Here is a 56,665-nt window from a genome sequence, read left to right as displayed (position 1 = left end):
GACGAGATGCCGTGAGCGTCACCGGGTGCAGCGGGGACAGCCATCATGCTGCCCTTGGCAGAACCAGAACCGTCGTTGCAGGAAGCACACTGCACCGGCGCGGGGGCCGGGACGGGCAGCTTCGGGAACGGGGTGCTGGGCAGGGACGGACGCTGCTCGGAGGGCACGACGAAGTCGTTGTGCTCCAACAGGTCCGTCCAGCTGCCACCGGACGCGCCGGTGAACTGCGAGACCACCGGTGCCGGCGACTGTCCGGCATCGGTGGCGGGGGCCGGGATCTCCGGGAACGTCACGTCCATGGCCCGCTCACTGGCGGGGCTGCTGGACTGACCGATCCTGGTGACCTGCGGCAGGATTCGTGCGGCGATCTGCTCGACCGCCTGGGAGACCTGCACGTCCGGCAGAGCGGCGCGAGCCTTCTCCTGCTCGGCGCGCAAGGTCTCGTCGATCTTGTGCACTGCCTTGGCAGCGGGAACGGCGACCGGCAGCTTCTCGTCCGTCTTGGCGACGATCGTGCTGACGACGTCGAACTGCTGCGCGTCGGCAGCGGGCACGATGTCGGCCGCGTTGGCCGTCGTCGTGGCGAGCGCCCAGGCAACGGCGGTTCCCGCGATCGCTCCACCGACGGCGAGCAGCGCTCGGGTGGCGAACCGGCGCATGCCGTTCGCTCCCGTCTTCGCTCGCAGCTCAGTGGAGAACAACGCAGGAAACCTCGCTACTCGGTGGCGCTCAAGGGAATCGCCGACGATCAACTGATCAAGTCGACGTCGGCGACTCTGCCAGTCCATCCACTCCGAATGCACGCTTCCGGCGCTCGGTTAACCACATCGTGTGAACGGCTTCCCTTGGCTCACACCCGTTTCAGCACACGCGCCGCACCGGCTGCCGCGGTCGACGCGAGCACCCAGCCCACGGCCACGAGCAGCGAAGATATCCATTGCGACGCACCGGTGAACTGCCACTTGCCGTCGTGGCCGAAGTCGATGATCGGGATCAGGAGGTCGAGGGCGAGCAGCGCGGCGTTCCACACCGGGTCCTCGTCCTTGTTGAGCTTGACCATCGGGTGCCAGGTGAACCACAGCGCCCCGAACAGCCAGAACACGGCGAGCCAGCAGATCGCGAGCCACGGCCGGTAGCCGTAGCCGACCGTCCACCGCTGCACGACGCCCCAGACCCGGCCGGCGCGGCCGAGCTCGGAGTAGCGGCGGCGCTGCTTCTCCAGCTGGACCTTCTGCGCGAGCTCCTCCTCGCCACCCTGCTGGTAGACGGCGGCGAGCTGTTCGTACGGTCCGGGTGCGAAGTCCGGCTGCACCTTGAGCAGCCACTTCAGCCGCGTCTGCACCGGCACGTCCGGGTCGGCGGTGATGCCGGCGAACTCGAAGTCGTCCACGGCGACGCCGCCCTCGGCGTCCCACAGCCCCGGCCCGTCGGTCACCGACACCGCTTTCAGGCGGCTCAGCACTATCTTCCCCTTGGGCTGCTGGCCCGCGGGGATGTGCAGGCGGAACTGGTGCACGGTCAGGCCGTAGGCGTTGAGCGCGATGTCCGCGGCGGTCGAGCCGAGGTGCGAGTCGCTGAACGTCGCCATCTTGCCGACCTCGCCCAGCCGGATGCGCACGCCGCCGACCGCGGTGAACCCGCGGCTGCACAGGAGGTCCTTGCCGATCGTGATGGCGCGGGCGTCCAGTGACGGCTTCTGCGTGCCGTTGCCGCGGAGCCTCGGGAGGGTGAGCTCGGCGCCGGAGAGGTCGAGCGTGGAGCCGATGTTCGCGTTCTGCAGGCGGACCGAGCCCTTGGCCTTCAGCTCGCGCAGGAAGAGCGTGCCGCCGACCTGGAGGCGGTCGGCGAACAGGACGTCGATGCCCGGTCCGTGCAACGAGACGCCGGACATGCTGGCGCTGCCGTGGATGGTGGCGTTGGACAGCCGGACCTGGCCGTAGGTGTGGAGTGCCTGGGACCGGATGCCCGCGCCGTTGACGGCACTGCGGGCCTCGACGTCGCCGCGGACCTGCATGCCGTCGGCGTGCAGGGCGACCGGGATGCGGTTCGTGACGTCGCCGGCGAGCTCTTCTGCGATCTCGCGCGGCCCGATCACCGCGCCGGACAGCCGGAGGTAGCCGCCGATGCTCGCGTTCGGCAGCCGGACCGTGCCCTCGCTGGTGAAACCGTCGTCGAGCTCGACGTTGCCCTCGACCCGGATGCGGTCGGCCACGAGCGTCGCGGCCTCGTCCGCCGATCCGTGCGGCAGGACCAGCACCTGGTTGTCGACGCGGTGGGCGGAGTTGAGGCGGGCGCCGGTGAACTCGACGTTCCCGTTGACGCGCGCACCGTCGAACAGCACGCGGCCGTCTGCGGTGAAGCGACCGCCCTCGGCGTTGCAGAAGACGTTGCCCGCGACGACGATCCCGGACGCGTCGAGCGCGTCCTTGCCGGTGTTGAGCAGCCGCGCGCCGCCGAGGTGGACGCTGCCGCCGATCGCCGCACCGCGGAACCGCACCTCGCCGTTCGCGCGCATCGCGATGGCCTGGATCGAACCGCTGACCCTGATCCGGGCGCCGAGCAGCGCGTGGTCGGTGGCCGAACGCAGCACCGCGCCGGCGAGGCGGAGCGTCCCGTCCACCGCGGCGTCGGTGAGGTCGACGGTGCCGGTGCAGGTGAAGCCGGCCTCGAGGACCAGGTCGCTGAAGACCCTGAGGTTGCGACCCTGGAGCCCGGGAACGCGGGTGCCGCGCAACCGCAGGCCGATGAGGCGGGCCATGCGGAGGTCGAGCGACTCCTCGAAGGTGCAGTGGGTGAGATCGATGACCCGCGTGACGCGGGTGCCCTCCAGTTCGAACATGCCGGTGATCCGCGCGTTGCGGAGGCGCAGAGCGGGTAGTCCCTTGCGCGGCACCCGGTACAAGCCGGTCAGCAGACCGGTGAGCACCTCGCCGCGCACGCTCTGCCCGGTCAGGTCGATCTCGGTGCCACCCGCATAGGCCCCGGCGACCTGGCGTTCGAGCTCGGTCAAGTCTTCGGGCTTGATCACGTTCGTCCTCCCCCTGACGAATCGGATCATCCCCGCTCGGGTTGCACCTTGGCGAGGGTCTGAACAGTTAACGTGAGGCCCATGAGCACGCCGGAGTCGGAGATCAGCGGGCGCGTTCCGAAGCTGCTGCGCGTGAGTGCCGCGCTGAGCTGGCGGTTCGTCGTCGTGGTGGCCGCGTTGTACGTGGTCGCCTACGTGTTCGGCTTCCTCGCGTCGATAGTGATCCCCGTCGCTATCGCGCTGCTGCTCGCCGCACTGCTCTCGCCCGGCGTCTCGAAGCTCGTCGAGTGGCGGGTGCCGCGCGGTGTGGCGGTGACCGTGATGATGATCATCGGCATCGGCGTCCTCGGCGGCGTGCTGACGTTCGTGATCAGCGAGTTCTCCCGTGGCCTGCCCGAACTGCAGTCACAGGTGGCGGCGTCGCTCGACACGATCCAGACGTGGCTGAAGGACGGGCCCGCGCACCTGTCGGACCAGCAGCTGCAGAACTACGTCAACGAGATCGTGAAGACGATCAAGGAGAACCAGGCGGAGATCACGTCCGGTGCTCTGACGACCGCTGCGACCTTGGGCGAGTTGCTGACCGGGCTGCTGCTGGCGCTGTTCACGCTGATCTTCTTCTTGCACGACGGTGACGGCATCTGGCGTTTCGTCACTCGCGCGGTGCCTCGGGACGTGCGTCAGCGTGTCGACGTGGCGGGGCGGCGCGGGTTCGGCTCTCTCGTTTCCTATGTGCGCGCTACCGCCGTGGTCGCGATCGTGGACGCCGTCGGCGTTGGTGTCGGTCTGGCGATCATCGGTGTGCCGCTCGTGGTGCCGCTGTCCGCGTTGGTGTTCCTCGGTGCGTTCATCCCCATCATCGGTGCAGTGTTCACCGGTGCCGTGGCGGTGTTGATCGCGTTGGTGACCAATGGGCCCATTGCTGCTTTGGTCGTGCTGGCGGTGCTCATCGGTGTGATGCAGCTGGAGTCGCACGTTCTGCAGCCGCTGTTGCTGGGGCGTGCGGTGAAGTTGCACCCGTTGGCCGTGATTCTGGCGATCGCCGGCGGGTTGGTCACCGGTGGCATCGCCGGGGCGTTGCTGGCCGTGCCGTTGCTGGCGGTGCTGAACTCCGGGATCCGGTCGCTGTTGTCCGATTCGGACGCTGCGCAGAACCCGGAGAAGGTGGACGTGCTCAATCCTCAGGACACTGCGCCGAAGGACGACAAGAGCGAACGGGTCAAAGAGCTCTAAGTCCTGGTGAGTCTCAGGTAGCCCTGCCTGGTGAACGCCTGCCAGAACTGGAAGGAGCTACCGGCGGGCTCGACGGTCAGGTCGGCCGTCTGGCCTGGGGCCAATTCGACACGCACGACCCGGCTGCCGCTCCAGTCGATCGCGGCACGGACGTCGTACACGCCTGGTGGGACCGGGAAGTCGAGCTGCTGGTCGTTGCCGATCTGGCCGGCTCGGACGCCGTTGATCTCGATCCAGTACTTGCGGACCAGGTCGCGCCACGCGGCGGCCGGGCGGTGGACGCGTATGACCGCGTGCGGCTGCGCGAAGTTCTCCCCCATGGGAGCGAGTTTGGCAGTTCGCTAGGCCATCGACACGAGGTTCCGGCCATAAGCCTTGGCCGCCAGCAACGCCGCATCGGCTGCCACCAACAGGTCCGGCAGCTCGTACCCGAACCGAGTCGTCGTCGACACCCCTATGGACACAGTCAGGCCGTGCAGCTCGTGCGGCTTGCCGTCCGTGGCCATGGTGGGCACGCGAAGTGCTGCCACGGCCTTGCGGACGCGTTCGGCGACGAACTCGGCCTCGTCGGGCGTGGCCTCGGGCAGGAGCACCACGAACTCCTCGCCGCCGAACCGGCCGACGAGGTCTCCTCGGCGGACGGTGCCGCGCAGGAGCAACGAGATCGCGGCCAGGGCCGCGTCGCCTGCCAGGTGGCCGACCTCGTCGTTGACCCTCTTGAAGTGGTCCAGGTCCAGGAGCATGACGGCCATCGGGCGGGTTCGGCTCGCGCCCTTGGTCAGTTCGTAGCGGGCGCGCGTGTCCCAGTGCACCGCGTTGGCGAGGCCGGTCTTGGCGTCGCGCTGGGCGGAGCGGCGCCATTGGGGGAGTTGGGCCGCTCGTTCCAGCAGGGCCAGGGACGGGCCGGCGATGAGGACGTGGACGGCGTTCGACTCCGCCACGCAGCCCATGAGGCCGCCGATCGACACGGCGACTACGCCGAGGATGGCGTCGATGGGTTCGCCGACGTTCTCCTCGAAGGTGGCGGACGGGCTGCGCAGTTTCAGGCCCAGTGCGATCAGGGCCGCTCGCAGGACCAGCAGCAGTGTCGCGGCCAGGGTGAGGATCACGATGTTGGCGTGCGGGTCGGCCCAGCCGAGGACGTAGCGGGTGGTGAAGACGGCCAGCGCGGTGGCGCTCAGCGTGAAGAGCCAGCGGTGGGTTTCGGGGCGCTGTGCCAGCAGGCAGTGCAGGGCCGGGCCGAAGAGGAGCAGCACCAGCAGGTTCGGCGGGAGGGCGAGGATGCCCGCCGTCAGGTAGCAGAGGTGGGCTGCCCAAGGGTTGCGCTCGGTCTCGCCCAGGCGGTGGCTGTAGATGGTGCTGCCGATGATCACCGCACCCGCTGTGCCCGCGATCGCGGCGAACCTGGCGATTTCGGAGGGTGACGGCGTTTCCGAGGAAACGATCGCGTAGGTGACGGTGGCGAGGGCCGCGATGTCGATGAACAACCAGTAGTAGAGCGCAGGCTGCCGCAAAGTCCACACCGGCCAGTCCCGCACCCGCATCGCCCTCCCCCGAACCCGGAGAGCGTCGCACATTCCTCCGTTCGGCAGAAGACGGCCACCTGGGGGTTAGCCAGCACACGTTCACGCGGCAGGATGGTGTCCGAAAGGAGCACAGCGTGCCCAAAGAGCCTGCCGAACGTGTGACGAAGGTGATCGACGACCCCGCCACGCCCCTGTGGCGCGGGACGATTGCGCTACGCATAGTCACATTCCTCTTCGCGGCGGCCAACGTCATCGCGAACCAATCCGGTTACGTACGGCCGTGGCTCGCGTGGACCACTCTCGGGGTGATGGCGCTGTGGTCCGTCTTCACGAGCCGCGCCTACAGCACGACGTGGGGCAGGCGGTGGCCGATCGTGCTGGTCGACCTCGCTCTGACCTGCGGTCTCATGTCGCTGTCGCCGTTGATCATGTCCGACCACCAGCTGCTGGTCCTGCACGTCCCGCTGATCACGACGATCTGGGCGTGTGTGCCGGCGGTCGCGCTGGGCGCGCTCGGCGGGGCCTACGCGGGCTTGGCGGGCGGACTCGCCGTCGGTCTCTCCACCTATCTGTCCCACCGTTCACCGAGCCTCGACCTGCTGCGCGACGTGGTGTTGCTGGCGGGTGCGGGGATGGTCGTCGGCATGGCGTCGGCCACGGCACGGCGTTCGGCGGTGCTCCTCGCACAGGCTTTGAGGGCCGAAGCCGCGACGGCCGAACGGGAGCGGCTTGCCCGGTCGATCCACGACAGCGTGCTGCAGGTCCTCGCCCGCGTGCGCAAGCGCGGCCTGGAGGTCGGCGGCGAGGCCGCCGAACTGGCCAAGATGGCGGGTGAGCAGGAGGTGGCGCTGAGGAACCTGGTGGCCGCCGCACCCGCCGACTCCACTGTGGCCGGAGAGATCGACCTGCGTCCCGGCCTGCAGATGCTCGCCACACCGAGGATCCAGGTGTCGACACCGGCCACGCAGGTGATGTTCGAGGCCCCGGCGGCGGGCGAGCTCACGTCGCTGGTGCGCGAGGCTCTGTCCAACGTGGACAAGCACTGCGGCGAGGAAACGCGTGCCTGGGTGTTGCTGGAGGATCTCGGGGAGGAGATCGTGCTGAGCGTCAGGGACGATGGACCTGGCATCCCCGAAGGCCGGATCGCCTCGGCCGCCGCGGAAGGCAGGATGGGGATCGAGAAGTCGATCAAAGGCCGGGTGGAGTCGCTCGGCGGAACGCTGGAGCTCCAGACCGGGCCGGGGGAGGGCACGGAATGGGAGGTTCGGGTGTTCAGGAAGGGGGCGGCAAGATGACGGTCTCGGTGATGGTCGTGGACGACCACCCGATGTGGCGCGAGGGCGTGGCGCGCGATCTCCAGGAACGCGGCTTCGAGGTCGTGGCGACCGCGGGTGACGCGCCCTCGGCCGTGCGGATCGCGAAGGCCGTGCGGCCCAACGTGGTCCTGATGGACCTCAACCTCGGCGAACTCTCCGGGGTCGACGCCACCGCGATGATCACCAGCGAGCTGCCGGAGACGCGCGTGCTCGTGCTGTCCGCGTCCGGTGAGCACGACGACGTGTTGCAGGCCGTGAAGGCGGGTGCGTCCGGTTATCTGGTGAAGTCCGCGTCCTCCGAGGAACTGGTCGAGGCCGTGTCCCGGACGGCCGCGGGCGACGCGGTGTTCACGGCCGGGCTCGCGGGCCTGGTGCTGGGCGAGTACCGGCGGATGGCCGCCGCGCCCGACGGCTCGGAGGAGAAGCCTCAGCTCACCGACCGGGAGACCGAGGTGCTGCGGCTGGTCGCCAAGGGCCTGACCGCGCGACAGATCGCGAACCGCCTGGTGATCTCCCACCGCACGGTCGAAAACCACGTCCAGTCGACATTGCGCAAACTTCAACTGCACAACCGGGTGGAGTTGGCGCGTTATGCCATCGAGCACGGTCTCGACGCCGAACCGGAGGCAGAGAAATGACAGACCCCAGAGACTTACGCGTGTCCGACGCGGAACGCGAGCACGTCGTCACCCTCCTGAACAAGGCGGTGGGCCGCGGCATGATCACGCTCGACGAGTTCACCGTGCGCACGGACACCGCACTCGGCGCCAAGACCAGGGCCGACCTGAACGTGGTGCTGCTCGACCTGCCCGGCATGGTCAACAACGAAGTGGCCCGCGAGCGCACTGAACTCAAGAACACGATGAGCACCACGACCCGCAAGGGCCACTGGGTCGTGCCGAACGAGCTCGTCATCCGCAACACCCTCGGCACCACGAACCTCGACTTCACCGCCGCCGAGGTGCCGCCGGTCGTCAACGTCGACCTGGACGTGTCGCTGGGCACGGTGAAGCTCCTGGTGCCGGCGGGGTCGTCGGTCAACGCCGACGCCGTCGAGATCACCGCGGGCGAGCTGAAGGACAAGGTCCAGAACACCACCATGGGCACCCCGCACTTCCAGCTCAAGGGCTCGGTGCGCGGTGGGACCGTGGTGATCAAGCGGAGCAAGCGCTGATCTTGTCGGACCCGCTGAGTACGTTGGGATGCGAGGGGATCCCAGGCCGGGGGGACCCCTGCGCGAGCGCGGCCTGATCTGCACGAACGCCTCGGAAGCCGCAGGATCGAGGCATGCGGTGTCTCGTGACCGGCGCGACCGGGTACCTCGGCGGACGACTCGTGCCCAGGCTGCTGGCCGAAGGGCACGAGGTCCGCTGCCTCGTGCGTTCGCCGGAGAAGTTGCGCGACGTCCCGTGGGCCGCTGACGTCGAGATCGTGCGCGGGGACGTGCTCGGTGATCTCGACGAGGCGATGCGGGACGTCGAGGTCGTCCACTACCTCGTGCACTCGCTGCAGTCGAAGGACTTCGCGGACGCCGATCGCAAGGCCGCGGAGAACACGGCGAAGGCTGCCGAACGGGCCGGTGTGCGGAGGATCGTCTACCTCGGCGGGTTGCACCCGGCCGGTGTCGAGCTGTCGCCGCACCTGGCTTCGCGCAAGGAGGTCGGCGAGGTCTTCCTGCGCTCGGACGTCCAGGCCGTGGTGCTGCAGGCCGCCGTGATCATCGGGTCGGGGTCGGCGAGCTTCGAGATGTTGCGCTACCTGACCGAACGGCTGCCGGTGATGGTCACGCCGCGCTGGGTGCACAACCGGATCCAGCCGATCGCCGTGCGGGACGTGCTGCGGTACCTGGTCGAGGCCACGACCCTCGAAGGCCAGAACCGGACGTTCGACATCGGCGGGCCGGACGTGCTGACGTACCTGCAGATGATGCTGCGGTACGCCGAGGTCGCCGGGCTGCCCAAGCGCCGCGTGCTGCCGGTTCCGTTGCTGACGCCGGGCCTGTCGTCGCACTGGGTCAACGTCGTCACGCCGGTGCCGAAGTCGATCGCGAGGCCGTTGATCGAGTCGCTGGTGCACGAGGTGGTGTGCCGGGAGAACGACATCCGCGAGGTGCTGCCCGGCGAGAACACCGGGTACGACAAGGCCGTCGAACTGGCGTTGAGCAAGATCCGCGACGCCGACGTGGAGACGCGCTGGTCGGGGGCGACGCTGCCGGGTTCGCCGAGCGAGCCGCTGCCGACCGACCCCGGCTGGTCCGGCGGTTCGGTCTACACCGACGAACGCGAGCGGCGCACGAACGCCACGCCCGAACGGTTGTGGGAGGTCGTCGAGGGCATCGGCGGCGAGCGCGGCTGGTACTCGTTCCCGCTGGCCTGGGCGATCCGGGGCTGGATGGACCGGCTGGTCGGAGGCGTCGGGCTGCGGCGCGGGCGGCGTGACCCGCAGCGGCTGTACGTGGGCGAGGCGCTCGACTTCTGGCGGGTCGAGGAGATCGAACGCGGGCAGTTGCTGCGCTTGCGGGCGGAGATGAAGGTGCCGGGCAAGGCGTGGCTGGAGCTTCGAGTGGCGGCCAACGAGGGACACGGGTCCACTTACCGCCAACGCGCCGTGTTCGTGCCCAAAGGGCTCGCCGGACACCTCTACTGGGCGGCCGTCTGGCCGTTTCACGGCATCGTGTTCGGCGGCATGGTGCGCAACATCGCCAATGAAGCTGAGCTGCACAAGAACTTCAGAAAGTCCTGATGGACTGCACAAGCAGCAAAGGGTGAAACTTCCCGCATGAAGGCTCTCGTCAAGGTCGCCGCAGGGCCTGGCCTCGAACTGACCGACGTCCCGGACCCCACCCCCGGACCGACGGACGTGCTGGTCAGGGTGTTGCGCACCGGCATCTGCGGCACCGATCTGCACATCGACTCGTGGGACGACTGGGCCGCGCAGAACATCAAGGCGCCGCTCGTCCTCGGCCACGAGTTCGTCGGCGAGGTCGTCGAGATCGGCGGCAGCGTCACCGGCGTCAAGGTCGGCGACCTGGTCAGCGGCGAGGGCCACCTCGTCTGCGGGACCTGCCGCAACTGCAAGGCCGGCCGCCGCCACCTCTGCGCCAACACGCGCGGTCTGGGCGTGCACTCCAACGGCGCGTTCGCGCAGTACGTCGTGCTGCCCGAGCAGAACGCGTGGGTGCACCGCACGGCCGTCGACCTGGACGTGGCCGCGATCTTCGACCCGTTCGGCAACGCCGTGCACACCGCGCTGAGCTTCCCCGTCATCGGCGAGGACGTGATCATCACGGGCGCCGGTCCGATCGGCATCATGGCCGCCGCCGTCGCCAAGCACGCGGGCGCGCGCAACGTCGTGATCACCGACATCTCCGAGCACCGCCTCGACCTGGCCCGCAAGATCGGCGTCGACCTCGCGGTGAACGTCTCCGAGAAGACCATCGCGGACGCGCAGCGGGAACTCGGCATGGCCGAGGGCTTCGACGTCGGCATGGAGATGTCCGGCAAGCCGGTGGCGATGCGGGACATGATCGCGAACATGGCGCACGGCGGTCGCATCGCGATGCTGGGGCTGCCCGCGGACGAGTTCTCCGTCGACTGGAGCAGCGTCGTGCTGAAGATGCTGCACATCAAGGGGATCTACGGCCGCGAGATGTTCGAGACCTGGTACTCGATGACCGTGCTGCTGCAGCGCGGCCTCGACCTCGCGCCGGTCATCACGCACCGGTACGACCACACGCAGCACGCGGAGGCGTTCGCCACCGCGCGCGAAGGCAAGTGCGGCAAGGTCATCCTCGACTGGACGGGAGCCTGATGTACGGCGAGCTGAAGAACGACCTCCTCAAGACGATCGAGGAGATCAGGGAGGCCGGTCTCTACAAGTCAGAACGCGTGATCGGCACCCCGCAGAACGCCTCCGTACGCGTGGGTTCCGGTGACGAGGTGCTGAACTTCTGCGCCAACAACTACCTCGGTCTCGCCGACCACCCGCAGCTCATCGAGGCCGCGAAGAAGGCGCTGGACGACTGGGGCTTCGGCATGGCCTCGGTGCGGTTCATCTGCGGCACCCAGGAGCCGCACAAGGAACTGGAGCGCAAGCTCAGCGAGTTCCTCGGCACCGAGGACACGATCCTCTACAGCTCGTGCTTCGACGCGAACGGCGGCCTGTTCGAGACGCTGCTCGGCGCCGAGGACGCGATCATCTCCGACGAGCTGAACCACGCGTCGATCATCGACGGCGTGCGCCTGTCGAAGGCTCGTCGGTTCCGCTACAAGAACCGCGACATGGACGACCTGGAGCGCCAGCTCAAGGACGCGGCCGACGCACGCTACCGCCTCATCGCCACCGACGGCGTGTTCTCGATGGACGGCTACCTCGCGCCGCTGGACGAGATCTGCGACCTGGCTGAGCGCTACAACGCGCTGGTCATGGTCGACGACTCGCACGCCGTCGGCTTCACGGGCCCGACCGGCCGCGGCACTCCGGAGCTGTTCGGCGTGCAGGACCGCGTCGACATCGTCACGGGCACCCTCGGCAAGGCGCTGGGTGGCGCGTCCGGCGGCTACACGTCCGGCCGCAAGGAGATCGTCGAACTGCTGCGCCAGCGCTCGCGCCCGTACCTGTTCTCGAACTCCCTCGCGCCGTCGATCACCGCCGCCGCGATCGCCACGCTCGACATGCTCTCCACCTCGTCCGACCTGCTGGTCCGGCTCCGGGAGAACACGGAGCTGTTCCGCCGGCGGATGACCGAGGAGGGCTTCGACCTGCTGCCCGGTGAGCACCCGATCATCCCGGTGATGATCGGCGACGCGGCCGAGGCGGGCCGGTTGGCGGACCTGCTGCTGGAGCAGGGCATTTACGTGATCGGCTTCTCGTACCCCGTGGTGCCGCACGGCAAGGCCCGCATCCGCACGCAGATGTCGGCTTCACACACGACCGAGGACGTTAACCGCGCTGTAGACGCGTTTATCGCTGCACGCGCAAAGATGTGAAGGTCGGACTTGTACCGGCTCCAAAAACTACTTCCTTCGGTGACATTCGGGAGGAAACAATGGAGCCGGTACGGGTCTTGCTCCTAGTTTCGTCGACATGCCACGACGAAAGTCCAGTGTGGTGGGACGCGAGTTCGGCGATGCTGTTCGCAAGATCATCGAGCCGACTGGGCTGACCCACCGCAAGATCGCCGAAGAACTCGGCTGGGACGAAGCCAAACTCTCCGACCTGGTCCGCGGCAAGGGCGGCGTCACCGAAGCCGACCTGATGCAGCTGCTCGGCTTCTGCCGCGTCAAGCCGCCAGAGGTCCAGCGCCTGCTCGCCCTGTTCCGCGAGACTCGGGTGCGCGGGTACCTCAAGTTCCCAAATGATCAGGTACCGGCGCTGCTCGAACAGGAACGCCTGGCCAACGAGATCACCGTCTGGTCGTCGCTCCTCGTCCCCGGTCACCTCCAGACCACCGACTACATGCGTGCGGCCATCGACGGAGTGGTTCACCCCGCTGCGGTCGACTACGAGGAAGTCATCACCGCGAAGATCGAACGCCACAAGCTCTTTCACTGGAGCCGCACGTTCGCCTTCTACATCCACGAATACGCTCTCCGCCTCCCCGTGGGCGGACCGGATGTGATGAAAGACCAATACATCCACCTTTTGGGGATGGCACAGCGGTCTTACATCACCTTGCGAATCGTGCCGGCCTCGATCGGCGCGCACGCCGGCGTTTCAGGATCGTTCATCCGCCTCGGCTACGAAAAGTTCGAGCCGGTGGTCTTCCTCGAAGGCGAGAACTCCGGCCTCATCCTCGAAGACACGGCCTCACTTGCCGTCTACGCCTCCGTAGTGGAGCGGCTCGACGATCAAGCTCTGAATCCGGAAGAATCGAAGGAGCTGATCACCGGCTTCCTGACCTGAGGAGACGTTCCGCATGTCGACCTGGCGCAAGAGCTCCTACAGCCCGAACTCCAGCGACTGCGTCGAGGTCGGACGTGGCATCGGCATCCGAGACAGCAAGGCGCCGGCCACGCACCTCCCCGTGTCGGGCGAGGCGTGGTCCGCGTTCCTCCGCGATGTGACCCGCGTCACTCCGCTGTAAGAATCGGCCCGGACAGCGCACTACCTGACGTGGAGGAATTCTCGAGCGTCTACCGCGAGTGCTACCCGCGGGTGCTCGCCTATGCGGCGAGCCACGCGGGGCCTCGGCTCGCGGAGGACATCACCAGCGAGACCTTCACAGTCGCCTGGCGCAGGCTCGACCAGATGCCGTCGAACGCGCTGCCGTGGCTGCTCGGCATCGCCCGCAACCTGGTGCGTTCGGCCCGTCGGCAGACGACGCACATCGAGCTCACCGACTTCCCGGCGGAAGACGACTTCGCGGTGATCGAACTCCGGGCTGCCCTCGCGAGCCTGTCCGAGGCGGACCAGGAGGTGCTGACGCTCATCGCGTGGCACGGACTGGCCGCGGCCGAGGCCGCACAGGTGCTCGGGTGCACGACCGCGACGTTCTTCGTGCGGCTGCACCGAGCTCGTCGGCGGTTGCAGGCCGCTCTCTGGACACCGAACTTCGACCGTGCGAGGGCGTCGTGGAAGACATCCTGAAAGACCTGGCGCAGGCCAAGCCACCGACACCTGAGGCCGACCCCGACCGCATGGAACGCGACCTCGCACGCATCGTCACGTTGCCGCGAGAGAGGCCGGTGCGCAGGCAGTTCGTGCGGCGGTTCGCTCCGTTGCTGGTGATCGGGGTCGTGATCGTGCTCGCGGTCGTCTTGCTGCCTTCACCCCCTCAGCCCGTGCAGCCGGCCTCCACGTCTCAGTGGTGGCGGGTGTTGCGGCAGCAGTCGTCGTTGATGGCCGTGGGGGAGCCGACGAAGCCGTACGTCGTGCGGTTCGACTCCAGGACCGATCAGTGGCAGGCCGGGAAGCGCGAGATCGCGGTGGTGCAGAAGGACGGCAAGGTCGAGCCGTTCTCGCGGGGCGACAACACCGCGTGGGAAGCCGCGGGCCGGCCGGAGGTCGTGCCCCAGCTCGGCGGCAGCCGGTCGGTGCGCATCGGTCCGATGACACCGGCGGTGCAGGAGTCCTACGTCAGCGGGCTCTCGTTGACGTCCGCCTACTGGGAGCGGCTGGAGTCGTTCGACGACCTGCCCGCGGACCCTGCGGGCATGAGGGCGAAGCTGCAGCCCGAGGAGAAGGGCGCCTACGAGCTCGCGGACCTCGTCATGGCGGTGATGATCGCCAACGTGCGCGACGACCAGCGGCGGGGAGCGTTCGAGCTGCTCAAGTCGCTCGACGGGGTGCGGTACCTCGACCGCGTGCCCCTGCCCGACAAGGGGGTGGGCGTCGGGGTGGCGATTCCCGCGCTGCCGCAGTTCCAGTTCGGCGACGTCGAGACCCAGTTCGTCATCAACCCCGCGACGGGCAAGCCGATCTTGAAACGGAACGTCATCACGAAGTCCCAGCACGGCCTTCCCTCGATGACGTCGATCGCGGAGGAGCGGTACCTCCTGCTGGAGGGGACGAACGCCGAGCCGATCCTGCCGCTGGGCGTCCCCGTGAACGGCGGAGTGGAATCCCCCATCATTGAGCGGTGATCGACCCACGACGGCTCCGCGTGCTGCGCGCACTCGCTGACCACGGCACCGTGACGGCCGCAGCCGCCGCATTGCACCTCACGCCGTCGGCGGTGTCGCAGCAGCTCGCGGCGCTGGAGTCCGAGGCAGGGCATCCGTTGCTGCTGCGCAAGGGACGACGGGTGTCGCTGACGCCGGCGGGCGAGCTGCTCGTCACGCACGCGCACGTCGTCGCCGCCGAACTGGAACGCGCACAGGCCACTTTGGACGCTCTGGCCGACGGCACCGCGGGCCGGGTGGGGGTGGCGGCGTTCGCGTCGGCGATCACGCAGGTCGTCGCACCGGCGTTGGCGGCGTTGAAGGAACGGTCGATCGAACTGTCCGTGCGCGACGCCGAGGGGCACGAGAGCGTGCGGCTGTTGCTGGACGGCGAGATCGACGTGGCGATCACCGAGGAACACCGCACGACGGACCGCTTCACCCGGTTTCCGCTCTACACCGAGCCTTTCGACGTCGTGCTGCCGCCGGGGCACGTGCTGAACGGCGGGCCGGTCGAGCTGCGGCAGCTGGCGGACGAGGACTGGGTCGTGACGCTGCCGGGCAACCCGCTGCGGGACGTGGTCGAGACGGCGTGCGCGCAGGCCGGGTTCACACCGCGGATCAGGCACACCTCTGACGACTTCCGCGCGATCGAAGCGCTGGTGGCGGCAGGTGCGGGGGTCGCGCTGGCGCCCCGGAACGCCGTCGGCGGGGTGCCGGTGGCGGGGGTGGCGCCGTTGCGGCGGGTGGTGGCGGCGGTGCGCCGGGGTTCGGAGGACCACCCGTTGATCAGGGCGGTCCTCGACGAACTCCGGAGCTAGGGCGGCGGAATCGTCACGCTCAGCTTGGTGGCGATGCGCGCCAACGCCTGGCGGTCGGCGGCGGTGAGCGGGTCGAGCACGAACTGCCGGACCGTGCGCAGGTGCGTGGGCGCGGCGGCCTTGACCACCTCGTAGCCCTCGTCGGTCAGCGAGGCGATGGTGTACCGGCCGTCGTCGGGGTCGGGGAAGCGCACCACCCAGCCGCGTTGCTCGAAGCGCTTGACCACGTTGGACAGCCTCGACAGCGACCCGTTCGCGAGGTGTGCCAGTTCGCTCATGCGGATCCTGCGGTCCGGCGCCTCCGAGACGTGACTGAGCACCAGGTAGTCGAAGAGGCTCAGGCCCGACTCCTGCTGCAACGGCGCTTCGAGCCGGCCCGGCAGCAGCAGCACCATCGAGATCAGCCCGGTCCAGGCTTCCTTCTCGTCCGCGTTCAGCCACTCCACGCCGCGCAGCTTACTTCACGCTTGAAGTCGTGTACGGTTGACTTCAAGCGTGAAGTCATAGGAGGAAGTCATGAGCAAGCCGGAGTTCTTCGCCACCCCCGGATACGGCGAGACGCAGCTGGAGAACATGCGGTACAGCCAGGCCGTGCGCATCGGCGACCGGGTCGAGACCTCAGGTCAGGGCGGCTGGAGCGACGAGTTCGAGTTCCCGGAGTCGCTCGAGGACGAGATCGTGCGCGCGTTCGACAACGTCGAGCGCACTCTCGTGGCTGCGGGCTCGTCCTGGGCCGACGTCGTCCACGTGAACTCGTACCACGTGCTCGGTGACGACTCGTTCGACGACCACAACCGCGTGATGGTCGAGCAGTTCCGTGCGCGCATGGGTGATCGTGCGCCGATCTGGACCGAGAGCGGCGTCACCGCCCTCGGTCACCCGAAGATGCGCATCGAGATCCGCGTGACCGCCGTGGCCGGCTAGACGCGGGGGAGGTGGGCGGCGGATCTCGCCGAACGACACCGCCACGCACTCGGCCTGCTGCCGCGCGGTGCGTTTCAGCTGTCTCATGCCCATGCGCTGCCGGGCACCGTCGGCGTCACCCTTGCGTGCCGCCTTCTGGCCTTCGGCTTTGCGCGGGCCGAGCTGCAACGACGATCCGCCCGACCCCACCTCCGCCGGGCCTGCGCCCTGGGAGGTGACTCCGCTCGTACCTGCGGCCACGGTCATGCGATCACAACGCGGGGGCGGCACCCCCACGTTGATCACGCGATCGGGTGAAGCGTTAGTGCGGGGCGCGGGCCGCCAGCTTCGCCGAAGCCGGGTCGCCCGCGGCCAGAGCGCCTCGGGCCGCGAGCTGGCAGATGTCCATGCTGGACGTCGCGAGCTTCGCGCCGACGCCGGCGAGCGCCGTGTGGTTCATCGACAGCGACGTGACGCCGAGGCCGATCAGCACGCACGCGAGCAGCGGGTCGGCCGCCGCCTCGCCGCAGACGCCGACGGGCTTGCCTGTGGCGGTCGCCGCCTCGCCCACCAGGGCGATCAGACGGAGCAGTGCCGGCTGCCACGGGTCGTTCAGCGCTGCCACGCCGCCGAGCTGGCGGTCGGCGGCGAAGACGTACTGGGCCAGGTCGTTGGTGCCGATGGAGATGAAGTCGACGACCTGAAGGATCTCTTTCGCTGACAAGGCCGCGGACGGGACCTCGACCATCACACCGACGCGGGCGATGCCGGCCTTGCGGGCGCGTTCCACGAACCAGGCGGCTTCGGCGGCGGTGGCGACCATCGGTGCCATCACCGAGACGTCCGCGCCGGACGACTTCGCGGCCAGGGCGATGGCTTCGAGCTGGCGGTCGAGGATCTCGGGGCGGTCGAAGGCGACGCGCAGGCCGCGGACGCCCATGGCCGGGTTGGGCTCGGGGTCCGGGTTCAGAAACGCCAGCGGCTTGTCCGCGCCCGCGTCGAGCGTGCGCACCACAACCGGCTTGCCCTTGAACGGCGCCAGCACAGCCTCATAAGCAGCAGTCTGCTCAGCAACGGTCGGTTCCTCTGCTGCGTCCAGGAAGCAGAACTCCGTGCGGAAGAGGCCCACGCCCTCCGCACCCGCGGCGGCAGCGGCGGCGGCGTCCGCGGGCGAGCCGACGTTGCCCAGGACCTTCACGCGGAGGCCGTCCTTGAGCACACCGACGCCGTTCCACTCGGCCTTCTTGGCCGTGCCGGCCGCGCGGACCTTGCCGTCCGACTCGCGGACCTGGCCCGTGTCGCCGTCGACGTCGAGAGAGGTGCCCTCGAACGCCAGGATGCCGCGGCACGCGACGACGGCCGGGATGCCCAGCGAACGGGCGAGGATCGCGGTGTGGGAGGTGGGGCCGCCCTCTTCCGTGACCAGGGCGAGGACCTTCGTGGGGTCGAGGCCCGCGGTGTCGGCGGGCGCGAGGTCGCGCGCCACCAGCACGGACGGCGAGGCCAGGTCGGGGACTCCCGGCGCGGGCTGGCCGAGGAGCTCGGCCACGACGCGGTCGCGGACGTCCTGGACGTCGCGGGCCCGTTCGGCCATGTAGCCACCGGCGGCCTGGAGTGCGGAGATGAACTTCTGCGCTGCCTCGTGCACGGCACGGGCGGCGGTCAGCGACTGGTCGACCACGAGCTTCTCGGCGGCCTTGATCAGGGACGGGTCGCCGGCCATCGCCGCCGTCGTCTCCAGCACGGCGCGGGCGTCACCCTCGACCGTCTTCGCGCGCTCCATCAGGCGCTGCGCCACGACCTCCGTCGCGGGACGGATGAGGGAGGCCTCCATCTTCGTGTCCGCTGTTCGCTGACCCGCAGGAGGTTCGGGCAGGGCCTCGGCGATCCTCACCACGGGGCCGGTTGCCCGACCGCTGCTCACACCGACACCGCTCAGCCGCGCGCTCGACATGGTCTAGACCATACCCTCCGACGGGAAACCCGGGACAGCTCAGTGTGACCAATCGAGCGGCGGAACGCGCAGCAACGCGCAGTTCGTCATCACGGCTTAACACGCGCAGCCGACCGCGATGTGACCCTAGGCCGTTCGGAGCAGTACGGTGCCAGCCGTGCGCCTTCAGTACGTCTTCGCCGCAGTCTTGCTGGTCGCCGGATGCTCGTCGGCGCAACCGGGCCTCGGCCCCGAGATCAACGTCCCGGCGCAGCTGAGCACCATCCAGGACGCCGTCGACGTGGCTCAGGAGGGCGCGACCATCGTCGTGTCGCCGGGCGTCTACGAGGAGGCGGTGCAGGTCAGGACCAAGGGCCTCACGATCAGGGGAGCCAGCCGCGGCAGCGTGATCATCGACGGCGAGGCCGAGCGCGCCACCGGGATCGTGGTCGCCGCTCCGGACGTGTCCGTGCAGAACCTGACGGTCCGCAACCACACCTCGGACGGTGTGCTGATCTCCGAGCAACGCGGCTTCCGCGTCTCCTACGTGACGGCCAGCAACAACGCGCGGTTCGGTGTCCACGCCGACAACGCCCAGAACGGCGTGATCGAGCAGAGCTACGCGAGCGGCAGCGCGGACGCCGGTTTCTCCGTCAGCCAGTGCCTGCCGTGCCACGTCGTCGTGCGCGGCAACGTCGCCGAACGCAACGCCGTCGGCTACCAGGGCACGAACGCGTCCGGCCGGATGTTCGTGCTGGGCAACAGGTTCAGCGGCAACCGGGTCGGCATGACCTCGGCCGCCGAACGCCAGGAGGACGTCACCCTGGTCGGCAACCTCGTCTCCGACAACGACGAGGCCCTCTCGCCCGAGCAGGCCGACGGCGCGTTCGGGCTCGGCATGAGCCTCCTGGCCAGCACGAAGAACCTGGTGTCCCGCAACCTGATCACCGGCAACCCCGGTGTCGGCCTGGCGCTGAGCCCCGGCCAGAAGGACGACCTGCAGCGGGCCAACGTGATCGTCGGCAACGGCCAGGACGTGCGGTACGACGCCGACAAGCCGCGCAAGAAGGTCCGGGCGCCGCGCGGGATCCCGTTCACCCAGGTCGCCGCCCCGCCGCTGCAGCCGGAGATGCCGTCGGACCCGTTGCCGGACAGGGCACCGGACGTCGAGGAGTACGCGCTGCCGAACGAGGACATGTTCGACGACCGCGCGGCGGTGCGGGCGTAGGTCAGCCGACCTCGGCTGAGGTCGGGTACGACGGTTGCGCGCCCGCCTTCGTGACGGACAGCGCGGCGACCTTCGCGGCGTAGCGGGCGGCCTGCACCAGGTCGTCGCCCTCGGCCAGCCGCGCGGACAGCGCACCGGCGAACGCGTCACCGGCGCCGGTCGTGTCGACCACCTCGTCGACCTCGATCGCCGGCACCTCGACGACGCCGGACTCCTGCACCACGGCGGCGCCGCGCGAGCCCAGAGTCACGATGGCCGAGCTCGGGCCGAGGTCGAGCAGGGAACGCCAGTCCGGCGCGAGTTGTGCGGCCTCGTGCTCGTTCACGATCAGCACGGTGAGCTGCCGCAACGTCTCCGCGGGCAGTTCCGCGACCGGCGACAGGTTGAGCACGGTCGCGACGCCGGCGCGGGAGGCGGCGCCGATCGCGTGGACCACCGTCTCCAGCGGCACTTCCAGCGAGCACGTCAGCACGGCCGCGCCGCCGAACGACAGAGCGTCCACATCGGACGGTGACACGTCGGCGTTGGCGCCGGGCGACACGACGATGGAGTTCTCGCCGTCCGGCGTCACGGTGATGTACGCGATCCCGGTGGGACGAGAGGAAGTCTTCACCAGCGCGGTGTCGACGCCGGACGTCTCGAGCGACTCGCGCAGCAGCGAGCCGTACCCGTCGCCACCGACGGCACCGACCAACGCGACGGAGGCACCGACGCGTGCGGCGGCAACGGCGGTGTTCGCGCCCTTGCCGCCGGGCAGCACGACGGTGTCGCCGCCGAGCACGGTCTCACCGCCCGCGGGCCGCCTGCCGACCTCGACCACGAGGTCGGCGTTGGCGGACCCGAGAACGAGCAAAGTCTGCGTCACTTGACGAACTCTGCCACGTTCTTCGCGGTGATGACCTTGACCTCGACGTCCACGACCTGCTGAACCGGCTCGCCCTTGGCGGCGTGCACGGCCTGCTCGACGGCCTTGGAACCGAGGAGCTTCGGCTGCTGCGCGATGGTCGCGGCGAGCGTGCCGTCCTGGATCGCCTTCAGGCCGTCCGGCGTGCCGTCGAAGCCGACGACCTGCACGTCCTTGCCCGCACGGGCGCCGAGGGCCTTGATCGCGCCGAGCGCCATCTCGTCGTTCTCGGCGAAGACGCCCTTGAGACCGGGGTGGCCCTGCAGCAGGTTCGTGGTCTCGTTGAGGCCCTTGGCGCGGTCGAAGTCGGCGACGGCCGAGGCGACGACCTTGATGTTGCCGCTGTTCAGGCCCTGCTCGAAGCCCTGGCCGCGGTCACGCGACGCCGAGGCGCCCGGGATGCCCTTGAGGTGCGCGACCTCGCCGGAGGTGGCGCGGCCGAGCTCGATGGCAGCGAGGCTGCCACCCGAGACGTTGTTCGACGCGACCTCGGCGGCGACCTTGCCCTCGACGGCGCGGTCGACCGAGATCAGCGGGATGTTCGCCGTCTCGGCGGCCTTCGCGGCGGGCCCGGACTGCTTGGAGTCGACCGGGTTGAGGATGATCGCCTTGACGCCCTGCGTCACCAGCGTCTGCACCTGGTTGACCTGGTTCGTCGCGTCGTTCTGCGCGTCGACCACGGTCAGCTTGGCGCCGAGCTGGTCCGCCATCTCCTGCGCGCCCCGCTGCAGTTCCACGAAGAACGGGTTGTTCAGAGTGGACACCGCGAGGCCGATGGTGATCTGGCCTCCGGACGCCCCTGTTCCACTGCACCCGGTCGCCAGCAGAGCAGCGGCGCCGAGCGTCAGCGCGATCCGTCGGGTCACCTTCATTGGTGTCTTCCTTTACCTGTTGCGGGTTTTCTCAGCGACGGCGAAGTGAGTCGAGCAGCGCGGCGAGAGCGATCACCGCGCCGATGACGACCTGCTGCCAGAACGGCGGCACCTGCAGCAGGTTGAGGCCGTTGCGCAGGACGGCGAGCACAAGTGCGCCGACCAACGTCCCGGTGGCGCGTCCGACGCCACCGGACAACGACGCGCCGCCGATGACGACGGCGGCGATGGCGTCGAGTTCGTAGCCCACCGCTGCCTGCGGACCGGCGGACCCGAGCCGTCCCGCGAGCACGAGGCCCGCGGCGGCGGCGAAGAGGCCGCTCAGCGCGTAGATCCAGAGCTTCTGCCTCCGGACGTCGATGCCGCTGAGCTTGGCCGCTTCCTCGTTGCCGCCGATCGCGTACATGCGACGGCCGAGGTTGGTGCGCGTGAGGATCAGGCCGGTGATGCCGAAGAACGCCAGCATCAGCAGCAGCGGCAGCGGAACCATCGGCGCGAGGTTCGAGCCGAGGAACGTGACCAGCGCGTCGGTCTCGTGCGGCTGGCCCTCGGAGAACACCAGCGTGAGACCGCGGGCGACGCTGAGCATGGCCAGCGTCGCGATGAACGGCGGCAGCTTGCCGTAGCTGATCAACGCGCCGTTGACGAGACCGCAGAGCGCACCGACGACCAGGCCGATCGGGCCGGCGGTGAGTGCCCCGACCATCGCGGCCAGTGCGGCGATGCTGCCCACCGACAGGTCGATGCCGCCCGCGACCACCACGAACGTCATGCCGAAGGCCATGATCGCGATGACCGCGGCCTGCACGCCCACGTTCAGCAGGTTCTGCGCGTTGAGGAACGCGGGCTGCATGACCGCGATGACCAGAGCGAGGACGACGAGCCCCGCGAGGGCACCGTTCTCACTGGCGTACTTGCGAATGCTGATCGTGCTCACGCTGAGATCTCCTGCACGGCGAGTGCCATCACCTGGTCTTGGGTCGCGCCCTTGGGCAGCTCACCGGCCACCCGGCCGTGGGCCATCACGACGACGCGGTCGCTCATCCCGATCACCTCGGGCAGGTCGCTGGACACGAGCAGCACGGCCCGGCCCTGCGCGGTCATGCGGTTGATGAGCTCGTAGATCTCGACCTTGGCGCCGACGTCGACGCCTCTGGTCGGTTCGTCGAGGATCAGCACCTTCGGGTCGGCCAGCAGCCACTTGCCGATGACGACCTTCTGCTGGTTGCCGCCCGACAGCTCCTTCACCGGCTGCTCGACGCGGCCCTTGATCCGGAGCTTGCCCGCGATGTCGTGCAGGCGCTTCTGGTCCCGGTCGTCGAGCGTCACGAGCTCGAGGTTCTGGCCGACGGTCGCGGTCAGGACGAGGCCCTGGCCCTTGCGGTCCTCGGGGACGAGGCCGAGACCTGCCTTGATGGCGGCCTGCACGTCGCCCCGGCGCAACGGCTTCCCGTCGACCTCGACCGTGCCGTGGTCGTAGTCGTCGACGCCGAACGCGGCCCGCGCGACCTCCGTCCGGCCAGCGCCGACCAGGCCGGCGATGCCGACGACCTCGCCCGCGTGGACCTCGACGCTGATGTTCTCGAACGCGCCGCGCCTGGTCAGGCCCTTGATGCTGAGCAGCGGCTGACCAGGGCGTTGTTGCGCGCGGGGGTACTGCTCGTCGATCGGGCGGCCGACCATCAGCTCGATCATGTGCCGGGTGGTGGCCTTGGGACCGAGGACGCCCACGCTCCGGCCGTCGCGCAGGACCGTGATGCGGTCGGCGACGCGCTGGATCTCGTCGAGGTGGTGGGTGATGAAGACGAGGCCGACGCCGTTCTGGCGCAGCTGGCCCATGATCTGCAGCAACCGGTCGGTCTCGGTCTCGGTGAGGACCGCGGTCGGCTCGTCGAGGATCAGCACGCCGGCGTCCTTGTCGAGCGCGCGGGCGATCTCGATCATCTGCTGCTGGGCGATGCCGAGGTCGCGGACCTTGGCGTCCGGGTCGACGTCCAGGCCGACGCGGTTCAGCAGTTCCGGTGCCCTGCGGCGCATCTCGGCGCGGTCGACGAAGCCGAACCTGCGCGGGAGGCGGTTGAGGAACAGGTTCTCGGCGACGCTCAGCTCCGGGACCAGCGCCAGTTCCTGGTGGATGACGGCGAGGCTGGCGTGGCCCTCGATCGTGCCGGCGTCGTGGCCGTGGATGCCCGCGAGGACCTTGACCAGCGTCGACTTGCCGGCACCGTTCTCGCCGAGCAGGACGTGGACCTCGCCCGCGTTGATGTCGAGGTCGACGCCGTCCAACGCCTTGGTGGCGCCGAAGTGCTTCGTGATGCCGCGGGCGGTGATGAGGGTCTTCACAGCTCGGCCTCCCCGAGCGAACCGCGCAGCACGAGCTTCGCGGTGAGGCGGACGTCGTCGGGTTGCCGGCCGTCGATCAGGGCGAGGAGGCTGCGCGCGGCGGCCTTGCCCATCTCCACGGTCGGCTGCGCGATGACCGTGATCGGCGGGTCGAGCAGCGGGAACCACGGCTGGTCGTCGAACACCGCGAACGCGATGTCGTGCGGGATCTGCAGGCCACGGGCCCTGACCTCGCCCAGCGCGCCGAGGCCCATCAGGTTGTCCATCGCGATCAGCGCCGTGGCGCCGTCGTCGAGGAGCCTCGCGGCGGCCTGGCTGCCGCTCTCCTGGCGGAAGTCGCCGTGCACGACCTGCGCGAGGCCGCCGAGCGCCCCGGTGAGCACGTCGGTTCGTTCTCTTCCAGTGGAGGTGTTCGGCGGACCCGCGATCACTCCGATGCGGGTGTGGCCGGCGCCGACGAGCCGCCGGGCGAGCGCGGTCAACGCCTCACTGCCGTCAGCGCGGACGACGGGGCATGTGGCGCCTCTGACCGTCCGGTCGAGCAGAACCAGCGGTACGCCGCCTGCGCTCACTTCGCGAACCAGACTCGGGTCGTCGGTCGCGGGGCACAGCAGGAGGCCGTCCACCCGGCGGTCGAGCAGGGTGCGCACGTAGGTCGCTTCCTGCTCGGCGCTCTCGTCGGCGTTCCCGATCACGACGCAGTAGCCGTGTGACCGGGCTTCGTCCTCGACCGCCCGGGCGATCTCGGCGAAGAACGGGTTCAGCAGATCGCTGATGACCAGACCGAGGGTCTGGGTGCTGGTGGTCCTGAGGGATCGCGCCAGGGCGTTGGGCCGGTAGCCGAGTTCCTCGATCGCGGCGAGCACGCGCTCACGGGTCTCGGGGGTCGGTGCGGCATGCCCGTTGAGCACGCGCGACACGGTGGCCGTGGAGACGCCGGCGTGCTGCGCGACGTCCTTCATGGTCGTCACGGAGCAGTAGTTAATCGATTACACATGTATCTAGTCAAGCGGATGAGTAGGTGTACGGATGTAACTGGGCGTGCTCTGCCTCACCCTGATCACATGGACGGACAGGATCGCCTCGGAGACGAGCAGCGCCTCGCGCTGGAGCTCGCGGCCATCGGGCAGCGGCTGACGACGATCAGCACGGAGATGCGCGAGCGCTCCGCCTCGACCGCGACCGCGGTGCTCGAGGCACCCGAGGTGGCGCGGCCCGGTGAGGTGCCGCAGCCGCCGGCCACGCCCGTCCCGACGCCTCCGGCCGGAGTGCCGCAGCAGCCGACCGGAACCGGCCAGCAGCCCACGGGTGCGGCGCAGCAGCCCACCGGTGTGCCGTCACCGCCTGCCGGCGTGCCGCAGCAGCAGAACCCGTGGTCGCAGCAGGCCGCGGCCTCGACCCAGCAGCCGCCGCCTCCCGGTCAGCAGTTCCCCGGCCAGCAGCCTCCGCCTCCCGGCCACCAGTTCCCGCAGCCTCCGCAGGCGCGGTGGCCCCACCCCCAGCAGCAACAGCAGCAGTGGCCCGCGCCGCAGCCGCGCGAGACCCTGTTCGAGAAGCTCGGCAAGGACGGCGCCGGCGCGAAGCTGCTGGCCTGGGTCGGTGGCGCGATCACCGTGCTCGGCTTCGTGATGCTGCTGGTCCTCGCCGTCCAGCGCGGCTGGCTCGGCCCGATGCCGCGCGTGATCGGCGGCGCGGTGTTCAGCGGCGCGCTGGTCGGCATCGGCATGTGGCTGCACCGCAACCCCGCCGGGCGCACCGGCGCGATGGCGCTGGCGTTCACCGGTTTCGCCGGGCTCTACCTCGACGTCCTCGCCGCCACGAGTCTGTACGGGTACCTGCCGGAGAGCGTGGGTCTCGTCGTCGGGCTGGCCGTCGCCGCGACCGGTGTCGTGCTCGCGCTGAAGTGGGAGTCGCAAGCGCTCGCGGTCACCGTCGTCGCAGCCTGTGCGGTGTGCTCGCCGATCATCACCGAGGGCTTCACGGTCCTGCTCGTCGGCTTCCTGCTGGTGCTGAAGATGGCCAGCACGCCGGTCCAGATCAAGCGGAACTGGCCGGGCCTCGCCGTCGCCGGTGGCTTCCCGCCGATCCTCGCCTCGCTGCTCACCACCGCGAACGCCATCCCGCGCTCCTACGAGTGGACCGTGGTCGGCGTCGCGGCCGCCACGACCGTCGTCGGCATCGCGGTCGCGTTCCTGACGATCCGCAAGCGGCCCGACGACATCGTCGCCGTCGCGTTGATCGCGGGTTCGGCACTGCCCGCCCTGTTCGCGACGACGCTGCTGGAGAACCCGGCCAACTCGATCCTCGCCGGTGTGGTCGCCGCCGTGCTGCTGGCGATCTGGATGGTCCCCGACCTGCCGCGCGGGTTCACCACCGCGGCCGGTGCGACGGGCATGCTCGCGTTGTTCCAGACCACGGTGATCGCGCTCGACGGCAACGTCCGCACGGCGATCGTGCTGGCGGAGGCGGTGCTCCTGGCGGTCCTCGCGGCGCGGTTGAACAAGAAGACCGCGCTCGCCGGGTCGGTCGCGTTCGGCGTGCTCGGGTTCTTCATGACGATCGGGCAGGCCGTGCCGATCACGTGGCTCGTCGAGGAGCCGCGCTTCTTCAACAACGTCGAGCCCGGTGACTACGCGGCCGGCCTCGTGACGGCGATCGTGCTGGGCGTCTTCGCCACGATCCTGCCGTGGGCCGCGCTCAAGATGCAGGTGCTGCGCGAGCCGGCCAAGCACCCGTTCCCGTGGATCGTCTCCGGGCTCGTGCTGCTCTACGGCGCGGCGGGCGCGGTGCTGTGCGCGGCGCTGCTGATGTCGCCGAACGAGACCGGGTTCCTCTTCGGGCACTCGATGGTCACGGTGTCGTGGACGATCGCCGCGTTGTTCCTGCTGGTCAAGGGGATCAACAACAAGGCGCTGCGGATCTCCGGCCTGATCCTCGTCGGTGCCGCGGTGGTGAAGCTGGTGCTGTTCGACCTCTCTGCGCTCGACGGCGTCGCCCGCGTGCTGGCGTTCCTCGGTGCCGGTCTGGTCCTGCTCACCGCGGGCACCCGTTACGCCAAACTGGTGACTTCGGCAAAAAATCCCGAGTCATATGAATCCAAACCAGTGGCTCCGCACTCCTACTGATGGGACGGCTGTCGTCCGCACCGCCGTCGCGGACGACAGCCGTACTACCTCCAGGCATAGATTTCACTCGGCCGAGTGACTGAAGTGGATCGAAAGCACCCGGAAGTGTTCCCATCGGGCGTATGGCAAAGCCACGCCTCGTGGCCGCGGTTATAGCGCTCTCAGCGGCCTTCGCGGCGACGGGTGTTCACCAAGGGCACGAGTACACGACCACTTCTTCCGCATCAGCGGCACCGCTCGCGTACGTGGTGGGGAAGACCGGTCTCGTCCAGGTCGTGGACACCCGCAACGGTGCCGTTCTCGTGCAGGCCGACACCGGGGGCCGCGCGACGGGCGTCGCTGTGTCACCCGACGGGCGGCGGCTCTACGTGGTCAACGGGTGGACCGGCGCGATCACCGTGGTCGACCCGAGCACCGGCGAGATCGTCGACCGGCTCTTCACCCAGGTCCAGCTGTCGCACGCGGTGATGCGGCCGGACGGCCGGCGGCTCTACGTCTCGGCCAGCGGCGGTGTCGCGGTGGTGAACCCGGAGAACTTCCAGATGGTCGCGGTGATCAAGGCCGGCGGGCAGCCGCAGGGCCTCGCCGTCCACCCGGACAACAAGATCCTCTACGTCGCGAACTCCCAGGACGGCACGGTCGGCCTGGTCGACACGGCGACGGCGTTCCAGACGTCGGCGGTGCAGGTCGGCGGACTGCCGCAGCACCTGGCGATCTCCCCGGACGGCAAGCGCCTCTACGTGAGCAGCATGCGCCTCGGTGACCGGACGCCCGGCACGTTGTCGGTGATCGACACGACCACGAACCAGGTCGTCGGCACGGTCGAGGTCGGCAGGGGAGCGGGCAGCATCGCCGTCACCCCGGATGGCGCCACGGTCTACCTGACGCTGCCCAAGGAACGGTCGGTCCTGGTCGTCGACGCGGCGACGATGGCGGTGCGCGAACGCTTGCGCATCGACACGCCGAGCGTCGCCATCGCGCCGGGTGACACGAGGGTCTTCCTCGCCACCGGCGCGACGACGACGGTCCTGGACAGCACGAACGCGGTGCTCACCACGTATCGGATGAAGCTGGACGAACTGGAGGCGAGGCCGCGCCTCTTCGACGCGGCCATGATCGCCTTCCCTCCCGGTCAGCCGACGGGGACCGGCCTGCGGACCTCGTCGTCCAGGTCGTCCACCGGCTCGTCGTGAAGCGCGAGACGTTCCTGGATCCGCTTGAGCGGACCGGGTGACCACCACGCGGCGTTGCCGAGCAGCTTGAGCACGGCCGGCACGAGCAGCATGCGGACCACGGTGGCGTCCAGCGCCAGCGCGAGGATCATGCCGACACCGACGAACCGCATCATCGCGACCTGCGAGAACGCGAACGCACCGGTCACCACGATCAGCAGCAGCGCGGCCGACGTGATCACCCGGCCGGTCTTGGCCAGGCCGGTGGTCACCGCCTCCTCCGTCGTCGCGCCCTGACCGCGGGCCTCGACCATGCGGGAGAGCAGGAAGACCTCGTAGTCCGTCGACAGACCGAACACGATGGCCGCCATCAGCACGACGATTCCGGACTCCAGCGGACCTGGCGTGACGCCCAGCAGGTCGGCGCCGTGGCCGTCCTGGAAGATCCACACCAGCACGCCGAACGTCGCGGACAGCGACAGCGCGCTCATGACCACGGCCTTGATCGGCAGCACGACCGAGCCGAACGCCAGGAACATCAGGATCAGCGTCGCGCCGACCAGCAGCGTGACCATCAACGGCAGGCCGTCCGCGATGGCGTCGAGCGAGTCGCTGACCACCGCGGTGTTGCCGCCGACGAGCACCTCGGCGCCGGCCGGGGCCTGCAGCGCGCGGACATCCTTGAGCGCCTGCTTGGACTCCTCGCTCAGCGCGTCGTTCTCCAGCCCGGCCATCGCGGCCGTGACGCCCTTGTCCGCGCCGGTCGGCTGGACCTCGCCGACGCCGGGCACGTCCTTGACCTTGCCCAGGTAGGCCTGGATCGCGGCCTCGTCACCGCCCTTGACGACGATCTTGAAGCCGGTGTTGGAGAGCGCCGAGAAGTTCTGGTTGATGTTCTCGGTGGCGACGCGCACGGCGTTGCCCTCGGGCAGGACCTTCTCGGTGACCTGGCCGAACTGGACGCCGAGGAACGGCGAGCCGAGCGCCAGCAGCACACCGACGATCGGCACGGCGATCAGCACGGGCCGCTTCATGACCTTGCCGCTGAGCTTGCGCCAGCCGCGTTCGCTGGGCTCCTTCTTGCGCCACGGCATCGCGAGCTTGTCGACCCGGTGGCCGAGCACGCCGAGCAGCGCGGGCAGCAGCGTGACCGAGACCAGCGCCGCGATCGCGACCGACGACACACCGCCGTACGCGAGGGACTTCAGGAAGCCGTGCGGGAAGAGCAGCAGCCCGGCCAGCGCGATGACCAGCAGCGTCGCGCTGAACACGACGGTGCGGCCGGCGGAGGCGACGGTGCGGGCGACGGCTTGTTCGGACGTGCGGCCCTGCGCGAGTTCCTCGCGGAACCGGCCGACCATGAACAGGCCGTAGTCGATCGCCATGCCCAGGCCGAGCAGCGAGGCGACGTTGACCGCGAACGAGTTGACCTCGGTGAAGAGGGCGACGCCGTGCAGCACGCCGAGCGAACCCATGATCGCGAGACCGCCGACGACGACCGGCAGGGACGCCGCCACGAGACCACCGAAGATGATCACGAGCAGCAGCAGGACCAGCGGCAGCGAGAACATCTCGGCGCGCGTCAGGTCGTCCTGCGACATGTCGTTGATGGCCTTCTGGGTGGGCACGAGCCCGCCGACCTGCTCGGTGAAGCCGTCGATCTTCAACTGCGGCTGGACGTCCTGGAACTGCTTGATCTGCTCGTTCGAGTCACCGCTGCTCAGCGTGATCGCGACGAGGGCCTGCTGCTGGTCGTCCGACGGCACCGGGCCCACGGCCTTGAGCACGTCGTCCTTGCGGAAGCCGCTGATGTGATCGGCGACCTTCTTCAGCTCGAGCGGGTTCGCGAAATCACCGCGATAAATGACGATCACGTCACCGTTCTGCCGCCCGAACGCCTCCTCGGCTACTTTGTCGGCCCGCGCCGCCTCACTGGAGGGAGCCTCGTACCCACCCTGGCTGAGCTTGTCGAACACGCCGATGCCCCACACACCGCCGACGACCGCGAGCAGTACGGTCGCGATCAACACCACCCACCGGCGGCGATAAGCGATGGATCCCCACTTCGCGAACATCGACGACGGCCTCCTGGGTTACCGTGCTGTTAATACCGTGAACTCTTGTAAACACCGTTCACTGAAACCGTACGGGTCCATGGACGGGGTCTACAACCCGATGGAGTGACATATGACCGAGGCCACTCGCCGAGAACGGCTCCGCGCCGAGACCGAGCGTGAGATTCGGCAGGCGGCCCGCGCCCTATTGGTGGAAAGCGGCCGCGACGCGGTTACCCTGCGTGCCATTGCACGTAAACTCGGCATCACCGCGCCGGCTCTCTACCGCTACTACGACTCGCACGACGCGCTCTTGCGGCAGCTCTGCGACGACATCTGCGCGGACATGGCGGCAGCGCTCTACGCGGACCTCGCCGCGGACACGTCAGGCGAGGTGGGATGCCAGGTCAGGGCGGTGTGCCACGCCTTCCGCCGCTGGGCACTGGCTCACCCGCAGGAGTTCGCGCTGGTCTTCGCCTCGCCGCGCGACCCGATCGGCGCCGACCAGTTCGGCTCGGTGTTCCTGCAGCTCGCGGGGCAGCTGATCGCGTCGAACCTGGTCGCCACCCACGCGGACGACGAGGTGCCCGAGGTGCTGCACGAGGACCTGGTGAGGTTCCAGCAGGTGCTGGTGGACGCGGTGTCGGAGCACGGCGTGACGCTCGACGACGGCGTCCTGAACCTGGGCAAGATCTACCACGTCGTCCAGTCCTGGGTGCGGCTGTACGGGCACGTGGCGCTGGAGGTGTTCGGGCGGTTCCCGTTCGCGGTGAGCAACCCGGAGCCGATGTTCGACAGCATGCTCGACCAGATGCTGACGGACATCGGCTTCGAGGACACTCAGATCAATTGACCGAGTCGCGCACGTAGTCGCGCAACGTGCGCGGGGCGTGCCCGAGCAGCTTCGTCATGGTCGCGACCTCGGCCTCGGTCGTGGGGATCGGCGCCGCGCTGAGCAGCTCGAAGCTGCGGATCCAGTCCACGAGCTTCTGACCTGACAGCCTGCGCTCGAACGCCTTGCGCCACTCGGGGTCGTCACCGGTGTAGACGACCGGCCGGCCGAGCTCCTCCGCCCAGATCTGCGCCGACTGCTCGCCGTTCAACGACTCGGGGCCCACGAGCTGGTAGGAGCCGGCCGCGAAGCTCACGTCGACCAGCGCGGTGGTGAGCACCTCGGCCGCGTCGCGCAGGTCGATCCGGTTGACCCCGCCGGGGTGCAGGGGCGTCGGGAACGTCCCCGCCTCGATGTCCGCGCGGAAGACCTCGTCGTTCTGGGCGAAGTTGGTGATGCTGACCATCGCGGGCCTGGTGTCGGTGCTCGCGAGGAACGCCGCCAGCTCCAGCTTCGGGACGTAGGCCGGGATCGCGCTGCCCGCCGCCTCGCGCGCGTCGTCGTCCTCGATGTGGAAGCCACCGAACACCAGGCGTGCGCCGGCTCGTTCGGCCTCCTGCCCGAAGATCGTCGCGAGCTCGACCTCGTTGGTCTCGTGCGGCGACACGTAGAACGCCGAGTCGACGCCCCTCAGCGCGCCGGCCACGGCCTCGCGGTCGGCCAGGTCTCCTTGGACCACCTCGACCGTGTCGGGCAAGTTGGCCCGTTCCTTGTTGCGCACCAACGCGCGCACGTCGGCACCGCGGCGCACGGCCTCCGCGAGCACAAGGCCGCCCACGGTGCCGGTCGCTCCGATGACCAATGTCTTCGTCATCTCGAATCCCCTCGTTGACTTTGAGTCAATGACTCTTAATCAAGGAGTACTCCTTCACTGACTCGGAGTCAACGAGCTGTTAGCGTGGTCGCATGACCCGTGCCGCCACCGCAGCCGCCACCAAGGAGAAGGTGCTGGCAGCGGCCCGAGAGCTGTTCATCACGTCGAAGTACGACGAGGTGAAGGCAGCCGACGTCGCCCGAGCGGCCGGAGTAGCGCACGGACTGGTGTTCCACCACTTCGGCAGCAAGCAGGGGCTCTACAGCGAGGTGCTGTGCTCGATCGGGCGCGAGGTGCTGGACCTGCACGTCGACGACCCGGACGTGCCGTTGGGGAAGCGGATCCGCCGGTCGCACGCGGCGCACCTGACGTACCTGGCGGCGCATCGCGACCTGGCGCTCAACCTCGTGCTGCGGCCGTGGGGCGCGGAGGAGCCGTTCGACGCCGTGCGGGACGACGGCAACCGGAAGCTGTGCGAGAACCTCGGGCTGGACTTCGAACGGCCGGCGGTGCGGGCCGCGCTGCGGATGTACACGACAGCGGCCGACCAGCTGGCACGCGACTACCTGCTCAGTGAGCACCCGTTCGACGTGGACCTGGTCGTGGAGATGCTCATGGCGGTGCTCGCGGGGGCGTTGCGGGCGGCTCGAGTGGCCGACCCGTCGCTGGAGGTGGAGCAGGTGCTGGAAGAGCTGGCGCGGCCGTAGCCGCGCCAGCTCTTCTCGGCGCTACAGAACGATGTTCACCAGACGGCCGGGAACGACGATCACCTTGCGCGGCTCGCCACCGGCGACCAGCTCGGCGATCTTCTCCTCCGCCAGCGCGGCGGCCTTGATCTCGTCCTGCGACGCGGACGCCGACACGACGACCCGCGAGCGGACCTTGCCGTTGACCTGGATCGGGTACTCGACGGTGTCCTCGACCAGGTACTGCTCGTCGGCCTTCGGGAACGGGCCGTGCGCCAGCGAGCCGTCGTTGCCCAGCTTCGCCCACAGCTCCTCGGCCACGTGCGGGGCCTGCGGAGCCAGCATCAGCACCATGGCCTCGGCCAGCACGCGCGGCGTGCCGGACGAGTAGTGCTTGGTGACGTAGTTGTTCAGCTCGATCAGCTTCGCGCCCGCCGTGTTGTAGCGCAGGTTCGCGTAGTCGTCGTGGACGCCGGCGATGGTCTTGTGCAGCAGGCGCAGCGCTTCGACGGACGCTTCTTCGTCCGTGACGCGCAGCGAGCCGTCTGCCTCGTTGACCAGGTTGCGCCACAGACGCTGCATGAAGCGTTGCGCGCCGACGACGTCCTTGGTCGCCCACGGGCGCGACACGTCCATCGGGCCCATGGACATCTCGTAGAACCGGAACGTGTCGGCGCCGTACGTCTCGCACATCTGGTCCGGCGTGACGACGTTGTTCAGGCTCTTGCCCATTTTGCCGTACTCGCGGTGGACCTCTTCGCCGTTGTGGAAGAACTTGCCGTCTTCCTCGACGACCTCGGCCGCGGGCACGTAGAAGCCGCGGGCGTCGGTGTACGCGTACGCCTGGATGTAGCCCTGGTTGAACAGGCGGCGGTACGGCTCGTCGCTGCTCAGGTGGCCCAGGTCGAACAGGACCTTCTGCCAGAAGCGCGAGTACAGCAGGTGCAGCACCGCGTGCTCGACACCGCCGATGTACAGGTCGACGCCGCCGGGGTCGGTCGGGCCGTGCTCGGCCGTGCGCGGGCCCAGCCAGTACTTCTCGTTCTCCGGGTTGACGAACCGCTCGGTCTCGACCGGGTCGACGTAGCGCAGCTGGTACCAGCACGAACCCGCCCAGTTCGGCATGGTGTTCGTGTCGCGGCGGTAGGTCTTCATGCCGTCGCCCAGGTCCAGCTCGACTGTCATCCAGTCGGTCGCACGCGACAGCGGCGGCGACGGCTCGGTGTTCGCGTCCTCCGGGTCGAAGGTGCGCGGCGAGTAGTCGTCGACCTCGGGCAGCTCGACCGGCAGCATCGACTCCGGCAGCGCGATGGCGGTGCCGGCCTCGTCGTAGACGACCGGGAACGGCTCGCCCCAGTAGCGCTGGCGGCTGAACAGCCAGTCGCGCAGCTTGAACTGGACGGTGCCGTGACCGTGGCCGTTCTCCTCCAGCCAGCCGATCATCGTCTTCTTGGCGTCGTCGATCGCCATGCCGTCCAGGAACCCGGAGTTCACCGCGGGTCCGTCGCCGGTGTAGGCGTCGCCCTCGAAGCCCTCCGACGGCTGGACCGTGCGGATGATCGGCAGGTCGAACTTCTTCGCGAAGTCCCAGTCGCGCTGGTCCTGGCCGGGCACGGCCATGATCGCGCCCGTGCCGTAGCCCATCAGCACGTAGTCGGCGATGTAGACCGGGATGTCCTTGCCGTTCACCGGGTTCGTGGCGTACGCCCCGATGAAGACGCCGGTCTTCTCCTTGTTCTCCTGACGGTCCAGTTCGGACTTCAGGGACGCTGCGCGCCGGTACGCGGCGATGTCTGCCACGCGATCGGGCGCCGCAATCTGGTCCACCAGCTGGTGTTCCGGTGCCAGGACCATGTAGGTCGCGCCGAACAACGTGTCCGGACGGGTCGTGAAGACCTCAATGTTCTCGTCTCCCACCGCGAATCGGACTCGGGCACCATGCGAGCGCCCGATCCAGTTGCGCTGCATGGCCTTGACCTTGTCCGGCCAGTCCAGCCGGTCCAAGTCGTCGATCAGCCGGTCCGAGTACGCGGTGATGCGCATCATCCACTGGCGCAGGCTTTTCCTGAACACCGGGAAGTTGCCACGCTCACTGCGACCGTCCGCGGTGACCTCTTCGTTCGCCAGCACAGTACCCAGTCCGGGACACCAGTTGACGGGCGCCTCCGACATGTAGGCCAGGCGGAATTCGCCCAAGATCCTTTGCTGGTCGGCAAAAGACAGCTCAGACCACGTGCGACCGCCCTCGACGTCGCGCTCGCCAGACTCGAACTGCGAGATCAACTCGGCGATGGGACGAGCCTTGCGGGCGTCCGGGTCGTACCAGGAGTTGAAGATCTGCAGGAAGATCCACTGGGTCCACTTGTAGTACTCGGGGTCGATCGTCGAGATGCGGCGACGCTCGTCGTGGCCCAGCCCCAGCCTGCGGATCTGGCGCAGGTAGGTGTTGATGTTCTCCTCGGTGGTCTTGCGCGGGTGCTGACCGGTCTTCACCGCGTACTGCTCCGCGGGCAGGCCGAACGCGTCGAACCCCATGGTGTGCAGCACGTTGCGGCCGTTCATGCGGTGGTACCGCGCGAAGACGTCCGTGCCGATGAAGCCCAGCGGGTGGCCGACGTGCAGCCCGGCACCGCTCGGGTACGGGAACATGTCCTGCACGAACAGCTTGTCGGCGGGCACGTCACCCTTGAGCGCGCCAACGGGGTTGGGCGCGTGGTAGGTGCCGTGGTTCTCCCAGTACCGCTGCCACCGCTCCTCGATCTGGTTCGCCAGCTCGGCGGTGTAGCGGTAGGCGGGAATCTCCGCCGCGTCCGTGCTCATTTCAAGGTCCCTCTCACGTCTGTTCCTGCCCCTGACATGACGAAACCCCCCAGCCCAGACGGGCATGGAGGGTGGCCGCGCCGACCGTCTTCCGAAGAGGTCGTCGCGGCTAGATAAGGAGCAGGCGGGCCGTGCTCATGTCCTCAACGGTATCAGCGCAGCGCAAGCACGATGAACCGGGCGGTGGCCTGCGGCACATCAGACCGGGGTGACCGAGAGGGGAGCCGCGGTCCCGTCTTACCCTCATGGGGTGAACATCGTGCTGTCGGTCGTCCTGGGTGTGCTCGGCGTCGCTCTCGGCGCGGTCGGTCTGCTGGGTCTGCAGGGCAAGCTGCGCCGCAACCGCTTCGTCGGTGTGCGCACGGCCGCCGCCCTGCGCGACGAGGAGACGTTCGCGCTGGCCAACCGCGTCGCCGGCGTGCCGAACGTCGCGGCGGGTGTCGTCGCCGTCGTGTCCGGCGCCATGGCGTTCGTGATGGCCGACCTGGCGGTGACCGCCGGGGTCATCGGACTGGTCGGCGCGCTGACGATCGCCCTCGCGGGTGGCGTGATGGGCAGCCGGGCGGCGGCGCTCGTGCCGGAGCCGGTCAAGCCCAAGGGTTGTGGCGGCTGCGCCTGCGGTGGTGGCGGTTGCTCCCCGCTCGCCGGGCTGTAACCCGACGTTTCACGTGAATCAGTTGTCGCGGACGTCCTTCGGGTAGGTCGACAGCAGCGCCAGCGGCATTCCCTGCCGGCGCAGCACCCTGCCCCACAGGTCGACCTTCGCGCCGGCCAGCACGTCGTCGGCCAGTCCGGTCACGACGATCCAGTCGCCGCGGTCGATCTCGCCCTGCAACTGGCCCTCGCCCCAGCCCGCGTAGCCCGCGAACACCCGCAGGCCGCGCACCAGCGGCATCAGGTCGTCCGGTTCGGCGTCGAGGTCGACCAGGGCGACCGGGCCCTGCACGCTGACCAGTCCCTCCACGGTGGCGGGGTCGGTGCCCGCCTTCAACGCTGCCAGGCACAACGCCGTCTTCTGCTCGACCGGACCGCCTATGTAGATGCACTGCGGCTTCGTGACCTGTGAACCCCACGGCGGCAGCACGTCGTGCACCGCCACGTCGGAGGGGCGGTTCAGCACGACGCCGAGGGTCCCCTCTGGACGTTGGTCGATGATGTAGACGACGGTGCGTTTGAAGTTCGGGTCGTTCAGGCTCGGAGCGGCAACCAACAGGGAGCCTGGCTCGACTTCGACTTCGTCATCGGGACGCACGTCACCATGAAATCACCCGTGATCGCCGGAACAACTCAGGCCCGCGTCCCGTTAGACTGAGGTGTCGGATGTCTTTGTGTCCCCCGGGCTCAACAGACAACCGCCTTCGCGGAATACCGTTCGGCTGGAGCCGCGTAGTGCGCCGCGCCGTGAGGCGACCTGGCATCCGGCACCAGGGGAGCCGGACCGCGAGGTCCGGCTTTCGTGGTTTTCACCGCGACGCGCATAGAGTGCAATGGTGACAACGCTTGCGGTGGAGAAACACCACTGGGGATCACGCCGGTTCCTCGGCATCCCCGCCTACCGCAGACTTCTCGCCACCCGTCTCGCCTCCCAGTGGGGTGACGGGCTCTTCCAGGCCGGGCTCGCCGGTGCCGTGCTGTTCAACCCCGAGCGCCAGGCCGATCCCGCTGCGATCGCGGCGGGGTTCGCGGTGTTGCTGCTGCCGTACTCGCTGATCGGACCATTCACGGGTGCGCTGCTCGACCGGTGGGACCGCAAGAAGGTCATCGTCGTCGCGAACCTGGCACGGGCCGTGTTCGTCCTGCTCACGGCCTTGGCCGTGGGTGCAGGGCTGAGCGGGCTGCCTCTCTACGTCTCCGCGCTCGTCGTCATGGGCATCGGCAGGTTCGTCGGGTCCGGTCTGAGCGCGTCACTGCCGCACGTCGTCGACGAAGATCACCTGGTCGAGGCGAACGCACTGACCACGACGGCCGGTGCGGTCATGGCCGTCGTCGGCGCCGCCTGCGCGATCGGGTTCCGCACGCTGCTCGGCGCGGGGGACGGCGGTTCGGGTTGGACCACCAGCATCGCCGTGGTCGGACTGCTGCTCAGCGCGTTCATCGCGAGCCGGTTCAAGGCGGGTGTGCTCGGGCCGGACGAGGTCGACGAGCCGAACAACGCCATGACGGCCGTGGCCCGCGGGCTGATGGACGGTGCGAAGGCCACCTGGCGCACGCCGAGCGTCACGGCCGGGCTGGCCGCGTTGCTCGCGCACCGGGCGGCGTTCGGCATGAGCCTGATGATCACGCTGCTGCTGATGCGCTACAGCCTGGAGGACGTCGGCATCCTCAAGGCGGGCATCGGCGGGCTCGGCGAGGTCGCGGTCGCCGGCGGTGCCGGTGTGCTGCTCGCCGGGATCCTGACGGACCGCATCGTCGACAGGTTCGGGGTCAAGCGCACGATCTGCGGCGCGTTGCTGCTCACGGCCTCGGCCCAGGTCGGGCTGGGGCTGCCGATGACGCTGCCGTCGATCCTGCTGGCCAGCTTCGTGATCATCTTCGCCGGTCAGATCGTCAAGCTCTGCGTGGACACCGCGGTGCAGCACGACGTCGGCGACGAGGTGCGCGGGCGCGTGTTCGCCCTCTACGACACCCTCTTCAACATCGCGCAGGTCACCGCGGTGTCGATCACGGCGATGGTGGTCCCCCTGGACGGGCGCTCGCCCGGCCTGCTCCTGGTCGCCGCGAGCCTCTACCTGGTCGGGCTCGGCGCCTACCTGCTCCTGTCAGCGCGGAAACGGCAGGTGCAGCATCCCGGCCTCGTGAGCGAAGACGACGGCCGCCACTCGATCGGTTAGATCGAGACGCCGCAGGATGTCGGCGACCTCGTCGGCCACCCTCTGTTGCCCGATGCCGAGCACGCGCGCGATCTCGTGGTCGGCGTGGCCGCGCGCGAGACACCTCAGCACGGCCCGTTGATCGTCGGTCAGAACGTCCAGGTCCCGTACGGCAGGACCTGAGGAAAGCCCCCAAGCGAACATCTGCACCACCCCCATGCGCCCCCCTGGCGCACTGACCATGGTGCATCCCCGCGCTGACACTTCGCTAACGCGGGGATTCCATTCGCTCACAATGCGTCACGGGGCGGGTGGCGTGATCCCCTGCTCGCGCGCCCAGTCGAGCAACGCCGCCTCGGCTTCGTCGCGGTCCAGCGGCCCGCGGTCGAGCCTGAGCTCCTTGAGGAACTTCCACGCGGCGCCGACCTCACGGCCCGGCGGCAGGCCGAGCAGCTTCATGATCTCGTTGCCGTCGAGGTCCGGACGCACGCGCGCAAGGTCTTCCTCGGCCGCGATGCGTGCGATGCGTTCCTCGAGAGAGTCGTAGGTGTTGCGCAGCAGGTTCGCCTTGCGCTTGTTCCGGGTCGTGCAGTCGGCACGGACGAGCTTGTGCAACCGCGTCAGCAGATCACCGGCGTCCGTCACATACCGGCGCACGGCCGAGTCGGTCCACTCGCCGTTGCCGTACCCGTGGAAGCGGAGGTGCAGGTAGACGAGCTTCGCGACGTCCTCGGTGATCTCCTTGGAGTACCGCAACGCTCGCAAGCGCTTGCGCACCATCTTCGCGCCCACGACCTCGTGGTGGTGGAACGAGACGCCGCCACCGGACTCGAACTTCCGCGTCGCCGGTTTGCCGATGTCGTGCAGGAGCGCGGCGATCCTCAGCACCAGATCGGGTGATTGATCAACTTCTTCAAGATCAATTGCCTGCTCCAGCACAACCAGCGAGTGGTCGAAGACGTCCTTGTGCTGATGATGTTCGTCGATCTCCAGCTTCATGGCCGTGAGCTCGGGCAGCACGATGTCGGCCAGCCCGGTCTCCACCATGAGCTCGATGCCGAGGCGCGGGTGCGCGCCGCACAGGAGCTTCGAGAGCTCCACCTGCACGCGCTCCGGCGTGATGCGGGTGAGCTGGCCTGCCATCGACCGCATCGCCTCGACCACCCGAGGCGCGGGCGTGAAGCCGAGCTGGGAGACGAACCGGGCGGCACGAAGCATGCGCAGCGGATCGTCGCCGAACGACTCCTGCGGGGTCGCCGGGGTGTCCAGCACGCCGTCGCGCGCCGCCTGCAAGCCGCCGGTCGGGTCCACGAACTCGCTCGCGGCGATGTCGTACGCCATCGCGTTGACCGTGAAGTCGCGCCGGACCAGGTCGCCGTCGATGGAGTCGCCGAAGGTCACCTCGGGGTTGCGGGTCACGCCGTCGTAGACGTCCGCGCGGAAGGTCGTGATCTCGATGATCTCGCCCTTCTTCGACGCTCCGACCGTCCCGAAGGCGATGCCGGTGTCCCACTGCGCGTCGGACCAGCCGCTCAGCAGCTTCTGGATCTCCGCAGGTCGCGCGTCGGTGGTGAAGTCGAAGTCGTTCGTCGGGCGCCCCAGCACGGCGTCGCGCACACTGCCACCGACGAGGTAGAGGCGCTTGCCGCCGGCTGCGAACCGAGCGGCGAGTTCGGCGACGACAGGTGTGATGGCGGGTGGTTCCACCACCGCATTCTGCTGGAGCGATCGAGACACGAGAAACCAGCGTACTCAAGGATCGTAAGTACGATCGGCCGTATGCCCCCGTCAGCCGCACGTTCCGGGAGTCCCAAGCCGGGGCGCCGGAAGCGGCGCCGGGGCAGGAGGCTCGAGACCGTCGACGAGACGTCGGCCGGTGGCCTGGTGCTCGACGGCGAGCAGCGGGCCGCGGTGATCGGCAGACTTGACCGGCGAGGCCGGTTGCTGTGGTCTTTGCCCAAGGGTCACATCGAGGCAGGCGAGACCGCGGAGCAGACCGCGGTGCGCGAGGTCGCCGAGGAGACCGGTATTCATAGCAGGGTGTTGCGCCCGTTGGGGTCGATCGACTACTGGTTCGTCGCTGACGACCGCCGGGTGCACAAGACGGTTCACCACTTCCTCCTCGAAGCGACGGGGGGAGAGCTTTCCGACGAAGACGTGGAGGTCACCGAGGTGGCGTGGGTGCCACTCGGCGAACTGGACGAGCGACTCGCGTATGCCGACGAGCGCCGCCTGGTCCGCCGAGCAGCCGAACTGCTCGCCGGCCGTTGCCACAACGGGGCGGAGTCGTCGGCGTGAGCCTGAAGAAGCTCGTCTGCACAGCCGCTGTCGCCGCGTTCGTGGTGATCACAGCGCCGGCCGCGGCCGCCCAGCAGGGGCAGCCGGACGAGGTCGACGCGTTGCCGTTCATGCCCGCTCCCGCCACCCAGGTGTGGGCGACCAGGTCGCTCTCCGCCCAGCCGGGCCAGGCGCAGCCGCAGTTCCTGCGGCTCGACATCGACCAGCTCACCCCCCGGTTCGTCACGAGCGACTCCCCGGCGACCGTCAGGATCACCGGCAAGATCGTCAACATCGGCGACCGCAAGGTGTCCGACATCGTGCTGCGCCTGGAGCGTGGTGAGCCGCTCGACTCCGAGGACGACCTGCGCAAGGCGTTGCGGGAGCCGGCGGCGGCCGAGGCCGTGCAGCCCAAGTTCACCCCCGTCGCCGGCGAGCTCGAACCCGGCCAGCAGAAGGACTTCACGCTGGAGGTGCCGCTGCGCGGTACCGAGCCGACCTCGCTGGAGGTCGAACGGCCGGGCATCTACCCGATCCTCGCGAACGTCAACGGGCGGCCGGACTACGGCGGCCAGGCACGTCTCGCGGCGCTGTCGACGCTGCTGCCCGTGCTGGGCGTGCCCGGCGGCGAGACCAGGGGCAAGCCGGGCGCGAGCTCGAAGCTGACGGTGCTGTGGCCGATCGCGGACCGCCCGCGGCTGGTCAGGCTCGGCGGCGAGGGCCAGTCGGAGCTGATCGACGACGAGCTCGCGGCGTCGCTCTCGGTCAACGGCCGGCTGTACGGCCTGCTGCAGGCCTACGAGCAGGCGGTGCCGCAGATGAGCACGGCCATGTGCCTGGCCATCGACCCGGACCTGCTGCGCACCGTGCAGGCCATGAGCACCGGCTACAAGCTGCGTGGCGGCACCGAGGGCAAGGGCCGGATCGAGGCGAAGCTGTGGCTCGACCGCCTCAAGCTCGCCGTCACGGGCCGTTGCGTGGTCGCGCTGCCGTACGCCGACGCCGACCTCGTGGCGTTGAACAGGGCGAAGCTCGCGACCATGCGCGCGCTCGCGGTGACCGACGGCCCCAAGCTCATCCAGGACGTCCTGTCCGTGCAGCCGCTGCCCGACCTGGTGTGGCCGGAGGACGGCGTGCTCGACCAGTCGACGTTCGACGAGCTGGTCACCCCGCAGCCGGACAAGGGCTACCCCGGCGCGAAGTCGTTGCTGCTCGACCCGACCGGCATCGCCGACGCGCCGGGCACCGCGCCCGTCGTCATCGGCGGCAAGAACCCGGTGACCGCGGTCAAGATCGACTCGATGGTCTCGGACGCGCTGCAGGGCAGTGAGTCGCGCCCGCGCACGCTGTCCGGCGTGACCACGCCGGTCGAGAGCCAGCCGGTGTCCGTGCAGAACGCGCTGGCGGTGCTGGTGTTCCGCGCAGGCTGGCAGGGCGACGGCCGCAACGTGCTGGTCGCGCCGCCGCGCCGCTGGCACGCGCCGCTCTCGGAGATGACCGAGTTCCTCACCACCGCCCAGAAGCTGCTGACCAGCGGTTACGCGACCCAGACCGGCCTCGCGGAGCTCACCGGCGCCACGCCCGCGGTGACGAACGCCAAGATCTCCTACCCGCCGGAGGCCGGTGCGCGTGAGATCTCGGCGATCATCTCGGACTCCGTGACGAACCAGAGCGTCGAGCTCAACGGCCTCGTCGCCGCCATGCAGCAGGAGGACAGCGCGCACGCGGCGCCGGCCGACCTGGCCGACCCGCTGTGGCTCGGGCTGCTGCGGGCGATGTCCGGTGCGTGGCGCGGCAATGAGCAGGGCGCCCGGTCCGCGGCCGAGGTCAGCCAGAGCGAACTGAACGCGCTGACCGGCATGGTCGGCGTGACGCAGCCGAACAGCCCGATCCTGCTCGGCTCCGGCGACAGCCCGATCCCGGTCACGATCACGAACAAGCTCGACGTCCGCGTGACGGTCCGGATCAACCTCGCCGACACCCCCGGCATCCGCAAGCTCGACCTCGCCGACCAGGTGCTTCCCGCCCGCGGCGAGCGCGTCGTGCGGGTACCCGTCGAGGTGCTGCGCTCCGGCCGGTTCCCGGTCAGCGTGCGCCTGACCACTCCCGAGGGCGTCCCGCTCGGTGACACTGTCAAGCTGGAGGTGTCGTCGTCCGCCTACGGCACCATCACGGTGATCATCACCGTGATCGCGGGCATCGCGCTCGTTCTGCTTTCCGGGCGCCGGATCTACAAGAGGGTCCGCGCTCGCAACGGCGAGAACGGCGACGCCCCGTCCATCGAGAACGTCACACCGGAGAAGTCGAGCGCGTGAGCGAGACAGCCACGACCACCCAGCCAGAGCAGCAGAACCAAGCACCGTCGGTCGCCAGGGCGAGCGGCTCGATGGCGATCGCGACGATCGTCAGCCGAGGCACCGGCCTGCTGTCGAAGGTGCTGCTCATCGCGGTGATCGGCGCCGAGATGCTCGGCGACTCCTACCAGGCGGCTTCGACGCTGCCCACGATGATCAACGAGCTCCTGCTCGGCGGCATCCTGACCAGCGTGGCGATCCCGCTGTTGGTCCGCGCCGAGAAGGAGGACGGCGACGGCGGCGAGTCGTACGCCCAGTGGCTGATCACCATGGGCACGCTGATCCTCGGCGTCGGTACGGTCATCGCGATGGCCTGCGCGCCGTTGCTGACCGACCTCTACATCTCCGACTCCCAGAACGCGAACCCCGAGCTGGTCACCGCGTTCGCGTACCTGGTGCTGCCGGGCATCGTCTTCTACGGCCTGACGGCGCTGCTCAGCGCCGTGCTCAACGCACGGCACGTGTTCGGCATCCCCACCTGGGCGCCGGTGCTGAACAACCTCGTCGTGATCGTCGTGCTGGTCGTCTACGCGCTGCTGCCGGGCGAGCTCACGCTCAACCCGGTCCGCATGACCGACGTGCACCTGCTGGTGCTCGGCCTCGGCACCGCGCTCGGTGTGGCCGTGCAGGCGTCCGTGCTGTTCCCGGCGCTGAAGAAGACCGGCTTCAAGTTCAAGTGGCGCTTCGGCTGGGACTCGCGCCTGTCGGAGTTCGGCAGCCTCGCGTTCTGGGTGCTGCTCTACGTCGGGCTCGGCCTGGCCAGCATGACGGTGCTGACGAACGTGGCGACGAGCGCCGAGGGCACGCTGACGGCGTTCAACTACCAGTGGCTCATCGCCCAGGTGCCGTACGGCGTCCTCGGCGTCTCCCTGCTGACGGCGTTGATGCCGAAGATGAGCCGGGCGGCCGCGAACAACGACAACGAGTCGATCGTGCGCGACCTGCTGTTCGGCAACCGCATGTCGGCGATCCTGCTGATGCCGTTCAGCGCGTTGATGACGGTGTCCGGTCTGGCCATCGGCCTCGCGGCCTTCGCCTGGGGCAACTCCGGCGTCGACGGCGGCACGAGGATCGGTCTCGCGCTCGCGCTCTCGGCGTTCGGTCTCGTGCCCTACGCCGTGACGCTGCTGCAGCTGCGGGTCTTCTACGCGATGAAGGACGCCCGCACGCCGACGCTCATCCAGGCGTTGATCGTGGCGGTGCGCATCGGGCTTCTCTACCTCTTCCTCGCGGTGTCCACGCCGGGTGACGCCTCGCAGCTCGCCGTCGGTGTGTCGCTCGCGATGTCGCTGAGCTTCGTCTTCGGCGCGATCGTCGGGCAGGTGTGGCTGCGGGTCCGCCTCGGCCGCCTGCGCACCGGCTTCACCATCTGGACGGTCTGCCTCACCGTCGTCGCCTCCTCGCTGGCCTTCGCGGTCGCCAAGGGCGCGAACTGGCTGGTCCTGGGCATGCTCGGCACCATCGAGCCGGTCGTGGCGGCCTGGATCGAGGTCGTGCTCGTGACGGCGATCGGCCTGCCCCTCGCGTTCGGCCTTTTGGCGGCGTTCCGGGTGCCCGAGATGAAGCCGGTGATCGCCAAGATCAACCGTTTGGTGCGGCGAAGGTGACTCCAGTCCGTGAGCGCCGTCCCGTACCCTCGTGTCCGTGAGTAGCGGAGTTCACGCCGCCCTGAATCCCGGGGGCGTCATCGGCAACGGCCGCTACCGGCTGCTCGCCAAATCAGGAGCGGACGCGCGGTCCAACGCGGAGCTGTGGCGAGCGCGGGACGGTCAGCTCAACCGGGACGTGGCGCTGACGGTGTTGCTGGGCAACCTCGCGGACAACGAGGCCGCCGCCCGTGCCCGCCGAACGGTCGAACGCGCGATGCACGCGTCGTCGTTCACGCACCCCGGCGTGTCCAGGGTGATCGACGTGCTGACGCCCGGCACCGGCATCCGCCCCGACGAGGGCATCCTCGGCATCGTCATCGCCGAGTGGACCCAGGGCACCGACCTGATGGACCTCATCGCGGAGGGCCCGCTGCCGGCGGGCGCCGCGACCCGCCTGCTCGAACCGCTGGGCGCCGCCATCGAGGGCGCGCACCACGCCGGTCTCGTGCTGGGCGCCGACCACCCGCAGCGCATCCGGGTCACCTCCGACGGCCGCCTGCGCCTCGCGTTCCCCGGCCCGCGGCCGGACGCGATCGCGCGCGACGACGTCAAGGGCCTCGGCGCGATCCTGTACCTGCTGCTCACCGGCCGGTGGGCGCTGCCGGGCGGCCCTCAGGGCGTGCCGGTCGCACCGACCGGGCCGGACGGGTCCGTGGTCGCTCCGAACGCGTTGCACCCGTACCTGCCGCACGACCTGTCGTCCGTCGCGGTGCGCTCGCTCGAAGACACGTCGGTGGGCGGCATCCGGACGTCCGCCGCGATCCTGCAGGTCCTCGACCAGATCGCGGCCGAGGAAGCCCAGACCGCGCTGATCCCGGCCGTGGCGTCGACCCGCGATGACGACGACCAGGTCGTGTGGACCACACAGCGTCCACGGCAGGACAAGCAGCAGAAGAAGAAGCTGTGGATCAGCGTCGGCGTGCTCGCCCTGGCCACGCTGACCGTGATCGTGTGGCTGAGCGTGCAGATCGTCGGTTTCTTCAGCGACGAGCCGTCCAAGGGCGGCGGCCCGACCGTGGTGATCAACCAGCCGGGGTCGAACGGCCAGAGCGCACCTCCGCCCGCACCCGCAGGGCCGGTGCAGCCGGCGGCCATCGGCGTCTACGACGTGACGAACCAGCCCGACAACCCCAACCAGGCGAGCCGGGCGGCCGACAACAACGCGGGCACGTTCTGGCGGACCGACAACTACTTCCAGCCGTTCCCGACGCTCAAGCCCGGCATCGGTCTGATGGCCTCGTTCGCGGAGCCGGTGAAGCTGGCCTCGGTCACCATCACCTCGCCCAGCAAGGGCACGCACGTCGAGATCAGGTCCGCGTCCGCGCTGGACGCGCCGCTCGAGGAGACCAAGGTCATCGGGGTGGCCGACCTGTCCGACGGGCAGACGCAGATCCAGCTGAACGAGCACGAGCCGACCGGTCACGTCCTGATCTGGATCACGCAGCTCACGAGCTCCGGCGGCGGCAAGAACCAGTCCGAGGTCCGGGAAGTCCTCTACACGCGAGCGCAGTAGCCCGGCGAGTAGAACTACGCCCGCACTCTGGGTAGCCCTGTCCGGGTGATCTGTGATCACCCTCGCTAAAGTCCCTCCTGTGACCGCCGCAGCCAGCTCGGACGCCGACCTCATCTCGGCCCACGCCGCAGGTGACCCCTACGCGTTCTCGGAGCTGGTCAAACGGCACCGCGACCGGATGTGGGCGGTGGCGTTGCGCACGCTGCGTGATCCCGAAGAGGCCGCGGACGCGCTGCAGGAGGCGTTCATCTCGGCCTTCCGGGCGGCGTCGTCGTTCCGCGCAGAGTCACAGGTGACCACCTGGCTTCACCGGATCGTGGTGAACGCGTGTCTCGATCGGATGAGACGCCGACAAACAAGACCGACAGTGCCGTTGCCCGAGGCCGGTCCCGGCGAACCCGTCGCTCCCCGTGACGCGATGAGCGACCGCGAGACCAGCCTGATGGTGCAGCAGGCGTTGATGGAGCTGCCGGAAGAGCAGCGCGCGCCCATCGTGCTCGTCGACGTCGAGGGGTACTCGGTCGCCGAGACGGCCAAGATGCTCGGCATCGCGGAGGGCACGGTCAAGAGCCGGTGTGCGCGGGGTCGCGCCAAGCTGGCCAAAGTTCTCGGGCACCTCAGGAACCGAATCGCAGATGCGAACGTCCCAGCTGACGGTGTGAATGTGCAAGAGCAACGTCAGTGGGAGGGCCGATGACCGGCATGGAGCGCGTGCCGATGGGTCCGCCGTGGTCTGTTGACCTCATCGCGGACCTGCACGCGGGCGTGCTGCCCCCTGAGGTCGCCGCACAGCTGCGTCCGAGGGTCGAGGCGGACGCCGACGCCAGGGAGGTCCTGCAGGCGCTCGACGCCACGCTGGAGGACCTGCGGTCGTTGCCGCCCGTCCCGATGCCCGACCACGTGGCCGCGCGGATCGACGCGGCGCTGGCCGCGGAGGCCCGCCCCGGCATCGCGCCGGTCGTGTCGCTGAACGACGCCCGCAAGCGCCGCAACCGCCGTCTCGGCATGGGCGGTGCCGGTGTGCTGGTCGCCGCGGCGGCCGCGTTCGGCATCGTGCTGGCCGTGTCACCGGGTGCGCAGCAGCCGCCCGCGAACGACGCCGCGCCCGCGCCGACGACCAAGCCGGGTGCGGCTCCTCCGCTCGCGCTCAAACGCGACGAACTGGGCTCCGCGGTCGGTGAAGTGCTCAAAGCGCAGAACTACGGCCCGCTGGAGACCCCCGACCGGTTGGCCGGCTGTCTGAAGGGCGGCGGCATCACCAGCTCGGGCACCCCGCTCGGCATCAGCCCGATCGACCTCGAGGGCAAGTCCGCGGTCATGGCGATCCTGCCCGCAGGACTGGGCAAGTACCGCCTGGTCGTGCTGGACCCGGCCACCTGCGGGCCGGACAAGCCGGAGGGCGTTCTCGCGGACACGACCGTGGGTCAGAGGTAGTCGTTCAAGTCACGGAATTAGCTGCACCTACGATCCGTTGAGCCAGTCAGACGACGAGATCGAGGAGTTGCAGAGCCGTGAGCGTGCGCAACGTGATCATCATTGGATCGGGACCGGCGGGCTACACCGCGGCGGTCTACGCGGCACGCGCGCAGCTGGAGCCCCTGGTCTTCGAGGGTTCGCAGTACGGCGGCGCCCTCATGACGACGACCGAGGTCGAGAACTACCCGGGCTTCCGCGACGGCATCATGGGCCCCGAGCTCATGGAGCAGATGCGCGAGCAGGCCACCCGCTTCGGTGCCGAGCTGCGCGCCGAGGACGTCGAGTCGGTCGAGCTGACCGGTGAGGTCAAGAAGGTCGTCGCGAACGGCGTCGAGTACGAGGCCAAGGCCGTCATCCTCGCGATGGGTGCCGCGGCCCGCTACCTGAACATCCCCGGCGAGCAGGAGCTGCTCGGCCGCGGCGTGTCCGCCTGTGCGACGTGCGACGGGTTCTTCTTCCGCGACCACGACATCGCGGTGGTCGGCGGCGGCGACACGGCCATGGAGGAGGCGACGTTCCTCACGCGCTTCGCCAAGTCCGTGACGGTCATCCACCGCCGCGAGGAGTTCCGCGCCTCGAAGGTCATGCTGGAGCGTGCCCGCGCCAACGAGAAGATCAGGTGGCAGCTGAACACGCAGGTCACCGACGTTCTCGGTGACGGCACCGTGTCGTCGATCAAGGTGAAGGACACCCAGACCGGCGCCGAGTCCGAGCTGCCCGTCACCGGTTTCTTCCTCGCGATCGGCCACGACCCGCGCTCGGCGCTGGTCAAGGGCCAGGTCGACCTCGACGCGGAGGGTTACGTCCTGACCAAGGACAAGTCCTCGTACACGAACCTGGACGGCGTGTTCGCCGCCGGCGACCTGGTCGACCACGAATACCGTCAGGCGATCACCGCCGCCGGCTCCGGTTGCAGCGCTGCGATCGACGCGGAGCGGTGGCTGGCCGAGCACGGCACCGAGCAGGCCGAGATGGCCGCCGACGCCGTCGGTGGCGGCTACGGCAAGAGCAACTGAAGTTCCTTCTGCGAGTCTTTTTAGGGAGATCAACATGGCAGGCGCCACCGTCACGGTGACCGACAAGTCGTTCGCGGACGACGTGCTGACCAGCGAGAAGCCCGTGCTGGTCGACTTCTGGGCGACCTGGTGCGGCCCGTGCAAGATGGTTGCCCCGGTGCTGGAGGAGATCGCGGCCGAGCACGGCGAGAAGATCACCATCGCCAAGGTCGACATCGACGCCAACCCGTCGATCGCCCGCGACTACCAGATCATGTCCGTGCCGACGCTGATCCTGTTCCAGGGCGGCCGCCCGGTGAAGCAGATCGTCGGCGCGAAGCCCAAGGCCGCGCTGCTGAAGGACCTGTCGGACGTGCTCTCCTGAGTCCAGGAAGTTGCAGGAGCTGAGAAGTTCTTTGCAACGCGCAACGTGACCCGCCCGTCTATCGATAAGACGAGCGGGTCACGTTCGTTTTCGGTACCGGGGCGGTGATCTCGGTACGACTGTGAGTAGCCCTGCATCGATCACTTAGCGCAGCAGGGCACAATGAAGACTTCCCAACTGACGCGCCGACCAGGTTCGGCGCCCTAGTCGAGCGAGGGTGCATGCAGCTGCTCCGCCGCGGGGACGTCGGAAGTGATGTTGCCGAGATCCGGTCGACCCTGACCAGGCTCGGACTGCTTCCGCCGGCCGACCCACAGGCGCCGCCGGTGTTCGACCAGCAGGTCGAGCACGCAGTGCGCGCGTTCCAGCAGCAGCGGGGGCTGATCATCGATGGCATCGTCGGCCCGGCTACCTACCGTTCGCTGCGTGACGCGACGTTCCGGTTGGGGGACCGGCCACTCGCGTTCCTGATGTCGCAGCCGACGACCGGTGACGACGTGCTGGCCCTGCAGGAACGCATGCTGGAGCTCGGTTACGACGCCGGCCGCGCCAACGGCGTGTTCGGCCAGCAGACCGAGCAGGCATTGAAGAACTTCCAGCGCGACTACGGACTGATCGTGGACGGCATGTGCGGTCCGGACACCGTGCGCGCGTTGCGCCAGCTCCAGCCGAAGGTGCGCGGTGGCCGTCCGCAGCTGCTGCGCGAGCAGGAGAAGCTGCGCGGTGCCGGTTCACGCCTGTCCGGCAAGCGCATCGTCATCGACCCCGGTCACGGTGGCCAGGACCGCGGTGTGGTCGTGGACGGGCTGTGCGAGGCCGATCTGATGCTGGACCTGGCTCGCCGCCTCGAAGGCAAGATGGCCGCCACCGGCATGGAGGCGCTGCTCACGCGAGGGCCGGACAACTGCCCGGACGAGAACGAGCGCGCCCGGTTCGCGAACGAGGCCGGTGCCGACCTGATCCTGTCCCTGCACAGCGACGGCAACTCGTCGCCGAACGCGCAGGGCGTGGCGACGTTCCACTACGGCACCGGCAACGGCACGTCGTCGACGGTCGGTGAGGCGCTGGCCGGGTTCATCCAGCGCGAGGTCACCGCCCGCACGACGATGTCGAGCTGCGGTTCGCACCCGAAGACGTGGGAACTGCTGCGGCTCACCCGCTGCACGGCCGTCCGCGTCGAGGTGGGCTACCTGACGAACGCGGAGGACCGCGCACGGCTGGCGACCCCGGGGTTCCGCGACATCGTGGCCGAGGGCATCCTCGTGGCCGTGAAGCGTCTGTACCTGCTCGGCAAGGACGACCAGCCGACGGGCACGTTCACGTTCAACGACCTGCTGCGCTACGAGATGGCCAAGGGCTGACGTTCTGACGAAAAAGGCCCCCTCCGCTTCGGCGAGGGGGCCTTTTCGCTGTCTCAGACCGGGCGGAAGCTGGGTTCCGCGGTGGAGACGGTGACGCTGTTGAGGAGCCGTTCGAGAGCGGCCTCCACGTCTTCCTTCCAGGTGATGGAGCTGCGGAGCTCCATCCGCAACCGGGGCCAGCGGGGGTGCGGCCGCACGGTCTTGAAGCCGACGCTCGTGAGGAAGTCGGCCGGCGTGACGCAACTGGCCCCTTCGTCGTCCGGGCGCATGTCGCCGAACGCCTCGATGGCCTTCACGCCACGACGCGTCAGGTCCTTCGCCACGGCCTGCACGAGGACTCGCGCGAGCCCGCCCCCTCGGAACTCGGGGAGGACGTCCAGCGATGTCATGAGGACCGCGTCCGGGCTCACCGGAGACGTGGGGAAGGCGGCGCTGCGCGGAACGGCGGCCGGTGGTGCGTAGAAGACCGAACCGGCGGGGATGCCGTCGCAGTAGATCATGCGACCGCACGAACCCCATTCGAGCAGGACGCTGGAGACCCAGGCTTCCTTCTCGAACTCGGTGTCGCCGTACTCCTCGGCCTGTTCACGCAGATGAGGAGCCAGTTCCCAGAAAACGCACGTCCTGCTGTGCTTGGAGAGATGCTCCAGGTTGTCCAGCGTGACGCCTACGACGCGACGGGACACCCCGACCTCCACCCGTTAACACACAAAGCGAACCCATACGAGGGTAGGCGAATGTGACGGAACCCGGAAGGCGCGTGCCCTGAACGGGACGACGGTTACACTCGCTCGGGACATTTCCTATACAGGAGTCCCACATGACTGTGCCCGGACAGCCCGCCAAGCAGGGCCCCAGAAGCCTTGACCCCCACCTCCGCCGCTACGCAGCGCGCACGGCAGGGATGACGGCATCGGAGATCCGGGCACTTTTCGCAGTCGCGTCCCGTCCCGAGGTCGTATCGCTGGCCGGTGGCATGCCCCACCTGGCCGCTCTGCCTCTGGAGTCGCTGTCCGCGGAGATCGGTCAGCTGGTGGCCTCCGAGGGCCTGGTGGCCCTGCAGTACGGCTCGGCGCACGGTGTTCCGACGCTGCGCGAGCAGATCTGCGACGTGATGGCGTTGGAAGGCATCAACGGCCACCCGGACGACGTGGTGGTGACCGTGGGCTCGCAGATGGGCCTCGACATGGTCACCCGGATCTTCTGCGACCCCGGTGACGTCGTCATCGCCGAGGGTCCCTCCTACGTGGGCGCTCTCGGGTCGTTCACCGCGTACCAGGCTCAGGTCGTGCACGTCGCGATGGACGCCGACGGGCTCGTACCGTCGTTGCTGCGGGAGGCCCTCGAGGCCTGCAAGCGCAACGGTCAGCGGGTCAAGTTCCTCTACACGATCCCGAACTTCCACAACCCGGCCGGCGTGACGCTGGCGGTGTCGCGGCGGGCCGAGGTCCTGGAGATCTGCCGGACGTACGGCGTGCTGGTCGTGGAGGACAACCCGTACGGACTGCTCGGGTTCGACGGGCAGACCTACCCGGCGTTGCGGTCGATGGACCCGGACAACGTCGTGTACCTCGGGTCGTTCTCGAAGACGTTCGCGGCCGGGCTGCGGGTCGGCTGGGTGCTGGCGCCGCACGCGGTCCGCGAGAAGCTGGTGCTGGCCGCCGAGTCGGCCACGCTGTGCCCGCCGACGCTGAACCAGATGATCGTGTCCCGGTACCTGTCGACGCAGGACTGGAAGGGCCAGATCAAGACCTACCGCGAGGCGTACCGGGAACGCCGTGACGCGGCGATCTCCGCCCTCGAACAGCACATGCCGCAAGGTTCCACGTGGAACATTCCGGATGGCGGCTTCTACGTCTGGGTGACGGTGCCGGAGGGCATCGACACGAAGGCGATGCTGCCCCGCGCCGTGACGGCCCGCGTGGCCTACGCGTCCGGCACCGGCTTCTACGCGGACGGCTTCGGCTCCCGCCAGTTGCGGATCTCGTACTGCTACCCGACGCCGGAACGCATCCGTGAGGGCGTCCGCCGCCTGGCGAACGTCATCGAGGAAGAGATGCAGCTGGCCGCGACCTTCGGGGCGACGCCGGGCCGCCAGCTGTCCGGTCCGCAGACCCCGTCGCCCGACACCGCCTGATCCTTGGAGTTCTGCTGTGGCTGACCGCATGGTCGCTGTGCTGTCCGGTGGGCTTTCCCACGAACGTGAAGTCTCGATCCGCTCCGGACGCCGGCTGTCTGCCGCCCTGCGGTCCGTGGGCGTGACGGTGGAGGAGTGGGACGCCGACGCGTCACTGCTGACGCGTCTTCGGGACCACCGCCCGGATGCCGTCGTCGTCGCCCTGCACGGCGGTGAGGGCGAGAACGGTTCGGTGCAGGCGATCCTCGAGATGTTCGGCGTGCCGTACGTGGGCACGGACTCGCGGGCGTGCCGGCGGGCGTGGGACAAGCCGACCGCGAAGGCCGAGCTCGCCCGTGCCGGACTGGCGACGCCGGAGTGGATCGTGCTGCCGCACGCGACGTTCCGGGAGCTGGGTGCCAAGCCGGTGCTCGACGCGATGGTCTCGACGCTGGGACTGCCGTTGATGCTGAAGCCGGACCAGGGTGGCTCGGCGCTGGGCGCTCAGGTCGTCCGGGACGCCGCCGAGTTGCCGCCCGCGATGGTCGGGTGCCTGGCATACGGCGACACCGTTCTCGCCGAGCAGTTCATTTCCGGAGTGGAGGTGGCGGTCGCGGTCGTCGACGGTCCGGAGGGTCCGTACGCGCTGCCGGCCGTCGAGATCGTTCCGGAGACCGGGGTCTACGACTACACCGCCCGGTACACGGCGGGGCTGACGGACTTCCACGCGCCGGCCCGGTTGGACGCGGCCTCGGCCAAGGCGGTGGGGGAGCTCGCGGTGGCGGCGCACCGGCTGCTCGGGTTGCGGGACGTGTCGCGGACCGACGCCATCGTGGCCGAGGACGGCACCGTGTACTTCCTCGAAGTGAACGTGTCGCCGGGACTGACCGAGACGTCGCTCCTGCCGATGGCCGTCGAAGCGGCGGGGCAGTCGCTGGGCGAGATCTACGCCGGTTTGATCGAGCGCGCTGTCGCTCGTTGACCTCTCTTCATAGGTGACGCCCCGTATCCGATTGGATGCGGGGCGTCATCGTCACCGTGACATAAGGCCCTGGTGTGATCCTATGGGCCTACTCCGATGTCCGAATTGTCGTTTCTGGGCTCATCATGCCGATGATCCTTTGAAGATCATCAACTGACCCGAATTCGACCACGATCCGGCCTTTTCGCTGCCCGAGTTCGACCTTCACTCGGGTGTCGAAGTTGTCGGAGAGGCGCTCGGCGAGCTCCTGCAGACCGGGCGCGTGCAGCTGCTTGCGCGGGGCGGCCTTCTCCTTCTTCGGCTTCTCGTTCTTGGCGATCGTCACCGCTTCTTCGGTTGCGCGGACCGACATGCCCTCGGCGATGATCCGTGCCGCGAGGTCTTCCTGCGCTCCCGCGTCGTCCAGACCGAGAAGCGCCCGCGCGTGACCGGCGCTCAGCACACCCGCCGCGACCCGTCGCTGAACGGGGAGGGGGAGCTTCAACAGCCGGATGGTGTTCGTGACGACGGGGCGGCTGCGGCCGATGCGGTCCGCCAGTTCCTCGTGCGTGACACCGAACTCCTGCAGCAGCTGCTGGTACGCCGCCGCCTCTTCGAGCGGGTTGAGCTGGACGCGGTGGATGTTCTCCAGCAGCGCGTCGCGCAGCATGACGTCGTCGGCGGTCTGCCGAACGATGGCCGGGATCGTCTTGAGCCCGGCCTGCTGCGTGGCCCGCCACCGGCGCTCGCCCATGACGAGCTCGAAGGTGTCCGCGGTCAGCTCGCGGACCACGATCGGCTGCATGAGCCCGAACTCCTTGATGGAGAACGAGAGCTCGTCGATCGCATCCTGGTCGAACACCTGGCGCGGCTGCTTGGCGTTCGTCCTGATCGCCGTGACCGCGATCTCGCGGTAGATCGCGCCCGCGACCTCACCGGCAGGCTGCTGGGTCAGGGTCTTGGTGGACCCGTTGCCGCCCATCGCGGGACGCATCGTGCTCGGCGCACCGGCCGGCGGACCCTGCGGGATGAGTGCGGCCAGACCGCGCCCGAGTCCGCCCTTGCGCTGCTCCGTCATGCGCCCTCCTTCTTGGCCCCGCGGATCGCGATCTCCTTGGCGGCGTCGAGGTAACTCATCGACCCACGCGAGCCCGGGTCGTACGTCAGCACCGTCTGCCCGAATCCTGGCGCCTCGGAGACCTTCACGCTGCGCGGAATCACCGTCCGGAGAGCGACGTCGCCGAAGTGGCCGCGCACCTCACTGGTCACCTGGTCCGCGAGCTTCGTGCGTCCGTCGTACATGGTGAGGAGGATCGTGGAGATCGCGAGATCGGGGTTGAGGTGCTGCTGCACGAGCTCGATGTTGCGGATCAGCTGGCTCAGCCCTTCCAGCGCGTAGTACTCGCACTGAATGGGGATCAGCACCTCCTGCGCCGCCACCATCGCGTTGACGGTCAGCAGACCGAGGCTCGGCGGGCAGTCGATGAAGACGTAGTCGGGCTGCAGCTGGTCGAGCGCCTCGGAGGAGAGCGCCTCCTTGAGCCGCGACTCACGCGCCACCATCGAGACGAGCTCGATCTCGGCACCCGCGAGGTCGATCGTCGCGGGCACGCAGAAGAGGTTCGGCGACGTCGGGCTGACCTGAGCCGCCTCGGCGATGGAGATCTCGCCGAGCAGCACCTCGTAGACGGACGGCGTGCCGCTGCGGTGCTCGACGGACAGCGCCGTGCTGGCGTTGCCCTGCGGGTCGAGGTCGATCACGAGCGTCTTGAGTCCGTGAATGGCGAGCGCCGCGGCGAGGTTCACCGTGCTCGTCGTCTTGCCGACGCCACCCTTCTGGTTGGCGACGGTCATCACCCGGCGATGGGTCGGACGGGGGAGCAGTGACTCATCGGGGTGCAGCACGCTTGCCGCACGAGCCGCCTCTTCTGCAATCGGGGTCCACACCACGGCGCTGTCATCTCCGTTGTTGGTCGGCTTGGCTTTGTGTTTGGAGGGCGTTTCACGTGGAACATCGGCTGCGTGGAACTCCGGGTACACGCTCAACGAACCCTCCGCATCTGGCGCTCCACGATGAGCACCGTCGTCGGCACCTCAAGTACATCCGCTCCCACGACGACGACATGTGCGTTGGCGCCCCCAGCCTTGAGCACCGCCTCGCCGTCGCGTTCCAGCTCCTCCTGCGCACGCTCGCCCTTGAGCGCGACCATCCGCCCGCCACCCCGGAGGAGCGGCAGGCACCACTTCGTCAGCTTCTCCAGCGGAGCCACCGCCCGCGCAGTCGCAGCGTCGGAGTTCAACAGCTGCTTGCGGATCGGCCCTTCCTCCGCACGTCCCCGGAGGACCGTCACGTTGTCCAGCTGAAGACGTTCCTTCACTTCCTCGAGCCACGCGATGCGGCGCGCCATCGGCTCGAGAAGCGTGATCCTCAGGTCGGGCCGTGCAATGGCGAGCGGCACCCCCGGCAAGCCGGCGCCCGAGCCCACGTCGACGACACGTTCGTTCGGCTGGAACAGCTCCTCGATCACCGCCGAGTTCAGCACGTGCCGATCCCAAATCTTCTCGACTTCACGAGGACCGATAAGTCCACGCTCCACGCCGTACTCCTCCAGGAGCCTGACGAACTCGGCGGCACGCTCAACGTGCTCACCAAAGACGAGCTTCGCGCTGTCGGGCAACTCCCCGGCCATGTTCTCCGTCCGCGTTTCACGTGAAACCACGCGGCGCGGTGTCCCGGCGGCCGGTGGAAGAGCTGGCGAATGCCAGGGGACCATCATGACGGATCGACCGCGTGCGGCGCCAAATCCTGAGCGCCGTTTCACGTGAAACTTGGGGGAAAGTTGGCTTCGTTGCTCTACACCGTGGATCGGCCCGGTCCCGGCACCGTCTCGACGATGAGCCATCCGGCTGGCGGCGTGTATCTGGAGGGCAAGATCCGCGAGTTGCGCCGGCTTGGTGTGGATGTGCTCGTGTCGGCTCAGACCGATGGTGAGCGGGTCGAGTGCGATCTTGTGGATGAGGAGGCGGTGGTTGTCGCTGCCGGGCTGAGGTACTTGTGTTTTCCGATTGAGGATCGGACTGTGCCGGATGTGGAGTCTGCTGTCGCTACGGTCGAGCCGCTGCATGCGCTGTACCGGAGTGGGGCGCATGTGGTGTTCCACTGTTGGGCTGGGATTGGGCGGTCTTCGTTGTTGGCCGGGTTGTTGTTGGGGATGGACGGGGTGGAGCCGGGGGAGGCTTGGCGGTTGATCGCGGCGGCTCGGGGGTTTGTGGTGCCGGATACGGCGGAGCAGAGAGAGTGGTTGGCTACTTGGTGGGATGGGCGTGCGTCTCGCTGATCGCAGGGTTGATGCGTTCACTCGGGCTGGTTGTGGGGTGGGTGTTTCACGTGGAACACGTTGGGGGTGTTGCGCGGGGGCGGCTTGGGCTGGCTGGATTCGGAGGTGCAGCGCGGGTCGGCTTACGTTGGTCTGTTCCTGTGCAAGCGGGGGTGGTCA

At 68.9% G+C, this 56,665-nt stretch carries 53 protein-coding genes (1 of these 53 cut by a window edge); 32 read left to right on the top strand and 21 right to left on the bottom strand.

Annotated features, from left to right (window positions below):
* Together DFR72_RS40050 and DFR72_RS40045 are read right to left on the bottom strand one after the other, a co-directional pair.
* A protein-coding gene (locus DFR72_RS40050) for a hypothetical protein (protein ID WP_090071934.1) crosses the window boundary here: on the bottom strand, positions 1-701 show its 5' portion. Its footprint begins 76 nt before the window's first position; only the first 701 of its 777 coding nucleotides appear in the window; its start codon is at positions 699-701; its stop codon lies beyond the left edge, outside the window.
* Positions 702-850: 149 nt separating this feature from the next.
* Entirely contained in the window at positions 851-3,028 is a 2,178-nt protein-coding gene (locus tag DFR72_RS40045; protein WP_245983850.1) for a translocation/assembly module TamB, read from the bottom strand.
* Between the two features lie 81 nt (positions 3,029-3,109).
* Here DFR72_RS40045 and DFR72_RS40040 point away from each other — a divergent pair, with 81 nt between their 5' ends.
* Positions 3,110-4,261: an AI-2E family transporter gene (locus tag DFR72_RS40040; protein ID WP_090071936.1), complete on the top strand. Its 1,152-nt coding sequence runs from the start codon at positions 3,110-3,112 to the stop codon at positions 4,259-4,261.
* On the opposite strand, the gene DFR72_RS40035 is transcribed toward DFR72_RS40040, so the two are convergent.
* Both DFR72_RS40035 and DFR72_RS40030 read right to left on the bottom strand, forming a co-directional pair.
* Positions 4,258-4,581, bottom strand: coding sequence for a hypothetical protein (locus DFR72_RS40035; RefSeq protein ID WP_090071938.1), 324 nt, complete (start codon positions 4,579-4,581; stop codon positions 4,258-4,260). The genes DFR72_RS40040 and DFR72_RS40035 overlap by 4 nt on opposite strands.
* Before the next feature lie 21 nt (positions 4,582-4,602).
* Complete coding sequence (locus DFR72_RS40030; RefSeq protein ID WP_342768718.1) at positions 4,603-5,805, bottom strand: GGDEF domain-containing protein; 1,203 nt, start codon at positions 5,803-5,805, stop codon at positions 4,603-4,605.
* 116 nt (positions 5,806-5,921) lie between these two features.
* On the opposite strand from DFR72_RS40030, the gene macS reads away from it, so the two are divergent.
* The 11 genes from macS (at position 5,922) to DFR72_RS39975 (ending at position 15,525) form a co-directional block, all read left to right on the top strand.
* Positions 5,922-7,082 carry a MacS family sensor histidine kinase gene (gene macS, locus DFR72_RS40025; RefSeq protein WP_245983849.1) on the top strand — a complete coding sequence of 387 codons (1,161 nt, stop codon included), beginning with the start codon at positions 5,922-5,924 and terminating at the stop codon, positions 7,080-7,082.
* Positions 7,079-7,741 carry a response regulator gene (locus tag DFR72_RS40020; protein WP_090071943.1) on the top strand — a complete coding sequence of 221 codons (663 nt, stop codon included), beginning with the start codon at positions 7,079-7,081 and terminating at the stop codon, positions 7,739-7,741. Before macS ends, DFR72_RS40020 begins: the two co-directional genes overlap by 4 nt.
* The gene (locus DFR72_RS40015; RefSeq protein WP_090071945.1) at positions 7,738-8,277 is read left to right on the top strand and encodes a DUF1707 SHOCT-like domain-containing protein; all 540 of its coding nucleotides are present in this window, start codon (positions 7,738-7,740) and stop codon (positions 8,275-8,277) included. Before DFR72_RS40020 ends, DFR72_RS40015 begins: the two co-directional genes overlap by 4 nt.
* A gap of 113 nt (positions 8,278-8,390) precedes the next feature.
* Positions 8,391-9,845 (top strand): SDR family oxidoreductase, encoded by a 1,455-nt coding sequence (locus DFR72_RS40010; protein WP_090071948.1) that lies wholly within the window; start codon positions 8,391-8,393, stop codon positions 9,843-9,845.
* Between the two features lie 36 nt (positions 9,846-9,881).
* Positions 9,882-10,913, top strand: a complete 1,032-nt coding sequence (gene tdh / locus DFR72_RS40005) for an L-threonine 3-dehydrogenase (RefSeq protein ID WP_090071950.1) — start codon at positions 9,882-9,884, stop codon at positions 10,911-10,913.
* Positions 10,913-12,091, top strand: a complete 1,179-nt coding sequence (locus DFR72_RS40000) for a glycine C-acetyltransferase (protein WP_090071952.1) — start codon at positions 10,913-10,915, stop codon at positions 12,089-12,091. The genes tdh and DFR72_RS40000 overlap by 1 nt, the downstream gene beginning before the upstream one ends.
* A gap of 97 nt (positions 12,092-12,188) precedes the next feature.
* Entirely contained in the window at positions 12,189-13,007 is an 819-nt protein-coding gene (locus DFR72_RS39995; protein ID WP_114773947.1) for a helix-turn-helix domain-containing protein, read from the top strand.
* A 13-nt stretch (positions 13,008-13,020) separates the two neighbouring features.
* On the top strand, positions 13,021-13,188 hold the full coding sequence (locus tag DFR72_RS39990; protein WP_090071955.1) for a DUF397 domain-containing protein: 168 nt from the start codon (positions 13,021-13,023) through the stop codon (positions 13,186-13,188).
* A 29-nt stretch (positions 13,189-13,217) separates the two neighbouring features.
* Entirely contained in the window at positions 13,218-13,691 is a 474-nt protein-coding gene (locus DFR72_RS39985) for an RNA polymerase sigma factor (protein WP_090071957.1), read from the top strand.
* The gene (locus DFR72_RS39980; protein WP_090071959.1) at positions 13,676-14,686 is read left to right on the top strand and encodes a hypothetical protein; all 1,011 of its coding nucleotides are present in this window, start codon (positions 13,676-13,678) and stop codon (positions 14,684-14,686) included. The genes DFR72_RS39985 and DFR72_RS39980 overlap by 16 nt, the downstream gene beginning before the upstream one ends.
* Positions 14,683-15,525 (top strand): LysR family transcriptional regulator, encoded by an 843-nt coding sequence (locus DFR72_RS39975; protein WP_090071961.1) that lies wholly within the window; start codon positions 14,683-14,685, stop codon positions 15,523-15,525. Before DFR72_RS39980 ends, DFR72_RS39975 begins: the two co-directional genes overlap by 4 nt.
* On the opposite strand, the gene DFR72_RS39970 is transcribed toward DFR72_RS39975, so the two are convergent.
* Complete coding sequence (locus DFR72_RS39970) at positions 15,522-15,920, bottom strand: MarR family winged helix-turn-helix transcriptional regulator (protein WP_090072233.1); 399 nt, start codon at positions 15,918-15,920, stop codon at positions 15,522-15,524. The two genes, DFR72_RS39975 and DFR72_RS39970, sit on opposite strands and share 4 nt — an antisense overlap.
* Before the next feature lie 121 nt (positions 15,921-16,041).
* On the opposite strand from DFR72_RS39970, the gene DFR72_RS39965 reads away from it, so the two are divergent.
* Positions 16,042-16,449, top strand: a complete 408-nt coding sequence (locus DFR72_RS39965) for a Rid family hydrolase (protein WP_090071962.1) — start codon at positions 16,042-16,044, stop codon at positions 16,447-16,449.
* A gap of 301 nt (positions 16,450-16,750) precedes the next feature.
* On the opposite strand, the gene ptsP is transcribed toward DFR72_RS39965, so the two are convergent.
* Positions 16,751-18,382: a phosphoenolpyruvate--protein phosphotransferase gene (gene ptsP / locus DFR72_RS39960; protein WP_090071963.1), complete on the bottom strand. Its 1,632-nt coding sequence runs from the start codon at positions 18,380-18,382 to the stop codon at positions 16,751-16,753.
* 157 nt (positions 18,383-18,539) lie between these two features.
* Between ptsP and DFR72_RS39955 the strand changes: the two genes are divergently transcribed.
* Positions 18,540-19,589 (top strand): right-handed parallel beta-helix repeat-containing protein, encoded by a 1,050-nt coding sequence (locus DFR72_RS39955; protein WP_090071964.1) that lies wholly within the window; start codon positions 18,540-18,542, stop codon positions 19,587-19,589.
* Between the two features lies 1 nt (position 19,590).
* Here DFR72_RS39955 and DFR72_RS39950 read toward each other — a convergent pair whose 3' ends face one another.
* From DFR72_RS39950 to DFR72_RS39935, 5 genes are read right to left on the bottom strand one after another with little or no spacing between them, the layout of a single operon-like run.
* Positions 19,591-20,454: a ribokinase gene (locus tag DFR72_RS39950; protein WP_090071965.1), complete on the bottom strand. Its 864-nt coding sequence runs from the start codon at positions 20,452-20,454 to the stop codon at positions 19,591-19,593.
* Positions 20,451-21,365, bottom strand: coding sequence for a substrate-binding domain-containing protein (locus DFR72_RS46060; RefSeq protein WP_170176615.1), 915 nt, complete (start codon positions 21,363-21,365; stop codon positions 20,451-20,453). Before DFR72_RS46060 ends, DFR72_RS39950 begins: the two co-directional genes overlap by 4 nt.
* A gap of 31 nt (positions 21,366-21,396) precedes the next feature.
* A complete protein-coding gene (locus DFR72_RS46055) occupies positions 21,397-22,302 on the bottom strand; it encodes an ABC transporter permease (RefSeq protein ID WP_245983847.1) in 906 nt (301 codons plus the stop codon).
* Positions 22,299-23,708 (bottom strand): sugar ABC transporter ATP-binding protein, encoded by a 1,410-nt coding sequence (locus tag DFR72_RS39940; RefSeq protein WP_090071966.1) that lies wholly within the window; start codon positions 23,706-23,708, stop codon positions 22,299-22,301. Before DFR72_RS39940 ends, DFR72_RS46055 begins: the two co-directional genes overlap by 4 nt.
* On the bottom strand, positions 23,705-24,670 hold the full coding sequence (locus DFR72_RS39935) for a LacI family DNA-binding transcriptional regulator (RefSeq protein ID WP_245983857.1): 966 nt from the start codon (positions 24,668-24,670) through the stop codon (positions 23,705-23,707). The genes DFR72_RS39940 and DFR72_RS39935 overlap by 4 nt, the downstream gene beginning before the upstream one ends.
* A 102-nt stretch (positions 24,671-24,772) precedes the next feature.
* Between DFR72_RS39935 and DFR72_RS39930 the strand changes: the two genes are divergently transcribed.
* Positions 24,773-26,833, top strand: a complete 2,061-nt coding sequence (locus DFR72_RS39930; protein ID WP_114773945.1) for a DUF2339 domain-containing protein — start codon at positions 24,773-24,775, stop codon at positions 26,831-26,833.
* 122 nt (positions 26,834-26,955) lie between these two features.
* Entirely contained in the window at positions 26,956-28,026 is a 1,071-nt protein-coding gene (locus DFR72_RS39925) for a YVTN family beta-propeller repeat protein (RefSeq protein WP_090071969.1), read from the top strand.
* Here DFR72_RS39925 and DFR72_RS39920 read toward each other — a convergent pair.
* Positions 27,966-30,080, bottom strand: coding sequence for an MMPL family transporter (locus tag DFR72_RS39920; RefSeq protein ID WP_090071970.1), 2,115 nt, complete (start codon positions 30,078-30,080; stop codon positions 27,966-27,968). The two genes, DFR72_RS39925 and DFR72_RS39920, sit on opposite strands and share 61 nt — an antisense overlap.
* Before the next feature lie 112 nt (positions 30,081-30,192).
* Between DFR72_RS39920 and DFR72_RS39915 the strand changes: the two genes are divergently transcribed.
* Entirely contained in the window at positions 30,193-30,912 is a 720-nt protein-coding gene (locus tag DFR72_RS39915) for a TetR/AcrR family transcriptional regulator (RefSeq protein WP_090071971.1), read from the top strand.
* Here DFR72_RS39915 and DFR72_RS39910 read toward each other — a convergent pair.
* Positions 30,905-31,765: an SDR family oxidoreductase gene (locus DFR72_RS39910; RefSeq protein ID WP_090071975.1), complete on the bottom strand. Its 861-nt coding sequence runs from the start codon at positions 31,763-31,765 to the stop codon at positions 30,905-30,907. The two genes, DFR72_RS39915 and DFR72_RS39910, sit on opposite strands and share 8 nt — an antisense overlap.
* 92 nt (positions 31,766-31,857) lie before the next feature.
* Here DFR72_RS39910 and DFR72_RS39905 point away from each other — a divergent pair, with 92 nt between their 5' ends.
* Complete coding sequence (locus DFR72_RS39905) at positions 31,858-32,472, top strand: TetR/AcrR family transcriptional regulator (RefSeq protein ID WP_090071976.1); 615 nt, start codon at positions 31,858-31,860, stop codon at positions 32,470-32,472.
* Positions 32,473-32,493: 21 nt separating this feature from the next.
* Here the strand turns inward: DFR72_RS39905 and leuS are convergent, their stop codons facing one another.
* A complete protein-coding gene (leuS, locus tag DFR72_RS39900; RefSeq protein WP_090071977.1) occupies positions 32,494-35,271 on the bottom strand; it encodes a leucine--tRNA ligase in 2,778 nt (925 codons plus the stop codon).
* Positions 35,272-35,521: 250 nt separating this feature from the next.
* Between leuS and DFR72_RS39895 the strand changes: the two genes are divergently transcribed.
* Positions 35,522-35,926, top strand: a complete 405-nt coding sequence (locus DFR72_RS39895; RefSeq protein WP_245983846.1) for an SdpI family protein — start codon at positions 35,522-35,524, stop codon at positions 35,924-35,926.
* 18 nt (positions 35,927-35,944) lie between these two features.
* Here the strand turns inward: DFR72_RS39895 and DFR72_RS39890 are convergent, their stop codons facing one another.
* Positions 35,945-36,523, bottom strand: a complete 579-nt coding sequence (locus tag DFR72_RS39890; RefSeq protein WP_090071978.1) for a YqgE/AlgH family protein — start codon at positions 36,521-36,523, stop codon at positions 35,945-35,947.
* 235 nt (positions 36,524-36,758) lie between these two features.
* On the opposite strand from DFR72_RS39890, the gene DFR72_RS39885 reads away from it, so the two are divergent.
* The gene (locus tag DFR72_RS39885) at positions 36,759-38,102 is read left to right on the top strand and encodes an MFS transporter (RefSeq protein WP_090071979.1); all 1,344 of its coding nucleotides are present in this window, start codon (positions 36,759-36,761) and stop codon (positions 38,100-38,102) included.
* On the opposite strand, the gene DFR72_RS39880 is transcribed toward DFR72_RS39885, so the two are convergent.
* On the bottom strand, positions 38,031-38,300 hold the full coding sequence (locus DFR72_RS39880) for a helix-turn-helix domain-containing protein (RefSeq protein ID WP_170176614.1): 270 nt from the start codon (positions 38,298-38,300) through the stop codon (positions 38,031-38,033). The genes DFR72_RS39885 and DFR72_RS39880 overlap by 72 nt on opposite strands.
* A gap of 81 nt (positions 38,301-38,381) precedes the next feature.
* A complete protein-coding gene (locus DFR72_RS39875) occupies positions 38,382-39,818 on the bottom strand; it encodes a CCA tRNA nucleotidyltransferase (protein WP_090071981.1) in 1,437 nt (478 codons plus the stop codon).
* A 42-nt stretch (positions 39,819-39,860) separates the two neighbouring features.
* Here DFR72_RS39875 and DFR72_RS39870 point away from each other — a divergent pair, with 42 nt between their 5' ends.
* The 9 genes from DFR72_RS39870 (at position 39,861) to DFR72_RS39830 (ending at position 50,091) form a co-directional block, all read left to right on the top strand.
* A complete protein-coding gene (locus DFR72_RS39870; protein ID WP_114773943.1) occupies positions 39,861-40,379 on the top strand; it encodes an NUDIX hydrolase in 519 nt (172 codons plus the stop codon).
* Entirely contained in the window at positions 40,376-42,673 is a 2,298-nt protein-coding gene (locus tag DFR72_RS39865) for a DUF6049 family protein (protein WP_090071982.1), read from the top strand. Before DFR72_RS39870 ends, DFR72_RS39865 begins: the two co-directional genes overlap by 4 nt.
* Positions 42,670-44,319, top strand: a complete 1,650-nt coding sequence (gene murJ / locus DFR72_RS39860; RefSeq protein WP_245983844.1) for a murein biosynthesis integral membrane protein MurJ — start codon at positions 42,670-42,672, stop codon at positions 44,317-44,319. Before DFR72_RS39865 ends, murJ begins: the two co-directional genes overlap by 4 nt.
* Before the next feature lie 31 nt (positions 44,320-44,350).
* Positions 44,351-45,874 carry a protein kinase family protein gene (locus DFR72_RS39855; RefSeq protein WP_425459939.1) on the top strand — a complete coding sequence of 508 codons (1,524 nt, stop codon included), beginning with the start codon at positions 44,351-44,353 and terminating at the stop codon, positions 45,872-45,874.
* Between the two features lie 79 nt (positions 45,875-45,953).
* On the top strand, positions 45,954-46,571 hold the full coding sequence (sigM, locus tag DFR72_RS39850; RefSeq protein WP_090071983.1) for an RNA polymerase sigma factor SigM: 618 nt from the start codon (positions 45,954-45,956) through the stop codon (positions 46,569-46,571).
* Entirely contained in the window at positions 46,568-47,308 is a 741-nt protein-coding gene (locus tag DFR72_RS39845; RefSeq protein ID WP_245983843.1) for a hypothetical protein, read from the top strand. Before sigM ends, DFR72_RS39845 begins: the two co-directional genes overlap by 4 nt.
* A 77-nt stretch (positions 47,309-47,385) precedes the next feature.
* Positions 47,386-48,366 carry a thioredoxin-disulfide reductase gene (gene trxB, locus DFR72_RS39840; RefSeq protein WP_090071986.1) on the top strand — a complete coding sequence of 327 codons (981 nt, stop codon included), beginning with the start codon at positions 47,386-47,388 and terminating at the stop codon, positions 48,364-48,366.
* Positions 48,367-48,400: 34 nt separating this feature from the next.
* Positions 48,401-48,730, top strand: coding sequence for a thioredoxin (gene trxA, locus DFR72_RS39835; RefSeq protein WP_090071992.1), 330 nt, complete (start codon positions 48,401-48,403; stop codon positions 48,728-48,730).
* A 221-nt stretch (positions 48,731-48,951) separates the two neighbouring features.
* Positions 48,952-50,091 carry an N-acetylmuramoyl-L-alanine amidase gene (locus tag DFR72_RS39830; protein ID WP_090071993.1) on the top strand — a complete coding sequence of 380 codons (1,140 nt, stop codon included), beginning with the start codon at positions 48,952-48,954 and terminating at the stop codon, positions 50,089-50,091.
* Between the two features lie 53 nt (positions 50,092-50,144).
* On the opposite strand, the gene DFR72_RS39825 is transcribed toward DFR72_RS39830, so the two are convergent.
* The gene (locus tag DFR72_RS39825; RefSeq protein WP_090072241.1) at positions 50,145-50,777 is read right to left on the bottom strand and encodes a GNAT family N-acetyltransferase; all 633 of its coding nucleotides are present in this window, start codon (positions 50,775-50,777) and stop codon (positions 50,145-50,147) included.
* A 134-nt stretch (positions 50,778-50,911) separates the two neighbouring features.
* Here DFR72_RS39825 and DFR72_RS39820 point away from each other — a divergent pair, with 134 nt between their 5' ends.
* On the top strand, positions 50,912-52,228 hold the full coding sequence (locus DFR72_RS39820) for an aminotransferase-like domain-containing protein (protein ID WP_090071994.1): 1,317 nt from the start codon (positions 50,912-50,914) through the stop codon (positions 52,226-52,228).
* 16 nt (positions 52,229-52,244) lie between these two features.
* Positions 52,245-53,189, top strand: coding sequence for a D-alanine--D-alanine ligase family protein (locus tag DFR72_RS39815; RefSeq protein ID WP_090071997.1), 945 nt, complete (start codon positions 52,245-52,247; stop codon positions 53,187-53,189).
* 88 nt (positions 53,190-53,277) lie between these two features.
* Here the strand turns inward: DFR72_RS39815 and DFR72_RS39810 are convergent, their stop codons facing one another.
* The 3 genes from DFR72_RS39810 to rsmG all read right to left on the bottom strand — a co-directional run bounded on the left by DFR72_RS39810 (position 53,278) and on the right by rsmG (position 55,858).
* Positions 53,278-54,246 (bottom strand): ParB/RepB/Spo0J family partition protein, encoded by a 969-nt coding sequence (locus DFR72_RS39810; RefSeq protein ID WP_090071998.1) that lies wholly within the window; start codon positions 54,244-54,246, stop codon positions 53,278-53,280.
* Positions 54,243-55,118, bottom strand: a complete 876-nt coding sequence (locus DFR72_RS39805; RefSeq protein ID WP_245983842.1) for a ParA family protein — start codon at positions 55,116-55,118, stop codon at positions 54,243-54,245. The genes DFR72_RS39810 and DFR72_RS39805 overlap by 4 nt, the downstream gene beginning before the upstream one ends.
* 92 nt (positions 55,119-55,210) lie before the next feature.
* Entirely contained in the window at positions 55,211-55,858 is a 648-nt protein-coding gene (gene rsmG, locus DFR72_RS39800; RefSeq protein WP_090072000.1) for a 16S rRNA (guanine(527)-N(7))-methyltransferase RsmG, read from the bottom strand.
* Positions 55,859-56,062: 204 nt separating this feature from the next.
* Between rsmG and DFR72_RS48020 the strand changes: the two genes are divergently transcribed.
* The gene (locus DFR72_RS48020; RefSeq protein ID WP_369679981.1) at positions 56,063-56,506 is read left to right on the top strand and encodes a protein-tyrosine phosphatase family protein; all 444 of its coding nucleotides are present in this window, start codon (positions 56,063-56,065) and stop codon (positions 56,504-56,506) included.
* Positions 56,507-56,665 lie beyond the last annotated feature (159 nt).

It is taken from the genome of Lentzea flaviverrucosa, from assembly GCF_003350445.1.
GTDB lineage: Bacteria > Actinomycetota > Actinomycetes > Mycobacteriales > Pseudonocardiaceae > Lentzea > Lentzea californiensis.
Note: the sequence above shows the minus strand (reverse complement) of the source record. Positions and strands in the feature narration are given on the sequence as shown.

Bases quoted from the DNA above. Each gene is read 5' to 3' on its own strand.
- DFR72_RS39845 (WP_245983843.1), top strand. From the start codon at position 46,568: ATGACCGGCATGGAGCGCGTGCCGATGGGTCCGCCGTGGTCTGTTGAC.
- DFR72_RS39930 (WP_114773945.1), top strand. From the start codon at position 24,773: ATGGACGGACAGGATCGCCTCGGAGACGAGCAGCGCCTCGCGCTGGAG.
- DFR72_RS40035 (WP_090071938.1), bottom strand. From the start codon at position 4,581: ATGGGGGAGAACTTCGCGCAGCCGCACGCGGTCATACGCGTCCACCGC.
- DFR72_RS39925 (WP_090071969.1), top strand. From the start codon at position 26,956: ATGGCAAAGCCACGCCTCGTGGCCGCGGTTATAGCGCTCTCAGCGGCC.
- DFR72_RS40015 (WP_090071945.1), top strand. From the start codon at position 7,738: ATGACAGACCCCAGAGACTTACGCGTGTCCGACGCGGAACGCGAGCAC.
- DFR72_RS39920 (WP_090071970.1), bottom strand. From the start codon at position 30,080: ATGTTCGCGAAGTGGGGATCCATCGCTTATCGCCGCCGGTGGGTGGTG.
- DFR72_RS39970 (WP_090072233.1), bottom strand. From the start codon at position 15,920: ATGGTGCTGCTGCTGCCGGGCCGGCTCGAAGCGCCGTTGCAGCAGGAG.
- rsmG (WP_090072000.1), bottom strand. From the start codon at position 55,858: ATGGCCGGGGAGTTGCCCGACAGCGCGAAGCTCGTCTTTGGTGAGCAC.
- DFR72_RS39885 (WP_090071979.1), top strand. From the start codon at position 36,759: ATGGTGACAACGCTTGCGGTGGAGAAACACCACTGGGGATCACGCCGG.
- DFR72_RS39810 (WP_090071998.1), bottom strand. From the start codon at position 54,246: ATGACGGAGCAGCGCAAGGGCGGACTCGGGCGCGGTCTGGCCGCACTC.
- DFR72_RS39990 (WP_090071955.1), top strand. From the start codon at position 13,021: ATGTCGACCTGGCGCAAGAGCTCCTACAGCCCGAACTCCAGCGACTGC.
- tdh (WP_090071950.1), top strand. From the start codon at position 9,882: ATGAAGGCTCTCGTCAAGGTCGCCGCAGGGCCTGGCCTCGAACTGACC.
- DFR72_RS39910 (WP_090071975.1), bottom strand. From the start codon at position 31,765: ATGACGAAGACATTGGTCATCGGAGCGACCGGCACCGTGGGCGGCCTT.
- DFR72_RS39965 (WP_090071962.1), top strand. From the start codon at position 16,042: ATGAGCAAGCCGGAGTTCTTCGCCACCCCCGGATACGGCGAGACGCAG.
- DFR72_RS39880 (WP_170176614.1), bottom strand. From the start codon at position 38,300: ATGGGGGTGGTGCAGATGTTCGCTTGGGGGCTTTCCTCAGGTCCTGCC.
- DFR72_RS40040 (WP_090071936.1), top strand. From the start codon at position 3,110: ATGAGCACGCCGGAGTCGGAGATCAGCGGGCGCGTTCCGAAGCTGCTG.
- DFR72_RS40000 (WP_090071952.1), top strand. From the start codon at position 10,913: ATGTACGGCGAGCTGAAGAACGACCTCCTCAAGACGATCGAGGAGATC.
- DFR72_RS40010 (WP_090071948.1), top strand. From the start codon at position 8,391: ATGCGGTGTCTCGTGACCGGCGCGACCGGGTACCTCGGCGGACGACTC.
- leuS (WP_090071977.1), bottom strand. From the start codon at position 35,271: ATGAGCACGGACGCGGCGGAGATTCCCGCCTACCGCTACACCGCCGAG.
- DFR72_RS39830 (WP_090071993.1), top strand. From the start codon at position 48,952: ATGCAGCTGCTCCGCCGCGGGGACGTCGGAAGTGATGTTGCCGAGATC.
- DFR72_RS39995 (WP_114773947.1), top strand. From the start codon at position 12,189: ATGCCACGACGAAAGTCCAGTGTGGTGGGACGCGAGTTCGGCGATGCT.
- DFR72_RS46060 (WP_170176615.1), bottom strand. From the start codon at position 21,365: ATGAAGGTGACCCGACGGATCGCGCTGACGCTCGGCGCCGCTGCTCTG.
- ptsP (WP_090071963.1), bottom strand. From the start codon at position 18,382: ATGTCGAGCGCGCGGCTGAGCGGTGTCGGTGTGAGCAGCGGTCGGGCA.
- DFR72_RS39870 (WP_114773943.1), top strand. From the start codon at position 39,861: ATGCCCCCGTCAGCCGCACGTTCCGGGAGTCCCAAGCCGGGGCGCCGG.
- DFR72_RS40020 (WP_090071943.1), top strand. From the start codon at position 7,079: ATGACGGTCTCGGTGATGGTCGTGGACGACCACCCGATGTGGCGCGAG.
- DFR72_RS39935 (WP_245983857.1), bottom strand. From the start codon at position 24,670: ATGAAGGACGTCGCGCAGCACGCCGGCGTCTCCACGGCCACCGTGTCG.
- DFR72_RS40030 (WP_342768718.1), bottom strand. From the start codon at position 5,805: ATGCGGGTGCGGGACTGGCCGGTGTGGACTTTGCGGCAGCCTGCGCTC.
- DFR72_RS48020 (WP_369679981.1), top strand. From the start codon at position 56,063: ATGAGCCATCCGGCTGGCGGCGTGTATCTGGAGGGCAAGATCCGCGAG.
- trxA (WP_090071992.1), top strand. From the start codon at position 48,401: ATGGCAGGCGCCACCGTCACGGTGACCGACAAGTCGTTCGCGGACGAC.
- DFR72_RS39915 (WP_090071971.1), top strand. From the start codon at position 30,193: ATGACCGAGGCCACTCGCCGAGAACGGCTCCGCGCCGAGACCGAGCGT.
- DFR72_RS39905 (WP_090071976.1), top strand. From the start codon at position 31,858: ATGACCCGTGCCGCCACCGCAGCCGCCACCAAGGAGAAGGTGCTGGCA.
- DFR72_RS39820 (WP_090071994.1), top strand. From the start codon at position 50,912: ATGACTGTGCCCGGACAGCCCGCCAAGCAGGGCCCCAGAAGCCTTGAC.